This window comes from Pseudomonas sp. NFX98, from assembly GCF_047784845.1.
Classification (GTDB): Bacteria; Pseudomonadota; Gammaproteobacteria; order Pseudomonadales; family Pseudomonadaceae; genus Aquipseudomonas.
On record NZ_JBLNNF010000005.1, the window covers coordinates 1 to 57,671 of the forward strand.

Sequence of the window (57,671 nt, forward strand, 5' to 3'; positions counted from 1 at the left end):
GCAAACGACCCTGCGCGTCGTAGGCCTTGTGCTGCTGACCCCCGTCGGCGGCGACCCGCTGCACCAGCCGTGCCTGCGAGTCGTGGACGTAGGTTTCCTCGCTACCATCGGCGTGTTTCAGGACCACGCCGCCGTGGTCATCCCAGCGGTAACGGGTGTCCATCTGCGCAAACGAGGCCCAGTGGCGGACACATCGGGCAGCCTTGCCGGACTTTTCCCACTCCCAGTAGAAACTCGCGCCACCGGCCAGTTGCCGTTGCAGGATCACCTGCTGTTCGTCGTAGTCGTAGCGTTCGCTTTCACCGGCGGCATTCATCGCTTCGATCAACCGCCAGCGGGCGTCGTAGCGGTAGCTGACCAGCGTCTGTTCGGTGCGCCAGGCCGGCGGCTGATCGTCGCCGAGGTGAAAGCGCTGGTAGTCGACGGCGACCAAATGGCCACGTTCATAACGCAACCACAGGCAACGCCCGGCACCGTTGTCCAGGCGCTGGATGCACCCGGAAAAATCGCGCTGCACCGTCAGACGATTGCCATAGGCATCGCTGATCGCGCTCAAGCGCCCACCCAGAAAATGGAAAAAGCGCACCGACTCGCCAGCCAAGGCGACAATCAATTCCTCCGGTTCCTCACCGAGGTAGATCGCCGCCCGCGACAGGCTGTTGTGGATCGCCGGACGCGTCAGGCTCGGCAGCGGAAACGGCGTGCGCCGGTTCTCCGCATCGACCCAGACCACCGTCTCGCCGTCGATTTCCAGGCGTTGGGCCAGCGAATGGCTCCAGCCAAACCCGAGGCCGCCGTCGAGTTCCACGGCGCTGGTGCGATACAAACGGGTGAACTCGAACGGCAGCAGCCCATCAAGCACGCCGTCAGTCAGGGTCAGCAGTTCTTCGCCGCTGACCAGCGACACCGGGCAGCCGTGGGTGGCGGTGCGATCCGCGGAATCGGCGCTGTCACCGTTGGGGTTTTTCGCCTGAACCGAAGCGTCGTCAAAGGGCTCGTCTTTTTTCAGCGAGGTGTTGTTGCGAGCCTTCCAGCGCAACTGCATCCGGCCTTTTTTCAGCCCGGCCGCGACACCCCGTGCCGCCACTTTTTTGTAGCGGTCGACGTAATCGCTGAAGGTTTTGAGGATCGAGAACAATGACTCAACCAGCCGCGTGACCGCACGGATCAACTGCGTACCGCGACGAGCCAAGCGGATCGCCAGATAGGCAACTCCCGCCCCCGCCGTGGCGAAGGTCAGGACGACGGCGATCAGAATGTCGATCAGCAACTCCACCACCCGCATCGATACGGCCTTGGCGGTTTCGCCGGCAATCACGCTGGGCGGCAGCATCTCCAGCCAAAGACTGGCCGTGCGCAACAGCAGACACAGCGCCGCTTCGTCACGGGCCAGCAGCTGGAGTCTGGCCATGGCTTCGGGCGTTTTTTCCGCCAGCGTCTTCAACTGCGCGACGCCACTGCCCAGCCGATCAGCAAACTTGCCGGGATCCTGCAGCATGTCCGACAGCAGATTGATGCCGTCCCACACGCCCTCAATGGCTGCCCAACTGCCGGCCAGCAAACCGTTACCCACGGCGGCCGAAGTCGACTGCGACCACCGAGGCTTGAACTCATCCCACTCGCTGCGCAGCCAGGTTTCGAGTGACTGGCCAAGGCCGTCATAAGTGGAAAACAGCTCATCAAGCTGCTGCGGCGTCACCTCGTTCTGTACACGCACGCGATAGAACTTGCCCGGCGCGCCTTCGAACTGCCCCTTGCCGTTTTCATCGAGCGTGACCGGCGTCGACTCGCCACCCTCCACCGCGATCACATCGACCTGAATGTTGCCCAGCGGAACGTCATACACCGACTCGAACTTGCTCTCGATCAGCAGGATTCCGCCTTGCGGACACTGCGCAACGGTCGAAATAAAATCGTCGTCGGTGCTGCTGACCACGGTGCGGGTGTTGCCCAGCTTAATCACCCGCTCCATGTCCATCAGCGAAGGCATGTCGGCGGCGCGGCTGACCTTGTCGGCGGCCTGGCTGAACCAGCGTTTGAGCTGCTGGCGGTAGAGCGTCAGGGTGTCCGGGAAACTGTCGAGTTCGTGCTCGATGCGGGTGATGTGATCCATCAATTCAGCTCCGCAAACAAGAACTCCAGCAACGCCGACTTGGGTGCGTCAGACAGGCCGGGGGTTTGCAGAAATGCCGCGATTTTGTGGCGTAATACAGCCTCGGAAAACGCTTCGAACAAATCCGGGCGGTCCTCGCTCAGCCACTTCAGCAGATTGTTGATTCGGGTTGTTGCGGACTCCGTAGCGAGCACTCGCAGCAGCGCTTCGGGGACTTCCCACCATGGAAAATCCCTGGAGGCTTTCAGCGAGCCACCGCCAATTTCCAGCGGCTGACCATTGACCAGACAGCGCTCAATTACCGGCATCAATTTCGCCGTGTCGACTTCGGCGGACTGCAGAATCGGCAACAGAAATCGCCCGTCCCAGAAACGAAAAAAAGTCGGGCTACCATTGGGTAACAACACTTGCGTCAGGCTGCACAAATGCTCGACCAGCACCGCCGGGCTTGCAGCAGAAACCGCCAGCCAACCCCAATCGCACGACTCGGTGCTGGAGACCCACGCCACAAACTCACTGCCCGGATCGACGATCGCGACATAGGGCATGACCGATTCCCACTCGGCATAAACGGTATCCGCCCAGATCGCACGCGGTGCCTTACCCGGGCCGGAGCGTTGCCAGGCCTTGAAGGGTTCAGCGGAGCTGGTATTGCTGAAAACGGCGAACAACTGCTCGCCAGTCTGGAGCGGTTGGCGTTCCAGCCAAACGCGCGGTGACAACAATTCAGGCGGCACAGACACCCTCCTTGCAACGTGCGCATTCCTCACAGAACGGCGCGGCGCTTTTCAGGCTCAAAACCTGTGCTGCGCTGAGTGCTTCAAGTTTTCTTTGAACAGTCGAGACACCCGATGCCGGTATCGGCGCGCCACCAACCTCAATGGGCACGCTGCTGAAAATTCCCGCCGGACCAATGTTGATCCAGTGCCCGCCCGATTGGATCGTGGCGTTGTCACCGCCGTCGATAACGACCATTTGGCCGGCACTGACATGCACTTTCCCGCTCGCATCGAGCGATTGGTTGCTGACGCGGACATGGCGGTCGCCGTGGACGTGCAGGCGATCTATTGAGACACGCCCTTCGGCGCTGCCGACGAGTACGCTGCGCTGGTAGCCGACCTGAACATGCAAGTCCCCCAATACGTCCTGATTCCAGTTTCGCTGGGCGCGCAAGTAGATTTCCTCGGCACCTTTGCGATCCTCGATGCGCAATTCGTTGTAGCCGCCACCACCGGGACTACTCTGGGTTCGGAAAATACTGCGGGTTTTGTCCGCGGGGAGATTAAGCGGCGGTGGTGTCGAGGCGTTTGGCACGCAGCCGATGATTATTGGTTTGTCGGCATCGCCATCACCAAACCCCACCAGCACTTCCATACCGACACGGGGGATCAACACACTGCCGTAACGATCGTGAGCCCAACCGCCGGCCACCCGTAGCCAGCAACTGGAATGTTCGTTCAACTGACCGTCGCGATCCCATAAGAACCGAACTTTGACCCGACCATACTCGTCGCAGTGGATTTCACTGTCCTTGGGGCCGGTCACCACGGCAGATTGATAACCGGCGGCGCGAGGTTTGCCAATCAGCGGCGGGCGGAAGAAAACAGCCCAAGGCGTCGCCAGAAACGAATTGCGGTAACCCTGGAATTCATCCGGGCCACTTCCCGCCGACTCCTCAAGCACTTGCGGTTGTCGGCCCTGATGTTCAATTTCAGTCAGCAGCCAAAGGTTGTTCCACTCCCGTTGAGGATGCTCGTCGAGCTGTAGAAAATGCCCACTGGTCAATGTCGATTGATCACCCTCACCTTTCGCCTGACGGTAATCCGCGCGGTGGCTCTCCAATGCTCGTCCGACCAGATGCCTGCCAACCTCACGATCATTGAATTGACCGGGAAAGCCATAATCCTCCAGCACCGGCAGCTGTTCGCTGTCGAGACGGCTTTGCAGCTCAAGGCGGGGTTTATGAAAGTCGTAATCGCGGCGCGTCACTACGGTGGGTCGGGTTTCCAGGCGCACGTTGAACCGGTTGATGACGGGTTCATCCCCCGCCATACCGCTGCCCGGGCGATATGAGGTCGGTTGTGGCAAGCGTGGGAAAAACGTTTGGTCATCGCCGAAGACCAACAGGTGCCCGTCGGGACTGTGCTGGAAGTGGTAATGAATGCCGAGTTCGGCACACAACCGCTGGATGAATGCCAGATCGCTTTCAGCGTATTGCACGCAGTACTCGCGCTCAGGGTAGTCGCCGCCCAGCTGAAACTCGAAGGCATCGCCGAGGATGCCGTGGTCCTTGAAAATCTGCGTGATGATGGCCGGCACACTTCGGTGCTGGAAAACCCGCTGGTTGATGCGCTGGCCCAGGTAGGTCAGGCGCGGCACCAGGCTGATCTGGTAGCGCGTCAGGCGCTTGCCGGAATCGCCCTGGCCAATGCGAAAAATCTGACCGTGAACACCGGAGCCTTGCGCATCGAAACTCAGAAACGCCTGACGATGCAGCAAGCTTTCGAGCTCGATATCCGGTCGCTCGCTGACCAGTTCCACTTCAAAGCGATAAGGTTGGCTGATGGCTTCCTTGCCCGTGAACTCAAGCACTTTGAGTTCACTCTGGACACCGTCGACGGTCAACGTGAAACGCGGTTGATTGGCAGAAGCGAACATCCGATGTGTCTCTGCAGAATGAAAGCGAGCGATTCTGCATGAGCACCAAAGAGCCCTGATCAAGAGGCACTAAATTCAGATTTGCCCTACTGCCTCTGAAGCATCGGCTGTCAGAAAACGGTTTATTCGACTACAGACAACCTCGAAAACACCACCGTTTCCTGTAGGAGCCGAGCTTGCTCGCGATTGCGTCAACACATTCAACAACTGTGTTGGCATCCAGACCGCTATCGCGAGCAAGCTCGGCTCCTACAGGGTATCCGGAAAATGTCGCACAAAAAAAACGGCCCGCCTCCAACAGGAAGCGGGCCGTTTTCATTCAAGCCATTGGCTCAGAGCTTTCGCTCGTGCCGATTACTTGTTCAGGCGGAAATCCTTCTCGGCTGCGTCGAAACGCTGCAGCATGCCGGCAGTCGGCGCGCCCATTTTGCTGACGAAGTAGATCGCCAGGCTGGCGAAGATGAAACCAGGGATGATTTCGTACAGGCCCAGCAGCTCGAAGTGTTTCCAGACGATCACGGTGATCGCGCCGACCAGGATACCGGCCAGTGCGCCGTTGCGGGTCATGTCTTTCCAGATCACGGAGATCAGCACAACCGGACCGAACGCAGCACCGAAACCAGCCCAGGCGTAGCTCACCAGACCCAGAACGCGGTTGTTCGGATTGGCAGCCAAGGCGATGGCAATCAGCGCCACCAACAGCACCATGGCACGACCGACCCATACCAGCTCAACCTGGGAAGCGGATTTGCGCAGGAAAGTCTTGTAGAAGTCTTCGGTCAGGGCGCTCGAGCACACCAGCAACTGGCAGCTCAGGGTGCTCATGACAGCAGCCAGAATGGCCGACAGCAGCACACCGGCAACCCATGGGTTGAACAGGATCTTGGCCAGCTCGATGAACACGCGCTCCGGGTTTTCGGTGACTGCACCGGCCACATCAGGATGTGCCGAGAAGTAAGCGATACCGAAGAAGCCCACAGCCACGGTGCCGCCCAGGCACAGGATCATCCAGGTCATGGAGATGCGACGAGCCTTGGCAATCGACTTCACCGAATCAGCCGCCATGAAACGCGCCAGGATGTGCGGCTGACCGAAGTAGCCCAGACCCCAACCCATCAGCGAAATGATGCCGATGAAAGTGGTGCCTTTAAGCATGTCGAAGTTGCTGGCGTCCTTGGCTTCGATGGCCAGGAACGTAGTGTCGACACCGCCGGTGGCCAACAGCACGATGATTGGCGTCAGGATCAGCGCGAAGATCATCAGGGTGGCTTGTACGGTATCGGTCCAGCTTACTGCCAGGAAACCACCGATAAAGGTGTAGGCAATCGTTGCCGCAGCACCGGCCCACAGCGCTGTCTCGTAGGACATGCCGAAGGTGCTTTCGAACAGGCGGGCACCGGCCACGATGCCGGAAGCACAGTAGATGGTGAAGAACACCAGGATCACGACTGCAGAGATGATCCGCAGCAGACCGCTTTTATCTTCAAAACGGCTGGCGAAATAATCCGGCAGGGTCAGGGCATCACCGTTGTGCTCGGTCTGCACACGCAGACGACCGGCGACAAACAGCCAGTTCAGATAAGCACCGACCACCAGGCCGATGGCGATCCAGCTTTCAGACAAACCGGACATGTAGATGGCACCCGGCAGGCCCATCAACAACCAGCCGCTCATGTCGGAAGCACCGGCGGACAGTGCAGTCACGACGCTGCCCAGGCTACGGCCGCCCAGAATGTAGTCGGAAAGGTTGTTGGTGGAGCGATAGGCCATCAAGCCGATCAGCACCATTGCTGCGATGTAGATCACGAACGTGATCAGTGTTGGATTGCTTACGCTCATTATGTGACGCCCTGGCTTTGTTTTTATGTAGCGGCGGCTGGTGAACCGCTCGCAAACGGTGACGTTTGACAGACGATTCGGGATCCCGCGCATTTATGACTGATGTTTCCCCAGGAAAGCCATCAGCCGGCACACCAGACTCCTGGTCCGGTTGCACCTTGGGCGCGAATGCTATTCAACAAAGCAAATAAGGTGCAACCCATTTCTCGGGAATAAGTTGCACCTAGTCGGAAAAATACTTTAAAGCCTGTTTTTTGCTCCTTTTCGGAGCAAGAACCTGCACCTACCAAACTAAAAAGCACCAAGTAGTTGCAGTACCTTCGTACCAGAATTTATTTCCTGACGAACTGCGCAATATTCCGACAAAAAAAGGGTTGCACCCGGTTGCACCTCAACAGTCGCACGGCTAATCTTGCGGCCAGCTGATGCCACGCGGTCGTGGCAAACATGAGGATAAAAACATGGCTACCACCACCCTTGGCGTCAAACTTGACGACCCGACCCGCGAACGCCTCAAGGCCGCCGCGACCTCGATTGATCGCACGCCGCACTGGCTGATCAAGCAGGCAATTTTCAATTACCTGGAAAAACTCGAGGGTGGTGCAACCCTGACCGAGCTGAACGGTTTGACCAAGGATTCCGACGATGCCGTCGACGCGCCTCTGGATCACGCCCACCAGTGCTTCCTCGAATTCGCCGAAAGCATCCTGCCGCAATCGGTACTGCGCGCTTCGATCACCGCCGCTTACCGTCGGCCGGAGCCTGAAGTGGTGCCGATGCTGATGGAGCAGGCGCGTCTGCCGGCAGCGATGGCTGAAGCCACCAACAAACTCGCAGCGTCCATCGCGGAAAAACTGCGTAACCAGAAGAGCGCTGGCGGCCGTGCCGGCATTGTTCAAGGCCTGCTGCAGGAATTCTCCCTGTCGTCCCAGGAAGGCGTGGCGCTGATGTGCCTGGCCGAAGCGCTGCTGCGTATCCCGGACAAAGGCACCCGCGACGCGCTGATCCGCGACAAGATCAGCACCGGCAACTGGCACCCGCACCTGGGCAACAGCCCTTCGCTGTTCGTCAACGCCGCCACTTGGGGCCTGTTGCTGACCGGCAAACTGGTATCCACGCATAACGAAGCGGGTTTGACTTCGTCCCTGAGCCGCATCATCGGCAAAAGCGGCGAGCCGATGATCCGCAAGGGCGTCGACATGGCCATGCGCCTGATGGGCGAGCAGTTCGTCACCGGCGAAACCATCGCCGAAGCCCTGGCCAATGCGAGCAAGTTCGAAGCCAAGGGCTTCCGCTACTCCTACGACATGCTCGGCGAAGCTGCACTCACCGAGCACGACGCGCAGAAGTACCTGGCCTCGTACGAACAAGCCATCCACTCGATCGGCAAAGCGTCTCACGGTCGTGGGATTTATGAAGGCCCGGGCATTTCCATCAAGCTGTCTGCACTGCACCCGCGTTACAGCCGTGCGCAGTACGAGCGTGTGATGGATGAGCTGTACCCGCGCCTGCTGTCGCTGACCCTGCTCGCCAAGCAATACGACATCGGCCTGAACATCGACGCCGAAGAAGCTGACCGCCTGGAGCTGTCGCTGGATCTGCTCGAGCGCCTGTGTTTCGAGCCGCAACTGACTGGCTGGAACGGCATCGGTTTCGTCATCCAGGCTTACCAGAAGCGTTGCCCGTACGTGATCGACTACGTGATCGACCTGGCTCGCCGCAGCCGTCACCGCCTGATGATCCGTCTGGTAAAAGGCGCGTACTGGGACAGCGAAATCAAGCGCGCCCAGGTCGAAGGCCTGGAAGGCTACCCGGTCTACACCCGCAAGGTGTACACCGACGTTTCCTACATCGCCTGCGCCCGCAAACTGCTGTCGGTGCCGGAAGTCATCTACCCGCAGTTCGCCACGCACAACGCGCACACTCTGTCGGCCATTTATCACATCGCCGGTCAGAACTATTACCCGGGCCAGTACGAGTTCCAGTGCCTGCACGGCATGGGTGAACCGCTGTACGAACAAGTTGTAGGCAAAGTTTCCGAAGGCAAGCTGAACCGTCCGTGCCGCGTGTACGCTCCGGTCGGCACCCACGAAACCCTGCTGGCGTACCTTGTACGTCGTCTGCTGGAAAACGGCGCGAACACCTCGTTCGTCAACCGTATCGCCGACCAGTCGATTTCTATCCAGGAATTGGTGGCCGATCCGGTAGCCAGCATCGAGCAGATGGCAACCGTGGAAGGTGGTTTCGGCCTGCCGCACCCGCGTATTCCGCTGCCGCGTGACCTGTATGGTTCCGAGCGCGCCAACTCCAGCGGCATCGACATGGCCAACGAACATCGTCTGGCGTCGTTGTCCTGCGCCTTGCTGGCCACTGCGCACAATCACTGGAAAGCCGCGCCGATGCTCGGTTGCGCTTCCAGCAACGAAGCTCCGGCTCCTGTGCTGAACCCGTCCGATCTGCGTGACGTGGTTGGTCACGTGCAGGAAGCCACCGTTGAAGACGTCGACAACGCGATCCAGTGCGCCCTCAACGCCGCACCGATCTGGCAGGCCACCCCGCCGGCCGAGCGCGCTGCAATCCTTGAACGTGCCGCCGATTTGATGGAAGCCGAGATCCAGCCGCTGATGGGCCTGTTGGCTCGCGAAGCCGGCAAGACTTTCGCCAACGCCATCGCCGAAGTGCGTGAAGCCGTGGACTTCCTGCGTTATTACGCCGTGCAGGCGCGCAATGATTTCACCAACGACGCTCACCGTCCGTTGGGTCCAGTGGTGTGCATCAGCCCGTGGAACTTCCCGCTGGCAATCTTCAGTGGTCAAGTGGCTGCTGCATTGGCCGCCGGTAACCCGGTATTGGCCAAGCCTGCGGAACAAACTCCACTGGTTGCCGCCCAAGCCGTGCGCCTGCTGCTCGAGGCCGGCATTCCGGAAGGCGTGTTGCAACTGCTGCCGGGCCGTGGCGAAACCGTCGGTGCTGGCCTGGTGGGCGATGATCGCGTCAAAGGCGTGATGTTCACCGGTTCCACCGAAGTCGCTCGCCTGCTGCAACGCAACATCGCCGGTCGCCTGGACAACCAGGGTCGCCCGATCCCGCTGATCGCCGAAACCGGTGGCCAGAACGCAATGATCGTCGACTCGTCGGCACTGACCGAACAAGTCGTAATCGACGTGGTTTCCTCGGCATTTGACAGCGCTGGCCAGCGTTGCTCGGCACTGCGCGTGCTGTGCTTGCAGGAAGATTCCGCAGACCGCGTCATCGAGATGCTCAAAGGCGCGATGGCTGAAAGCCGTCTCGGCAACCCTGAGCGTCTGTCCGTAGACATCGGCCCGGTGATTGACGCCGAAGCCAAGGCCGGTATCGAGAAGCACATCCAGGCCATGCGCGACAAAGGTCGCAGCGTGTACCAGGTGGCCATCGCCGATGCCGAAGAAGTCAAACGCGGCACCTTCGTGATGCCGACGCTGATCGAACTGGAAAGCTTCGACGAACTGCAACGGGAGATCTTCGGTCCGGTGCTGCACGTGGTTCGCTACAAGCGCAAAGACATCGATCAACTGATCGCTCAGATCAACGCTTCCGGCTACGGCCTGACGCTGGGCGTGCACACCCGCATCGACGAAACCATCGCCAAGGTGATCGACAACGTCAACGCCGGTAACGTCTATGTCAACCGCAACATTGTCGGTGCCGTGGTCGGCGTACAGCCATTCGGTGGCGAAGGCCTGTCGGGTACCGGCCCGAAAGCCGGTGGTCCGTTGTACCTGTACCGCCTGCTGTCGACCCGTCCTGCCGATGCGATCGAACAATCCTTCGCTCGTGGTGATGCTGCTGCAGCACCGGATGTCCGTCTGCGCGATTCCATGAGCAAGCCGCTGACCGCCCTGAAGGCCTGGGCCGACAGCAACAAGTTCGCCGACCTGAGCACTCTGTGCGTACAGTTTGCCGCGCAATCGCAAAGCGGTATCACCCGCCTGCTGGCTGGCCCGACCGGCGAGCGCAACAGCTATGCGATCCTGCCACGTGAACACGTGCTGTGCCTGGCGGAAGTCGAAGGCGATCTACTGACGCAACTGGCTGCGGTACTGGCCGTCGGCGGTTCGGCGGTGTGGCCGGAAGCTGAGCTGACCAAGGCACTGTTCGCACGCCTGCCGAAGGATATTCAGACACGCATCAAGCTGGTTTCCGACTGGAACAAGGACGAAGTGGTGTTTGATGCGGTTCTGCATCACGGCCATTCCGACCAGTTGCGCGCGGTGTGCCAACAAGTTGCCAAGCGTGCCGGCGCCATCGTTGGCGTGCAGGGTCTGTCGCAAGGCGAGTCCAACATCGCGTTGGAGCGTTTGGTGATTGAGCGGGCGTTGAGCGTTAACACCGCTGCGGCGGGTGGTAATGCGAGCTTGATGACCATCGGCTAAATAGCTGTAAAGCCAGGCTCCCGCAATGGGTGCCTGGTTTATTAGAAGCAAGATCAAAAGATCGCAGCCTTCGGCAGCTCCTACACTTGGAATGTGTTTCCTGTAGGAGCTGCCGAAGGCTGCGATCTTTTGCTTCTCCATCACCAAGATCAATCATCCTGTTCAACCTCTATTCGCCAGCCTAGACTCGGTCCACTCCAATAAAAGGTAGGCCGCCATGTCCGAGACGTTGCTCAGTTCCCGCAATCTGGCTTTCGAGCTGTACGAAGTCCTCGATGCCGAGGGCCTGACCCAGCGTGAGCGTTTCGCCGAGCACAACCGCGAGACCTTCGATGCGGCCATCAGCACCGCCCGCAGCATCGCCGAGAAGTTCTTCGCCCCCCACAACCGCAAGGGCGACGAGAACGAACCGCGCTACGAGAATGGTCAGGCGATACTGATTCCGGAAGTGAAACCGGCGGTGGATGCCTTCCTCGAAGCCGGTTTCCTTAACGCCGCGCGCAGTTTCGACGCTGGCGGCATGCAACTTCCTACATTGCTGTCCCAAGCCTGCTTCTCGCACTTCCAGTCGGCCAACGCCGCTTCGACGTCATATCCGTTCCTGACCATGGGCGCGGCGAACCTGATCGAGAGCTTCGGCACCGACGAGCAGAAGCGCCGCTTCCTGCAACCGATGATCGACGGTCGTTTCTTCGGCACCATGGCCCTGACCGAACCGCACGCCGGCTCGTCGCTGTCGGATATTCGTACTCGCGCGGAACCTGCGTCCGACGGTACCTATCGCCTCAAGGGCAACAAGATTTTCATTTCCGGTGGCGATCATCCGCTATCGGAAAACATCGTGCATATGGTGCTGGCCAAGCTGCCGGACGCGCCGGCCGGTGTGAAGGGCATTTCGCTGTTTATCGTGCCGAAGTTCCTGGTCAACGATGACGGCAGCCTCGGCAAGCGCAACGACGTGCTGCTAGCCGGTCTGTTCCACAAGATGGGCTGGCGCGGCACGACCTCGACCGCATTGAACTTCGGCGATAACGGTGAGTGCGTCGGTTATCTGGTGGGCAAGCCGCACCAGGGCTTGAGCTACATGTTCCAGATGATGAACGAGGCACGGATCGGCGTCGGCATGGGTGCGGTGATGCTGGGTTACGCCGGCTACCTGTATTCGCTGGAGTACGCCCGCGAGCGTCCGCAAGGACGAGTGCCGGACAGCAAAGACCCGAACACCGCGCCGGTGGCAATCATCAATCACGCCGACGTCAAACGCATGTTGCTGACACAGAAAGCCTACGTCGAAGGCTCGTTCGACCTCGGTCTGTACGCCGCGCGCCTGTTCGATGACACCACGACGCTGGAGACCGATGCCGAACGCAAGCAAGCCCACGAACTGCTGGACCTGCTGACGCCAATCGTCAAATCCTGGCCATCGGAGTTTTGCCTGAAGGCCAACGAACTGGCGATCCAGATTCTTGGCGGCCACGGTTACACCCGTGAATACCCGGTGGAGCAATACTACCGCGACAACCGCCTGAACCCGATCCACGAAGGCACTCACGGCATTCAGTCGCTTGATCTGCTGGGGCGCAAACTGGCGCAAAACGGCGGGTCCGGGCTCAAGCAACTGATCCGCCTGATCGCCAACACGGGTGAGCGTGCCCAGGCATTTGATTCATTGACGCCATTGCGCGAACCGCTGGAAAAACTGGTGACACGCCTGCAAACCGTGACCATCGGCCTGCTGACCGATCTGGCGCAGGGCAAGGTTAACAGCAGCCTGGCGAACTCGGCGCTGTACCTGAAGGTGTTCGGTCACACGGTGATCGGCTGGCGCTGGCTGGAACAGGCGATTCGTGCCGAAGAAGGCTTGGCCAAGGGCAATGCGGCGGATGCGAGTTTTTATAAAGGCAAGTTGCAGGCGGCGCGGTATTTCCTGACGTGGGAAGTGCCCGGTTGCCACCATGAGCTGGCGATTCTTGAGGCTCGGGATGATCTTTGCCTTGGTATGCAGGATGAGTGGTTCTGACCTGGCATAGACCGGTTTATCGGCCACAAAAAAGATCGCAGCCTGCGGCAGCTCCTACAGGGAAACGCATTCCAAATGTAGGAGCTGCCGAAGGCTGCGATCTTTTGATCTTTTAGCTCAACCGAAACCCACCCATCTGCCGCGCCAGATCATCCGCCAACCGCTGCAACGTCTGGCAGTCTTCGCGGCAGGCTCTCACCTCTCCGGCGGTGGCGCGGGCCAGATCGGAAATCCCCTGCACATTGCGGTTGATTTCTTCCGTCACCGCCGACTGCTCTTCCGTGGCCGTGGCCACTTGATGGTTCATGTCGCTGATGCGTTCGACCTGGCCGGTAATCGCCGTAAGCGAAGCCCCGGTACGCTGGCTCGATTCGACACCTGTGCCGGTTGCCGCTTGACCGTTATACATCGACGATACCGCGTTCTCCGCACCCTGCTTGAGACTACCGATCATCTGCTGGATCTCATCGGTAGACGATTGCGTACGTCGCGCCAAAGTGCGCACTTCATCGGCAACCACCGCAAACCCACGCCCCATATCCCCCGCCCGCGCCGCTTCGATGGCCGCATTGAGCGCCAGCAAATTGGTCTGCTCGGAAATCCCGCGAATCACCGCCAGCACCTGATCGATGGACGCCACCTGATGCGCAAGTTCGCCCACCGCAGTGGCGGCAACGCCGATTTCTTCGGACATGCTTTCGATGTGCCGGATCGAACCACCGACCACTTCCCGCGCCTGCATCGCTTCATCCCGAGCCGTTTGCGAAGCGACCGCCGCATTGCCGGCGTTCTGCGCAATCTCCTGCACGGTCAGGCCCATTTCGTGGACGGCGGTGGCGACCATGTCGGTCATTTCCTGCTGCCGGCCTGAGCGCTCGGCGGTGTTATCCACAACCTTGGCCACTTGGCCGACCGCCGTGCGCAGACGTTCACTCGTGGTAAGCACTTCGCCAATCATCTCGCGCTGACTATCAAGGAAGCGATTGAACCCGCGTGCCAGATCGCCCAGCTCATCGGCGCGACTGGAATCTAACCGGTGGGTCAAATCTCCACCACCGCTACCGATGGCCACCAGCGCTTCTGTTACCTGACGAATCGGTCGCACCAGCCCACGAGCCAGCAACACCACCAGCAACAGGCACACCAGCGCCACCGCCAACCCGATGCCGCTACTCATCCACATGGCGCGGCGGGCTTCGGCGTAGATCTGCGACTGTGGCACTTCGGCCACCAGGGTCCAGCCTAGATCACGCAATGGCAGGCTCAGGGCGAGGAAATCTTCTCCGTCGCGCTGGAAGCCGCTGCTGGTGGCAGTTTTTTGACCCATCACCGCTTGTGCGGCATCTGCGCCGATTTGCTCGGTCAACGTGCGCTTGCCACTGAACTGCGCTTCAGGATGGACCTGAATCAAACCATCCGAACGCACGAGATAGACCTTGCCGTGCTCTCCGAAACTGAAGTTGTGGATCAGCTCCGACAGCTCTTTCATGCTCAGGCCAAGCCCGGCAACGCCCACGACTTTGCCGGCGTGCTCGACCTTGAGATCAATAAAAAGCGCCAATTCTCCGGTCGCCGTGTCGTTGTCGATATTGAGGGTGCGCGGCTGGTTGCTGTCCAGAAACGCGTAAAACCAGGCATCTTTGGGGTTGGAGCGACTGAGGGTCCGGTCCAGGCCCTTCTCGGTGAAGTAATGGTTGGACGCGGTGCCGACAATCAGCGCGGTAAAGGCCTTGTGTTCGGCGCGGATGCCTTCGAGGTAGGTGGTGAACGTGCCGACTTGGGCACTGTTTTCACCCTCGGCCAGCCAGTCGCGCACCATGCTGTTGCTGGCGATGTCCTTGGCGGCAGTGAGCGGTTGAACGAGGATGCGCTCGATGTCGTTGCGCATCGCTTCGATGCTAGACGGTAGCGCTTGTTCGACCAGATAGCTCTGGGCGAGGCGGTTGACCACGAGGGTATAAATGCCAACCACGATCAGAATACTGACGAGCAGGGCGGTGCCCATACTCAGGATCAACTGCCATTGAATACTGCGTCGCCAGAACTGCATGGAGCACCCCCAAAGAATAAGAGGCTGAAACACTGCAACAGCCGTGCCGATTGTATACAACGTAACCGACAATCTATTCTTTGGTTGTGCGCAAAGCCGATCAGGCCTGATTGATCGTCTTGGAGATCACTTCAACCGTGGCGCTGACTTGCTCTTGGTAACGGTCGAGTTCGAGCTTGTGCTGCTTCTGCATTTCGATCTGCTGGGAGCAGAGATTCATCGCGGCCAGTACCAGCAGTCGGTCACCGATCAGCGTCGGGTACTTTCTTTTGGTGTCGGCCAGGGCAGCCTTCAACATCATGGCCGCGTCCAGCAGGGTCTGCTCTTCCCCGGCCGGCGCCTTGATCGAATAGTCCTCCCCCAGGATCGAGACGACTTTCACACCCGGGCCGTAACTCATGCGCTGACTGGGCCAGCGCTGACGCGCTCAACCAGGGCCTGGATGCGTGCGGCGGTGGCGCCTTGCTTCTCTTCCTGCTCCATCAGGCTCAATTGCAGGCTTTCGTTTTCATCCTTGGCCTGGGCCAGTTCGGCGCTCAGGGTCTGGTTGGTGCCGAGCAGGGTCTGGTTCTGTTGTACCAGGTCGCTGACCAGCTGTTCCAATTGGCTAAGGGATGCTTCCAACATTTTGATTTTCCAGGCATTTTCAAAGGGCGCGTACGATAAAGAAAAGTCACCGTGGATGCCAGGGTTATACGGGCGCAAGGCCTTGATTTTCCTGACGAGTGACCGTTCTTGCGAACTGTAGAGACTGTGATCGGCCGATCTGGTTCCTGCACTTCGTCGCCATGGCGTTTGTGCGGCAAAACCACGCAGGCGCTCAAGACTTTAGTCGCATGACCGATAAGTCATTCATACGTCAGCCTCGCCACCGCTCTGGTGCGCCCTTTTCGGTAAACACCATGTCCCTTCGTAATATGAATATCGCGCCGCGAGCGTTCCTCGGTTTTGCCCTGATTGGCGGTTTGATGATGCTTCTGGGCGTGTTTGCCCTGAACCAGATGAGCAAGATCCGCGACGCCGCCGAGAACATCACCGTCAGCAGCGTACCGAGCATCAAGAGCCTCGATGAGTTCACCCAACTGACCCTGCGCCTGCGCGTGCTGTCCTACCGTTTGCTGGTCAACCGTGAGCCGGACGTTCAACAAAAAACCATGGAATTGCTGGAGATGCGCAACCAGCAGATTCGCGCCGCCCAGACCACCTATGAAAAACTGATCAGCAGCCCGCAGGAACGCGCCGCCTACGATCAATACGTGCAGTTGCTGGCGCAATACCGCCAGATCGAAGACCGGATGAAAACCTTGTCGCGCAACAACCAGGTCGACGAACTGCGCAGCCTGCTCAACGCCGACCTGCTGAGCAACTCCGAGGCGGTCAATGCGGTGCTGAACAAACTGCTGGAAATCAACACCCAGCAGACTCTCGACACCAACCAGCAAGCCGCCGATCAATACGACTCGGCCTTCAATCTGGTGATCACCCTGCTTGTCATCGCCACCGGCCTGACCATTCTGTTCGCCTGGCTGCTGACCAACAGCATCACCAAACCGATCGCCAATGCCTTGAATGCCGCCGAGCAGATCGCCGAAGGCAACCTGACACGCCCGATCACCGTCGACGGTGAAGACGAGGCCGGTCGTTTGCTGCTGGCGATGTCGAAGATGCAGGACAAGCTGCGTGACACCTTGCAACGGATTTCCGGTTCGGCCACGCAGTTGGCTTCCGCCGCTGAGGAGCTCAACAGCGTCACCGACGAAAGCGCCCGTGGCCTCACCCAGCAGAACAACGAAATTGAACAGGCCGCCACGGCGGTCAACGAAATGACCAGCGCCGTGGAAGAAGTCGCGCGCAACGCGGTCAGCACCTCTGAAGCCTCGAAAAACGCCACCACATCCGCCGGTGATGGTCGTGATCTGGTGCAGGAAACCGTGAGCGCCATCGAACGCATGAGCGCTGATGTGCAGAGCACCGCGACTTTGATCGGCGACCTGGCGAATGAGTCCCGTGACATCGGCAAGGTACTGGACGTGATTCGCGGTCTGGCCGACCAGACCAACCTGCTAGCCCTGAACGCGGCCATCGAAGCGGCACGTGCCGGTGAGGCCGGTCGTGGTTTTGCCGTGGTTGCCGACGAAGTTCGAGCCCTGGCCCATCGCACCCAGCAATCGACCAGCGAAATCGAACGCATGATCGGCAGCATCCAGAGCGGCACCGAACACGCCGTGGATTCGATGCGCAACAGCACCGAGCGCGCCGAGTCGACCCTGAACATCGCTCGTGGTGCGGGAATGTCGCTGGACACCATCAACAGCGCCATCGTCGAAATCAACGAGCGCAACCTGGTGATCGCCAGCGCCGCCGAAGAGCAGGCGCAAGTGGCCCGCGAAGTGGATCGCAACCTGGTGAACATTCGTGATCTGTCGGTGCAATCCGCCACCGGCGCCAACCAGACCAGCGCGGCGAGCAATGAGTTGTCGCGCTTGGCGGTGGACCTGAACACCATGGTTGGGCGGTTTAGCCTGTAACCACAAAGCCAAAAGATCGCAGCCTGCGGCAGCTCCTACAGGGAAACGCGAATTCCTGTGTAGGAGCTGCCGCAGGTTGCGATCTTTTGATCTGCAAAAGCTTTTTGACAGCATCACATTTCAACAGGTTAGAATCGCTGGCACGCAGACTGCATGGTCAGTTTGTGCCCGCCTTTCAGCTTTCTGGAGTACTGCCTTTGAATGCGACGACCATCAACAGCCTGTTCTTGATCGGCGCGTTGCTGGTAGGTGCAAGCATTCTGGTGAGCTCACTTTCGTCCCGCCTCGGCATCCCGATTCTGGTGATCATCCTGGCCGTGGGCATGGCGGCCGGCGTCGATGGCGGCGGCATTATTTTCGATAACTACCCAACGGCTTATCTGGTCGGCAACCTCGCGTTGGCGGTGATCCTGCTCGACGGCGGTTTGCGCACGCGGGTGTCGAGTTTCCGCGTGGCGTTATGGCCGGCGCTGTCGCTGGCCACGGTCGGTGTGCTGATCACCACCGGGCTGACCGGCATGGCCGCTGCGTGGCTGTTCAACCTGAACCTGATTCAGGGCCTGCTGATCGGCGCCATCGTCGGCTCAACTGACGCCGCAGCGGTGTTCTCACTGCTCGGCGGCAAAGGCCTGAACGAGCGGGTGACCGCCAGCCTGGAAATCGAATCCGGCAGCAACGACCCGATGGCGGTGTTCCTCACCGTGACCCTGATCGACATGCTCGCCAGCGGCCAGACCGGCCTGCACTGGAGCCTGCTGACGCACCTGCTGCGCGAGTTCGGCATCGGTGGCGTCATCGGTCTGGGCGGTGGCTGGCTGATGCTGCAACTGGTCAACCGGATCAACCTGGCCACCGGCCTGTATCCGATCCTGGTCATCGCCGGTGGTCTGGTAGTGTTTGCCCTGACCAACGCCTTGCACGGCAGCGGCTTCCTCGCGGTGTACCTGTGCGGCCTGATGATCGGCAATCGTCCGGTGCGCAGCCGCCACGGCATTCTGCACATGCTCGATGGCATGGCCTGGCTGGCGCAGATCGGCATGTTTTTGGTGCTGGGGCTGCTGGTCACGCCCCATGACCTGCTGCCGATTGCCCTGCCGGCACTGGCGCTGGCCTTGTGGATGATTCTGTTTGCCCGGCCGCTATCGGTGGTGGTTGGCCTGCTGCCGTTCAAGGCGTTCCATGGCCGGGAGAAGGCGTTCATTTCCTGGGTTGGCCTGCGAGGCGCGGTCCCGATCATTCTGGCGGTGTTCCCTTTGATGGCCGGCCTGCCCAATGCCCAGCTGTACTTCAACCTCGCCTTCTTTATCGTGCTGGTTTCGCTGTTGGTGCAAGGCACAAGCCTGCCGTGGGTCGCCAAGCTGCTGAAGGTGACGGTGCCGCCGGAGCCTGCGCCGATCTCCCGATCCGCTCTCGAAGTGCATGTCACCAGCGAGTGGGAACTGTTCGTTTATCGCCTCGGTGCCGAAAAATGGTGCATCGGATCGCCCCTTCGCGAACTGAAAATGCCCGAAGGCACCCGCATTGCTGCCCTGTTTCGTGGCCAGCAACTGCTCCATCCGTCGGGTAGTACGGTGCTGGAAGTCGATGATTTGTTGTGTGTTATCGGCCACGAACACAATCTTCCGGCCCTCGGAAAGCTATTCAGCCAGGCGCCGCAACGGGGCCTCGATTTGCGCTTCTTCGGCGACTTCGTACTCGAAGGAGACGCCCAGCTGGCCGCAGTTGCTGCCCTGTACGGGTTGAAGGTCGAAGGCATCGATCCGGAGATGTCCCTGGGCAAGTTCATTGCCCAGAAAGTGGGGGGTGCTCCGGTAGTCGGCGACCAGGTGGAATGGAACAACACCATCTGGACCGTCGCGGTCATGGAAGGGAACAAGATCGGCAAAGTGGGCGTCAGATTCCCCGAAGGAAGTCGCCCGGGTCCGGGCTTGTTCCTCTAAACTCCATTCTTCGCCTCGTATTTGATCGGTCTTTATGTCAAGCCTGCGCACCTTTTTCATCATGGCCCTTTTGGGCCTGAGCCTCTCTGTCGGCACCTTGCAAGCCGCCGAACCGCCCACCCGCGAATCCGTACAGACGAGTCTGGACAAGATCGCCGACCGCAAACTGCCGGAGGCGGATCAAAAGGCTTTGCAGTCCGTTCTGCAAGGCACGCTGACGCAGCTCAACAACAAGCGTGACTACGAGCAGAAACTCAGCGACCTCAAGCAACAACTGGCCACGGCCCCCAAGCAAACCATCGAGAACCAGCGTGAGCTGACGCGTCTCAAGGCCAGCGCCGTGGTGCCGGTGGCGCAACGCTTTACCAAGGAGTCGATTCAGCAGCTCGAGCAAATGCTCACCGAGCGCTCGACCCAGCAAAGCGATCTGCAAAAGGCCCTGGCCGATGCCAACAGCCTGATCATCACCGCCCAGACCCGCCCGGAACGCGCCCAGGCCGAAATATCCGCCAGCCAGACGCGCATCCAGCAGATCAACAACATCCTCAAGACCGGCAAAGACGCCGGCAAGACCTTGAGTGCCGAGCAGCGCGATCAGCTCAACGCCGAACTGGCGGCACTCAATGCCCTGATCCCGCTGCGTCGCCAGGAACTGGCCGGCAATACCCAGCTGCAAGACCTGGGCAACAGCCAGCATGACCTGTTGTCGGAACGATCCGACCGCCTGGACCAGGAAATCCAGGACCTGCAAAGTCTGATCAATCAGAAGCGCCTGGCTCAGTCCCAGGAGACGGTGACGCAGCAATCCATCGAAGCGCAAAAGGCCGGTGGCAGCAGCCTGTTGGCCACCGAAAGCTCGGCCAACCTGAAGCTCTCGGACTACCTGCTCAAAAGCACTGACCGCCTCAACGAAGTCACCCAGCAGAACCTGCAGACCAAGCAACAGCTGGACAGCGTGACGCAAAGCGATGCGGCGCTGGACGAACAGATCAACGTACTCAAGGGCAGCCTGCTGCTCTCAAAGATTCTCTATAAACAGAAACTGGCGCTGCCGCGACTCAAGGTCGATCGCGATTTGGCCGACCAGATCGCCGACATTCGCCTGTATCAGTTCGAAGTCAGCCAGCAACGGGAGTTGCTCAGCAACCCGGCTACTTACGTCGACAATTTGCTATCGACCCAGCCACCTGAGCAGGTCACCCCGCAACTGCGCAAGAGCCTGCTGGAACTGGCGACCACTCGCGCCGACCTGCTGGAGCGCCTGAACCGCGAACTGAGCGCGGTACTCAACGAATCCATCACCCTTCAACTGAACCAGAAACAACTGCTCAGCACCGCGCAAAGCCTGCGTGCGACGCTGGACGAACAGATGTTCTGGATCCCCAGCAACAAACCGCTGGACCTGGAATGGATACGCGCGGTGCCGGATCGCCTGGAACGTCAGGTCACGACACTACCTTGGGCTTCCAGCCTCAGCGAACTGACTGACGGCCTGACTCAGCGGCCGCTGCTGTTCCTGCCGCTGGCGTTGCTGATCGGTGCGCTGTTGTGGCGCCGCAAGAGTCTGTATGCCCGGTTGAACAAGGTTCACCAGGACATCGGCCACTTCAAGCGCGACAGTCAGTGGCACACGCCGCAGGCAATTCTGATCAACATCCTGCTGGCCATGCCGGTGGCGCTGGGCCTGGCCTTGTGCGGTCTGGCCCTGCAAATCGACGCCCGCGGGCAGAACGCGAACATGGGCGCGGCCCTGCTGCAAATGGCCCAGGCCTGGCTGGTGTTCTACACCGCGTACCGGATTCTGGCGCCGGGTGGCGTGGCCGAACTGCATTTCCGTTGGGAAAAGCCTCAGGTCGAATTCCTCCGAGGCTGGATTCGTCGCCTCGGCATTGTGGTCATGGCGCTAGTCGCGGTGGTAGCGGTCGCCGAACTGCAACCGGCGACACTGGCCGACGACGTGCTCGGCATGCCGGTGGTACTGACCTGCTACGCGATGATGACCTGGCTGCTCGGTCGCCTGCTCATCAGCAGCCCGACCCACGACAGCACGCCGCTGTTCCGCAAGTTCATGGCCATCATGTTCACCGCCCTGCCTGTCGCGTTGTTCGTGGCCGTGTGCTTCGGCTACTACTACACCGCGCTGAAACTCAGCGACCGCTTGATCAATACCTTGTACCTGCTGATGTTCTGGCTGGTGATCGAAGCCACCTTCGTCCGCGGCCTGAGCGTGGCGGCACGGCGGCTGGCCTACCAGCGCGCCCTGGCCAAACGTCAGGCGGCGAAAGAGGCCGGTGATGGCGAAGCGGTGATCGAAGAACCGACCATGGACATCGAAAAGGTCAACGAACAGTCCCTGCGCCTGATTCGCCTGGCACTGCTCGGTGGTTTCATGGCGTTGCTGTACTGGGTCTGGGCCGACCTGATCACCGTGTTCTCGTACCTGGACAACGTGACCCTCTACGAATACACCAGCGGCACCGGCGCCAACATGAGCATGGTGCCGATCAGCATCGGCGACATGCTCGGCGCGCTGATCATCATCGGCATCACCTTCGCCCTGGCGCGCAACCTGCCCGGTCTGCTGGAAGTGTTCGTGCTATCGAAGCTGAACCTGGCCCAAGGCAGCGCCTACGCCACCACCACATTGCTGTCCTACGTGATTGCCGGTGTCGGTTTCGTCTCGACCCTGTCGACCCTCGGTGTGAGCTGGGACAAGCTGCAATGGCTGGTTGCGGCGCTGTCGGTCGGCCTCGGCTTCGGCATGCAGGAGATCTTCGCCAACTTCATCTCCGGCATCATGATTCTGTTCGAACGCCCGGTGCGGATCGGTGACACGATCACCATCGGCAACCTCTCGGGCACCGTGAGCAAGATCCGCATCCGCGCCACAACCATCACCGATTTCGACCGCAAGGACATCATCGTCCCGAACAAGACGTTCATTACCGGGCAACTGATCAACTGGTCGCTGACCGACACCATCACCCGGGTGACCCTCAAGCTCGGCGTGGACTACGGTTCGGACCTGGATCTGGTGAAAGAGCTTTTGCTGAAGGCTGCGCGCGATAACCCGCGTGTACTGAAAGATCCGGAACCCCACGTGTATTTCCTGAACTTCGGTGAAAGCACTCTCGATCACGAGTTGCGCATGCACGTACGCGACCTCGGCGACCGCAACCCGGTACTCGATGAGGTCAACCGCTTCATTAATCGCGAGTTCAAGAAGCAGCACATCAACATCTCGTTCCGGCAAATGGAGGTTTACCTGAAGAACCTGCACGGTCAGGAATACAAGATGGTGCCGATCGAACCGGAAACGAAAACCATCGTGCCGCTGACGGATGGCAAACAACCGCCGCAAATGCCCCCCGCCGCCAAGCTCGACTAACCGGCCTTTCCCCAGCAGAATGCTCGGACATTCTGCTGGAGCCGGCCCTTGAAAGCCCTCGACGAACTGACCTTCGATAATCGTTTCGACCGCCTGGGCGATACGTTTTCCGCCCATGTGCTGCCGGAGCCGATCGACAATCCGCGCCTCGTAGTCGCCAGTCCCGCCGCCATGGCGCTGCTGGACCTCGACCCGGCCGTGGCCGAAACCCCGGAGTTCGCCGAGCTGTTCAGCGGCCACAAGCTCTGGGCCGACGCGGTTCCGCGGGCGATGGTCTATTCCGGGCATCAATTCGGCTCGTACAACCCGCAGCTGGGCGATGGTCGCGGCCTGTTGCTGGGCGAGGTGTATAACGAGGCCGGCGAACATTGGGACCTGCACCTCAAGGGTGCGGGCCAGACGCCGTTTTCACGCATGGGCGATGGCCGCGCGGTACTGCGCTCCTCGATCCGCGAATTCCTCGCCTCCGAAGCCTTGCACGCCCTGAACATCCCGACCACGCGGGCGTTGTGTGTGATCGGCTCAGACACCCCGGTATGGCGCGAGAAACAGGAACGCGCCGCCATGGTCCTGCGCCTGGCGCCGAGCCATGTGCGCTTCGGGCATTTCGAATATTTCTACTACACCAAACGCCCCGAGAAGCAGAAAGAACTCGGCGATCACGTGCTGGCCAACCATTTTCCCGAATGCCTGGAGCAACCGGAACCGTATCTGGCGATGTTCCGCGAAATCGTCGAGCGCAACGCCGAGCTGATCGCCAAATGGCAGGCCTACGGTTTCTGCCACGGCGTGATGAACACCGACAACATGTCGATCCTCGGCATCACCTTCGACTTTGGCCCGTTCGCCTTCCTCGATGACTTTGATGCCAACTTCATCTGTAACCACTCCGATGATCAGGGCCGCTACTCCTTCAGTAATCAGGTGCCAATCGGCCAGTGGAATCTCAGCGCGTTGGCCCAATCCCTGACGCCGTTCATCAGTGTTGAAGCTTTACGCGAAACCCTCGGCCTGTACCTGCCGCTGTTCCAGGCCCATTACCTGGACCTGATGCGCCGCCGCCTGGGCCTGACCACCGCCGAAGACGACGACCAGAAACTGCTGGAACAGCTGCTGCAACTGATGCAGAACAGCGGCGTCGATTACAGCCTGTTCTTCCGTCGCCTGGGCGAAGAATCACCCCAAGCCGCTATCGCTCGCTTGCGCGATGACTTCGTCGACATCAAGGGCTTCGATGCCTGGGGCGAGCTTTACATCGACCGGGTTGCCCGCGAAGGCGAGCTGAATCAGGAACAGCGTCGCGAGCGGATGCACGCGGTCAATCCGCTGTACATCCTGCGCAACTACCTGGCACAGAAAGCCATTGATGCAGCTGAGAGTGGCGACTACTCAGAAGTGCGTCGCCTGCATGCCGTGCTGAGCAACCCGTTCGAGGAACAATCGGGAATGGAAAGCTATGCCGAGCGGCCACCGGAGTGGGGCAAGCATCTGGAGATTAGTTGTTCTTCCTGAATCCGGTCAGATGAAGGTTTCCACCGACACACCAAAGCGTTCGGCCAACCAGCGGATCTGCCGCAGGTTGAGCTGACGCTTGCCGCTCAGAATCTCGGATACCACCGATTGGGTGCCGACACCGGGCAAGTCGCTTTGGGTCAGACCGTGGTCGCGCATCAAGTAGCCAAGAATGTCGGCCCCACTGGGCTTCGGCATAGGGTGATGTTTGTGATCCCACTCCTCAATCCAGTCACCGATGATATCCACCAGACTCATGAGCGGATGGGACTCATCATCGCCGGTCATCTCAAGCAACTCGTCCAGCGCCTGCGCCAGCAAGTCATAATCGTCTTCGTTTTTCGGTTTTCGAAGTAACGGCGAAACGAACTCCCAATGCTCCGCAGCTCTCTTGATCAGGACACTCATGCTCTTTCCTCCTTCCATTTTCCGCGGTCATATTCGCGGTGATCCAGCACATGCTTGATATAAAGCTTTTGCGATCGATACCTGACAAAAGCGATCAGCCGCAGCTTGTTGCCACCAACATCAAAAACATGAAACTCACCCACCTTGTCGACGGCAGGAAACAAGGCCCTCATCGCCGCAAAATCCGGCGGCTTACTTCCTTTGACCAATTGATACCAATGATCCAGTGCAGTAGCTGCCCTTGGCCATTTGGTAGCGGCTTCACGTATTCGCTTTTCGGTGATGACATGCATGCAACATCCTTATCGCATTCTGCTATGGGGAGTTAATCACAGATCAAAAATATCGCAAGTTGCGATATCCACTACAAGACCAGTGGCCTGATCGAGTACGACTCAGCCTAGTTTTATCGCCGCACCCTGCACGATTGAAAATGTGAGCAGACGTCTCCAAATAGGAGTTATCGGATTCTTCACAGGACCATCTAAATGTCTGACCCACTCCTAATCCCCTGCCCCCACTGCAACGGCCTCAACCGCATCCCCGCCGAGCGCCTGAACGACCATCCAAAATGCGGACGCTGCAAAGCCGAAGTCCTGCTGAACAAGCCTTTCGAATTGAAACAGGGCGACTATGCCAGCCAGATCAAGGGCGATTTGCCGTTGCTGGTGGACGTGTGGGCGGACTGGTGCGGGCCGTGCAAGTCGTTTGCGCCGGTATTTGAGCAGGCGGCGGCGCAACTGGCGGGCAAATGCCGATTGGCCAAGCTGGACAGTGAGGCGAACCAGCAGCTGTCGGCACAGTTGGGAATTCGCTCGATTCCGAGCCTGATTCTGTTCAAAAACGGCCGGGAAGTCGCACGCCAGAGCGGGGCCTTCCCGTTACCGCAGTTGATGAGTTGGTTGCGCAGTCAGGGCATCTGAGTCGCCCTGACAGGTTTCAGGCATTTTCCAGCAGGTTATGCAGCTCGACGAATTGCTGCGTCAGCTTGTGCCGTGGGTCGAGGTGGATCAGCGGCGTGTTGGCCTGGTGAGATTCACGCATGCGCACCGAACTGGCGAGGTACACCGGCAACACCGGCAGGCCCTCGGCGATCAGTTCGTCGAGGATTTGCTGGGGCAGGCTGGCACGGGCCTGGAACTGGTTGACGACGATGCCTTCCACTTCCAGCCCTTCGTTGTGGTCTTCCTTCAGCTCTTCGATTTCTGCCAGCAGGCCGTACAGCGCCTGGCGCGAAAAACTGTCGCAATCGAAGGGAATCAGTACACGATCGGCGGCAATCAACGCTGAAACCGCATAAAAATTCAGTGCAGGCGGCGTATCGAGGTAAATCCGGTCGTAGTCTTCGCTCAGTTCTTCAAGCAATTTACGCAGCTTGTTGATCTTGTGCTTTGCCTCAAGCTTTGGCTGCAAGTCCGCCAACTCGGCGGTAGCTGTCACGACGTGGAGGTTGTCGAACGGGGTTTCGTAGATGTCGACCTGGTTCTTCTTGGAGAACGGCCCGGAAGACAGTGTCTGCTTGAAGAAATCGGCAATGCCCATCGGGATGTCACTACCGGTGAGCCCCGTCAGGTATTGAGTGGAGTTGGCCTGGGCATCGAGATCCACCAACAAGGTGCGAAAGCCCTCGCTGGCGCTGACCGCCGCCAGATTGCAGGCAATACTGGATTTGCCCACGCCACCTTTCTGATTGAACACCACGCGCCGCATGTCAAAACCTCCGTGTATCAAAGAATGACCGAGTGTAGTGGTCCATAGCGCTGCTTAGCTACCTCGCAGGCAGGGGACTACACGGTCAGTCGTCATCTCTGGCCAAAAAACCGGCAAACATCCCGCTCTATCGCAGCCAGAACCGACAGACGGGGGGATGAAAACGTGAATAATTGGCAAACGTTCAGTTTTTGCGAAACAACCGGCACATCTCATTGAGCAAAATGTAACCAGCATTTGCTACACGTTCCCGGCACCGGGATAATGCGCACCACTCGGCGCCCAGCGCCACGCAGGTGTGCCGTGCATTTTGCGCCACTCACCGCGTCAACGAAGCCCGCAGGGGCGGGATGAATGTCTGTGATCAATTTCAACATCGCCCAGTGGCGCGCGTGGGCCCCGGGGCTCGAAAGCGTGGACGATTGGCAGGCCTGGAGTCGACAACCGGTCGTGCTGCCGGTCAGCGATGCTGCTCCTGACGTGTCGTTCCTGCCCGCGATGCAACGCCGGCGCCTGAGCCGACTGGCGCGGATGGCGTTCTGTGTCGGCTGGCCCTTGGCCGAAGGCCGCCAGGACCTGCCGCTGGTCTTTGTTTCCCGTCACGGTGAAACGCCGCGCACCTTTGACATTCTCAGCGATCTGGCCGCCGAACAGCCGCTGTCGCCGACGCAGTTCAGTCTGTCAGTGCACAACGCGATCATTGGCCTGTGGTCGATCATGCGCGGCGAAACCAGCGAAATGACCGCCCTCGCCGCCGCTGGCGATGGCCTTGAACACGGCATGCTGGAAGCGGCGGCCCTGCTGAACGAAGGCGCGCCAGCGGTACTGCTGGTGGTGACCGAAGAACAACCGCCCGAGGCTTACTCGACGTGGATCGATGACGTGCCGTTCCCGTACGCCGTCGGCCTGCTGATCACGTCCGGCAATGACTGGCAGCTGTCCCTGAACAGCCCCACGGATGCGTTGTCCAAACCCCGTTGGCCCCACGCACTGAATCTGTTGAGTGCGCTGTTGGGCCAACAAACCACCTGCCAACATGCCTGGAAAAATCGTGTATGGACCTGGCAACGCAACCCATGACCGAAAAGAACCGCGACGCCTATTACTGGCGCCTGCTGGCCACCGCCGCAAGCTTCGCCCTGTTCGGGCTCGGCGGGTTGTGCCTGCGCGTGGTGGTTTTCCCTCTGCTCGCCTGCCTGCCGGGCGATGCCCGGACCCACCGGCTGCGCGCGCGGCAGACGGTCAGCCGCTGCTTCTGGTTTTTCGTGCAGTTCATGAGCCGCGCCGGCGTGCTCACTTATGACATTCAGGGTGCAGAGAAACTCGGGCGCCCGGGGCAGATGATCATCGCCAATCACCCGTCGCTGATCGACGTGGTGTTCCTGATCGGGCTGGTGCGCCACGCCAACTGCGTGGTCAAGCAAAGTCTCTGGGAAAACCCCTTCACCCGCGGCCCGCTGCGGCGCACCGAATACATCAGCAACGACGGCAGCATGGACATGCTCGATGCCGCCGCCGACGCACTGAAAGAGGGTCAAACCCTGATCATCTTTCCCGAAGGCACCCGCACCCAGCCGGGCCAGGCGCCGGCCTTTCATCGGGGGGGAGCGGCAATTGCCGTGCGGGGTGCGAAAATCCTCACCCCCGTGGTGATCAAGGTCAGTCCGACCACATTGACCAAGGCCGAGCCCTGGTATCGGATCCCAAAACGTCGCGTGCACTTCAGTTTCCGCGTCGGGGCTGATATAGACCCACAAGCCTTCGCCGCGCTGGGCCCCGCCCCTCAGGCCTCGCGCAAGCTCAACGATTATTTGCATTCTTACTTTATCAAGGAGCTCGCCGAAGATGAGCGATCTGCACCGTGAAATCAAAGACCTGATCATCGAAGCGTTGGGCCTCGAAGACATCAGCGCCGAAGACATCGGCAACGACCAGACGCTGTTTGGCGAAGGCCTGGGCCTGGACTCGGTGGACGCACTGGAGCTCGGCCTGGCCATCCAGAAAAAGTACGGCATCAAAATCGATGCCGACGCCAAGGACACCCGCAACCACTTCAGCAACGTGGCGAGCCTTGCGGCGTTCGTCACTGCAAAACAGGCAGCTTGAGACCGGACCATGCAAACTCATGACGACATTTTCAACACACTGCGCGATGCCTTGGTCGAGCTGTTCGAACTGGACCCCGAGCGCGTGAGCCTCGAATCCAACCTGTATCAGGATCTGGAAATCGACAGCATCGACGCGGTCGACCTGATCGATCACATCAAACGCCAGACCGGCAAGAAAATCGCCGCCGAGGAATTCAAATCGGTGCGTACCGTCAGCGACGTGGTCGAGGCGGTCTACCGTCTGGTTCAACCGGCCGCATGAGCCGACTGATCGGCCTCGGCCTGCTGCTGGCGGGCCTGCTGTACCCCTTTGCGGTGTATTTCGGCATGGAGCACTTCGCGCCGTGGCAGTTTGGCCTGCTGCTGGGCAGCCTGTGGCTGGCGCGGGCGCTGACGGGCCGGCGGCGACCAGGCAGTCTGTGGATGGCCACTGTGGCGATCGTTTTCTGCCTGCTGCTGGCGCTGTTCGACAGCCCGGTGTTGCTGCGTTGGTATCCGGTATTGATCAGCGGTTTCATGCTGGCATTGTTCGGGTTGAGCCTGAAATATGGCCCACCCATGGTCGAGCGTCTGGCCCGCCTGCGCGAGCCGGATTTGCCGGCCAGGGGCATTCGCTATACACGCCAGGTGACCATCGCCTGGAGCGTGTTTTTTCTCTGCAACGGTTTGTGCGCCGCCGCCCTGACACTGTGGGCGCCGCTGAGCTGGTGGATGTTGTACACCGGCCTGATTTCCTACGGATTGATAGGCCTGATGTTTGCCATTGAATGGCTGATACGACAACGGGTACGAGGCCGCCCATGAATTGGATAAAACTTGAGCATTTGTTGCTCAAGCCCGAGCCGGAACGCGGCGTAACGGCCGAACCGGCGTTGAATCACACGCAGCTCTGCGAGCAGGCCCTGAGCCTGGCGGCCGGCCTGCAAGCTCAGGGTGCGCAGCGTATCGCCGTGCACCTTGAAGACGCCGCCGATCTGGCGATTGCCCTATTGGGCGCCTGGCGTGCCGGGGTCTGCGTGTTGCTACCGGCCGACCTGCAACCACAGACCCGCCAACGCTGGTCGAGCGAAGTGGATGTGTGGCTGACCGATCAGCCTGACGATGCACAGCTGAGCGACTATCGGCATTCACCGCTGAGTGCTGCTGCACTGGATCTGAATCAATGTCGGCTGAGCCTGTGCACGTCCGGCTCCAGCGGCGAACCCAAGCGCATCGAGAAAACCCTGCGACAACTGGCCAATGAAGTCGAAGCCCTGGAACAGTTGTGGGGTGCCGATCTCGGTCCGGCGTGCATCATCGGCAGCGTCGCCACCCAACACATCTACGGCCTGCTGTTTCGGGTGCTGTGGCCGCTGTGCGCCGGGCGTCCGTTTGTGCGTAAGCAACTGGCGTTCCCCGAAGACCTGCAACGCGCCAGCCGCGAACATCCAGCCTTCGCCTGGGTCGCCAGCCCGGCGCTGCTCAAGCGCATGGGCGACAATCTCGATTGGCCAGCCCTGAGCGCGGTGCGCCGGGTATTTTCTTCTGGTGGCGCGTTGCCGGCCGAAGCCGCGCAGAGCCTGCACCAACGTTTGCATCAATGGCCGACCGAAATCTTCGGCAGCTCGGAAACCGGCGGCATTGCCTGGCGCCAGGGCGAAACGCTCTGGCAGCCATTTGCGGACGTTGAACTGAGTCAGGACCGCGACGGCGCGCTGCTCATCGCCTCGCCGTACTTGCCCCCCGGTCATATCGAACCTACCGCCGATGCTGCACGGATCGCCGCTGACGGCCGCTTCGAGCTGCTTGGACGGCTGGACCGGATCGTCAAACTGGAAGAAAAACGCATCTCGCTGCCGATGCTGGAGCAGGCGCTGACAGCCCACGACTGGGTCGCCGAAGCGCGGCTTGGCGTCGTCCAGGAAAATCGCGCGTCGCTGGGAGCGTTGCTGGTCCTGAGCGACGCGGGCCTGCATGCCCTGCGCAATCAGGGTCGGCGCACGCTCACCGACCAATTGCGCCAACACCTGAGCCAGCACTGCGAAGCGCTAGCCCTGCCAAGACGCTGGCGTTTGCTGCGGCAAATGCCGCTGAACGCCCAAGGCAAACTGCCCCAGACCGATGTCGAAGCGCTGCTGCTGGCGCCACGCCCCAAGGCGCCGGAGGTCTTGGAACAGACCGAAACCGAAGGCGAGTGGAGTCTGCAACTGGCTGTGCCGCCGGATCTTGCCTATTTCAGCGGCCACTTCCCCACCGCCCCGGTTTTACCCGGTGTGGTGCAGGTGGAATGGGCGCTGAACCTTGGCCAGCAATTGATGAACCTGCCGGAAAAATTCGCCGGCATGGAAGTGCTGAAGTTCCAGCAACTGGTGCGGCCGGGCGATGAAGTCCAACTGCACCTGCGCTTCGACCCGGTGCGCAGCAAACTGTATTTCGCCTATCGCAACGAAACCGCCACCTGTTCCAGCGGACGGATCTTGCTGGAGGCTGCGCATGCATAGCCCCTGCGCAATCATCCCCGTCTACAACCATGAAACCGCGATTACCACCGTGGTCGATGCGCTGATCGCCAGCAATCTGCCGTGCATTCTGGTGGACGACGCCAGCAGCCCGGCGTGCGCAAGAGTGCTCGATCGACTGGCACAGCGCGAAATGGTCTACCTGATCCGCCTTGCTGCGAATGAGGGCAAGGGCGGCGCGGTGATGACCGGTCTGCGCGAAGCGTCGCGCCTGGGTTTCAGCCATGCCTTGCAGGTGGACGCCGACGGCCAGCACGACCTGCAAGATGTGCAGCGTTTTATCGAGCAGTCGCGCGCCCATCCTTACGCGGTGATCTGCGGCTATCCGCAGTACGACGCCAGCGTGCCCAAGGGGCGCTTGTACGCCCGCTACCTGACCCACGTCATGGTCTGGATCAACACCCTGTCGTTGCAGATTCGCGATTCCATGTGCGGCTTCCGTGTCTACCCGTTACCGCCGGTTCTGGCGTTGATCGACACCGCGAAGATCGGCAAACGCATGGATTTCGACTCGGACATTCTGGTGCGCCTGGCCTGGCGCGGGCAGCCGATGCAGTGGCTGCAAACCAAGGTTCATTACCCGCTGGACGGTGTTTCGCATTTCCGCATGTTCCACGACAACGTGCTGATTTCGAGCATGCACACCCGGCTGTTCTTCGGCATGTTGTTGCGCTCGCCGATGATCCTCTGGCGACGGTGGCGCGCATGAACACAGAAAAGCAACACTGGGCCGATCGCGAAGAACGCGGCAGTTTCTGGCTGATGAAATTCACCGCACTCGCCGCCAAAGTGCTCGGTCGCCGGCTGTTGAGCCCATTGCTGTACGGCATCGTCCTGTACTTTTTCCTGTTCGGCCGCAGCGCCCGCCTCAGCGCCTGGCAATACCAGCAACGGCTCGCCGACTGGAGCGGTCGCAGCGAATTGCGTCCGACCCATTGGCGAGTGTTCGGCCAGTTCATGGCCTTCGCCGATTCCATGCTCGACAAACTCGACGTGTGGAACGGCAAGCTGAGCATCGAGCAGATCGAAATCATCGATCCGGCGCTGCTGCGCAACCAGTTGCGCGGTACACGCGGACAGATGCTGGTGGGCACGCACCTGGGCAATCTCGAAGTCTGCCGCGCGCTGGCCGAGATCGGTGAAAAGGTCACCATGAACGTGCTGGTGCACACCAAGCACGCCGAACAGTTCAACCGTTTGTTGGGCGAGGCTGGTGCAACCAATTTGCGCCTGATCCAGGTCAGCGAACTGGACCCGTTGATCATGCTGCAACTGCACGAACGCCTCGAACGCGGCGAATGGCTGGCGATTGCCGGTGATCGCGTGCCGCTGCATGGCGGGCGTAGCGTGACCGTGGATTTCCTGGGTCACCCGGCAAAATTTCCGCAAGGACCGTGGCTGTTGGCCGGTCTGCTGAAATGCCCGATCAACCTGCTGATGTGCCTGAAGAAACCCGACGGTGATTATCGCCTGACCATCGAGCCGTTCGCGGACTCGATAACGTGGAAGCGCAGCGACCGCGAGCAGGTCATTCATCAGTGGGCCTCCCGCTATGCCGAGCGCCTGAGTCACTATTGCCTCGACGCGCCCCAACAATGGTTCAACTTTTACCCTTTCTGGAAGACCGATGACGACGCCAACGCTTGAGCCGGTAACCTTCGGCGAACTCCCTTTGCGCATCGAAGACGTGCTGGCCCTGGCCAACCGTCAGGCGCCGACGCAGTTGCAGAGCGACCCTGCGTACCGCGAGCGCATTGCCAAAGGCGCACGGTTTCTCGATTCCCTGCTGGACAAGGAAGGCGTGATCTATGGCGTGACCACCGGCTATGGCGATTCTTGCGTGGTGGCAGTGCCGCTGCATCACGTCGAGGCGCTGCCGCAGCACCTGTACACGTTCCACGGCTGCGGGCTGGGCAAACTGCTCGATGCCCAAGCCACCCGCGCAGTGCTGGCGGCGCGCTTGCAGTCGCTGTGCCACGGCGTTTCCGGAGTGCGCGTTGAGCTGCTGGAACGCCTGCAAGCGTTCCTCGAACACGACATTCTGCCGCTGATTCCGGAAGAGGGTTCGGTGGGTGCCAGCGGCGATCTGACGCCGCTGTCCTACGTTGCTGCCACACTGTCCGGCGAACGCGAAGTGATGTTCCGCGGCGAACGCCGACAAGCCGTCGACGTGCATCGTGAACTCGGCTGGCAGCCGCTGGTGCTGCGTCCGAAAGAAGCCCTGGCGCTGATGAACGGCACCGCCGTGATGACCGGCCTCGCCTGCCTGGCCTTTGCCCGCGCCGATTATTTGCTGCAACTGGCCACGCGCATCACCGCGCTGAACGTGGTCGCCCTGCAAGGTAATCCCGAGCATTTCGACGAGCGTCTGTTCGCCACCAAACCGCATCCGGGGCAGATGCAGGTCGCCGCGTGGCTGCGCAAGGATTTGGCGATCGATGCGCCAACCGCGCCGCTGCATCGCCTGCAAGATCGCTACTCTCTGCGTTGTGCGCCCCACGTGCTGGGCGTGTTGGCCGACAGCCTGAACTGGCTGCGTTCGTTCATCGAGATCGAGCTCAACAGCGCCAACGACAACCCGATCATCGACGCCGAAGCCGAACGTGTGCTGCACGGTGGGCATTTCTACGGCGGCCACATCGCGTTCGCCATGGACAGCCTGAAAAACCTCGTGGCCAACGTCGCCGACCTGCTGGACCGGCAGCTCGCGCTGCTGGTGGACGAGCGTTACAACCACGGTTTGCCGAGCAACCTGTCCGGCGCAACGGCCGAGCGCGCCATGCTCAACCATGGCTTCAAGGCCGTGCAGATCGGCACCAGCGCCTGGACCGCCGAAGCGCTGAAAAACACCATGCCGGCCAGCGTTTTCTCGCGCTCTACCGAGTGCCACAACCAGGACAAGGTCAGCATGGGCACCATTGCCGCGCGCGATGCGATCCGTGTTTTGGAGCTGACAGAACAAGTCGCGGCCGCCACATTGCTCGCCGCCAACCAAGGCGTATGGCTGCGCGGTCAGGCCGCAGATGCGCGACCGTTGCCGCCAGCGCTCGCGGCCATGCATGAAGAGTTGGGCAAGGACTTCCCCCCGGTCATCGAAGACCGCGCGCTGGAAGGCGAATTGCGCCTGTGCCTGCAACGAATCGCCAAACAACACTGGAGGCTGCATGCGTAGCAAGGGAGTGCTGCACACCGATACGGAGATCCTCGTGCCGTTCTTTGACGTCGACAGCATGCACGTCGTCTGGCACGGCCATTACGTCAAATACCTGGAAATCGCCCGCTGCGCGTTGCTGGACAAGATCGGCCACAACTACACCGCGATGTCCAAGTCGGGCTACGCCTGGCCGGTGATCGACCTGCAACTGCGCTACGTGCGCGGCGCGGTGTTCGGCCAGAAACTGAACGTGCGCGCCAATCTGGTGGAGTGGGAGAACCGGTTGAAGATCAACTACCTGATCAGCGACCTGGAAACCGGTGAACGCCTGACCCGCGCGGTTTCCGTGCAGGTTGCGGTCGACATGAGCAATCGCGAGATGCAGCTGGCTTCGCCGAAGGTCTTCACCGATGCGGTCGAGAGGATGCTCGCATGAACCGGTTCACGATCCTCTGTAGCAGCTGGCGAAGCCTGCGTTCGACTGCGCAGCAGTCGCCCTGCGTTTCTCCTGATGCACCGCGTGTGCAGGTTTTGCGACGGCTTCGCCGCCGAACGCAGCCTCGCAGGCTCGGCAGCTGCTACCTGTTCTTGGTAATGCTGGGGTTTTCTTCGTGGGCTCAAGCCTTCGACCTGCAACAACTCAGCGATCAACTGGCCAAGCCCGATGTCATCCACGGCAGCTTCATCCAGGAAAAACACCTGCGCGCCCTGCCCCAGCCGCTGACCAGCAAAGGCACTTTCGTCCTGGCGAAAAACCACGGTCTGCTGTGGCTGCTGAAAACACCGCTGCAACAGGATTACCGCATTACCGATAAAGGCATTGCCCGGCGGGATGCCGCCGATTGGCAAATGCTCCCGGGCAAGAGCGCCGGTGCCGAGCAGAACCGCTTGTTCCTCGCCGTGCTGCAAGGCGACAGCAGCGGCCTGCAACGGGATTTCGAATTGTCGCTGAGCGGTGACGCACAGAACTGGAAACTGACCTTGCTGCCGCGCTCAATGCTGCTCAAGCAGGTGTTCAATCAAATCAACATTACCGGTGGTGAACTGGTGCACAGCATCGAACTGCTGGAAACCCAGGGCGACAGCACCTTGTTGCGCATGCAGGACAGCACCAGCGCCCAACCGCTGAGCGACGCGGAGCAACATGACTTTGCCCAGTGAACGCAGGCTACCATGGCTGTTCCTGACCCTGCTGCTGGCAGTGCTGGCGCTCGCCGGGTGGCAATGGCGCGACGGTGCACCGCTGTCGGCCAACCTGATGGAACTGGTCCCCGGCACCGCGCCAGACGCGCTGGAACTGCGCGCCGAACAGCGCATGCAGGAGCCGTTGAACCGCGAAATGCTGGTGCTGGTCGGCCATAAAGATCGTGAACAAGCCATCGCCATGGCGCAAAAGCTGGGCGATCAATGGCAAGCCAGCGGCCTGTTCGAAAAGGTCCAGTGGAACTTGCAAGCTGACTTGCCGGCACTGCGCACGCAACTGCTGCAGGGTCGACTGGCAATGCTTTCGGCGGACGATCGTCAGCAGCTGATCGAACATCCCGACGCCTTTATCCAGCAACGGGTGCAAGCGTTGTTCGATCCCTTTACTGGTTTCAGTCTGGTGCCGAGCCAGGACGACTGGCTGGGCCTGACCGGACGCATCCAGAACAGCCAGCCACAGCACGGCGCGGTGCAACTGGACATCGGCAGCGGCGCGTTGATTGCCGATGCCGACGGCAAGAGCTGGGTGCTGCTGCGCGCACGCACCACCGGCAACGCCTTCGACATGAACCTGCCACTGCAAGTGGCCGACCTGCTTCAACTCAGTCGCGAAGAAGCGGCCAAGGCTGACGTGCAACTGCTGGCTGCCAGTGGCTTGCTGTACGCGGCCAACGGCCAGCGACAAGCGTCCCGCGAAATGACCTGGGTCGGTGGCGGCGCCACGGTCGGCATCCTGTTGTTGCTGTTGCTGGCCTTCCGTCGTTGGCGTGTGTTGCTGGCGTTTGTGCCGGTGCTGGTGGGCATGCTCTTCGGCGCGGTGGCCTGCGTGGCGTTGTTCGGTCATATGCACGTAATGACGCTGGTGTTGGGCTCGAGCCTGATCGGCGTCGCGGTCGATTACCCGCTGCATTACCTGTCCAAGAGCTGGAGCCTGAAACCCTGGCACGCCTGGCCGGCGCTGCGCCTGACCTTGCCGGGCCTGACCCTGAGCCTGATCACCAGCGCCATCGGTTACCTGGCCCTGGCCTGGACACCGTTCCCGGCGCTGACGCAGATTGCCGTGTTTTCCGCTGCCGGTTTGCTCGGTGCTTATTTGTCCGCCGTATGCCTGCTGCCGGCGTTGCTCAAGGGCGCCGATCTACGTCCGGCACAATGGCCGCTGCGGGTTTCCGAGTTTTTGCTGGGGCGCCGCGAAGCACTGCTCAAACACCTGAGCACACCAGTCCTGCTGGCCCTGCTGATTGCTTTCTGCGTTGGCGGACTTTTGCAGCTCGAAACGAAAAACGACATCCGCCAGTGGGTCAGCGCTCCACAGCAATTGACCGACGAAGCGCAGACCATCGCGCGGATTACCGGTTATCAGCCCACCAGCCAGTTCTTCCTGGTACAAGGTGCCAACCAACAGCAATTGCTCGAACGATCGAGCGCTTTGAGCGAGCGTCTTGATCAGTTGCTTAACCTGGAAAAACTCCAGGGTTACCTGTCGCTCAACCAATTGGTCAGTCAGCCAAGCGATCAGCAACAAGTCCGCGAAGCCTTGGGCAAGCTGCCGCAGTTTTGGCAGCCGCTGCTGGATGTCGGCGTGCCGGTCGAGGCCCTGCAAACGGAATTGACCAAGCTTCAGGCACTGCCCGTTGAAGACATCGACGCAGCACTGGCCGGACCGCTGGCGGAACCTTATCGCCTGTTGTGGCTGGGGCCGACTGATGACGGCGTGGCGGCGATGGTCAGCCTGCAAGGCATCAACAACCCGACCTTGCTACAAGTCCAGGCTGAGGATTTGCCGGGCGTAGTGCTGGTGGATCGACTGGGCGAGCTGAACAGCGTCTTCGCCGCCACCCAGATCAGCGCCGCTGAACTGAAACTCGCCTCCTGCGTACTGATCGTGCTGGTGCTAATCCTGCCGTTCGGCTTTGGCGGCGCATTGCGCATCGTGTCCCTGCCGCTACTGGCTGCACTGTGCAGTCTGGCCAGCCTCGGTTGGCTGGGGCAGCCGTTGACCCTGTTCAGCCTGTTCGGCCTGTTGCTGGTGACGGCAATCAGCGTCGACTATGCGATCCTCATGCGCGAACAGGTGGGCGGCGCCGCCGTGAGCCTGCTGGGCACCTTGCTGGCGGCGCTGACCACATGGTTATCGTTCGGCCTGCTGGCCGTATCGAGCACGCCTGCGGTGAGCAACTTCGGCCTGTCGGTGAGCCTGGGCCTGATCTTCAGCTTCCTGCTCGCTCCATGGGCCGGTCGACAAGTGCATGCACTCCCTGTCACAGAGCCGGCAGCATGATGATCGCGCTGTTTTGGGCGATGGCCCTGGTGCTGTTCGCGGTGGCGACCCGCGTTGGCCGGCACATCGGCCTGATCCCGATTGTCAGCCAGTTGTTGCTGGCGACCATCGGTTTGCCCCTGCTAATGTACTTCTGGATCGAGCCGCAATGGCAATTGAGCGGCGCGACACTGGTGTCGCCGGACTGGCTGAAAAACCTCTACAGCCTGAGTTTTGCATTGCTGCTGGGCTACATTCTCAGCGACGTGATCGATCTGCAACTGGATCGCCAGAGCCTGAAAATCGCCCTGCCGAGTTTCTGTATTCCGTTTGCCTGCGGCCTGGTCACGGCGGCCTGGCTGTTACCGCCGCAACCGTGGATCAGCTCGCTGGCGGTCGGCCTGCTGTTCGCAATAACTGCGATTCCCGTTTTGTACCTGTACCTGCGGCACATCGATTACCCGCCCGCCGCCACCCGGCGTTTGGTGCAAGCGGCGATCCTGATCGACCTCGCCTGCTGGACCCTGTTCGCCCTCGCCCAAGGCAGCCTGCACCTGAGCAGTCTGTTGCTGCCCTTGGTTGGCGCGTGCCTGCCGGTGTTGCTGCGGCTGCTCGGCCTGCGCCAGTTGTGGCTGTACAGCCTGGGCTTCTTCGCATTGCTGGTAGTGGCCGAACACTACAAGCTCAATGCACTGGTTTTAGGCATCGGTTATGTGCTGATCATGGCTGCGCTGAAGGCGCCGCTGGTGTTGCCGCTGCCGGCGATCTGGATGAGTCGCTTACAGACGTATATCGCGATTCCGCTGATCCTCACCTTCGGCATTGTGCAGATCAACGTGCACAGCGCGATGGACAGCCTCGGTTGGTTGCAACTGGCGGCGCTGCTGCTATTGCCGATTGCCAGCAAATTGCTGGGCAACTGGATCGGCCTCGGCTGGGCTGGCGCCTCGTTCCAGGGCGCCAGCCGTTGGCGCGAAAGCGTGCTGCTGAACATTCGCGGTTTGAGCGAGATCGTCTTTCTCAATCTGCTGCTGCAACAACAGCTGATCAGCCCGGCGCTGTACTTTGCGCTGATGCTGATGGGCCTGATCGCGACACTGCTGCCGGCACTCGCCGGCATGCACCGGATTCCCCTGAAAGCTGCCGCCCCGGCAAGGAGCCCCCATGCCAACCGTTGAAATGCAACGCCGCACGATCGTGGTCATCGGGGCCGGTCCTTCCGGAGCCATCGCCGCCGCACTGCTCAAGCGCAAAGGGCACGACGTGCTGGTGATCGAGCGTCAGCATTTTCCACGGTTTTCCATCGGTGAAAGCCTGCTGTCGCACTGCCTGGATTTCGTCGAAGAAGCGGGCATGCTTGACGCCGTCAACGCAGCCGGTTTCCAGGTGAAAACCGGGGCTGCGTTTGCCTGGGGCGAGCGCTACAGCACCTTCGATTTCGGCGACACGTTCACTCAGGGCAAGCCGACGACTTTTCAGGTGCAGCGCGCCGACTTCGACAAACTGTTGGCTGATCAGGCCGCGCTGCAAGGCGTGGAAATCCGCTACGGCGAAACCATCGTCAGTGTCGACATCGATCAGGCCAGACCGCTGCTCGGTGTTCAGCGCGAAGACGGTAGCGAGTACCGCATCGAAGCTGACTTCATGCTCGACGCCAGTGGCTACGGCCGCGTGCTGCCGCGCTTGCTCGACCTGGAGGCGCCGTCGAATTTCCCGGTGCGTCAGGCCGTGTTCACCCATGTCGAAGACCATATCGACAACCCGAATTTCGACCGCACCAAAATCCTCGTCACCACCCATCCGACCCAGCGTGATGTGTGGTTCTGGACCATCCCCTTCAGCAACGGCCGCTGCTCGGTCGGCGTGGTCGCGGCAGCGGAGCACTTCGAGGGCCGCACCGAGAACCTGGACGAATGCCTGCGCGGCTTCATCGCCGAAACGCCCAGCCTTGCAGGCGTACTGAAAAATGCCGTTTGGGATACGCCGGCGCGCACCATTGGCGGTTACTCGGCCAACGTCAAATCCCTGCACGGCCCGGGTTTTGCCTTGCTGGGCAATGCAGCGGAGTTTCTCGACCCGGTATTTTCCTCCGGCGTGACCATCGCGATGCGCTCAGCGAGCATGGCGGCGGGCGTTCTACACCGCCAGTTGCAAGGTGAAACGGTCGACTGGCAACGCGAGTTCGCCGAACCGCTCAAGCGTGGCGTCGACACCTTCCGCTGCTACGTCGAAGGCTGGTACGCCGGGACATTCCAGGATGTGATTTTTTACCCGGAAAGTACCGCAGACATCCGCCGCATGATCAGCTCGATCCTCGCCGGTTATGCCTGGGATGAGCGCAACCCGTTCGTCGCCGAACCCAAACGCCGATTGCGGATGCTGTCGGAACTCTGTGCAAGGAATGCCACATGAGCTATTTGAGCAACACTTACGTCGAAGAGACTCGCTTCGGCCTCTGGTTCCTGCGCAGCCGCACCTGGCAGCATCACGTGCTGCGCGTGGCGATCAACGATTTGCGCAGCCTGTTCAGCGAAACGCTGCCCAGTAGCCCGGTGCTGCTGGACGCCGGTTGTGGTCAGGGCAAGTCATTCCGCTATCTGCAACAGACCTTCATGCCCGAGCGTCTGATCGGCGTGGATGCCGACCCGCACAGCCTGAACCAGAGTGGCGAAGAAGCGGTCAATCAGGGTATTGCTGTGGAGTTGATCGGCAGCGATTGCGCGACGCTTGCCGTACCCGACGCCAGCGTCGATCTGCTGTTCTGTCATCAGACCTTCCATCATCTGGTCGAGCAGGAACAGGCACTCGCCGAGTTCTATCGCGTGCTCAAGCCCGGCGGCTATCTGCTGTTCGCCGAATCCACCGAGGCTTACATTGATACCTGGGTGATTCGCTGGCTTTTCCGTCATCCGATGCACGTGCAGAAAAGTGCCGCGCAGTATCTGGAAATGATTCGCCACCAGGGTTTCGAATTCAGCGCGCAAAACGTGTCTTATCCGTACTTGTGGTGGAGCCGCGCCAAGGACTTCGGCCTGCTCGAACGCTTGGGCCTGCGTCAGCCGAAACCCTTAGGTCAACGGGAAGAAACCCTGGTCAATGTGGTGGCGCGCAAACCGTTGGAAGGTGTTGTGTGATGCTAATTGCCGAACGCATAACCTGTGGGAGCGAGCTTGCTCGCGATGGCGGTGGGTCAGTCAATATCTACGCCGACTGTCATGACGCCATCGCGAGCAAGCTCGCTCCCACAGGGTTAGTGGTCGCCATGCGATTTCTGCTACTCGGTGTGACCCTGCTACTGAGCGCCTGCGCCAGTCAGGCGCCGCTACCCGAGCAAACGCCGAGCCTGTCGTTGCCGTTGCAACTGCACATCCAGCGTCTGCAAGCCGAACAGCGTCAGGACTGGGTGTTGGTCATCCAGCGAGAAGAGCCCGGCATTCGCTGGTCGATGATGGACTTGCTGGGTATTCCGCAGGCACGCCAGAAACTGGTGGGTAACCAATGGCGGGCTGATGGCCTGCTGCCGCCGAATCCGGAAGCCCGGGAATTGTTCGCTGCGTTGCTGTTTGCGCTGACCCCTCAAGATGAACTGGCAGGCAACTACCCCACCGCCTGGCAACACGGGATGCAGCGTTCGCTGCCAGAGCGCTGGGACGTTCATTACTCGCAACCATTGAACTTCGAATTGAACCTGCCCAAAGGCCCGAACTATCAAATCACACCCCTGAGCGGTGACACCCCATGACCGCCTACCTGAACGCGCTCGGGGTGATCTGCTCCCTGGGCCGCGACAAGCAGGAAGTCGCGCGCAACCTGTTTGCCGGCGATTGCTCCGGCATGCGCAGCGAAGCCGGTTGGGTGCCGGAACGGTCGTTGCCGGTGGGCTCGGTCGATGGCGAATTGGCGGCGATCCCCGCAGAGCTGACCCGACAACGCAGCCGCAACAACCAACTGTTACTCGAAGCCGCCCTGCAAATTCGGCAGGACATCGACCACGCGATTCATACCTACGGTCGCCATCGCATCGGCATCGTTCTCGGCACCAGCACCTCTGGCATCGACGAAGCGAGCCAAGGCCTGGCCCATTATATCCGCGAGCAGCAGTTCCCGGACGAGTACGACTATCAGCAACAGGAACTCGGCGCACCGGCGGACTTCCTTGCCGACTGGCTGCAATTGAGCGGCCCGGCTTATGTGATTTCCACTGCCTGCACATCCAGCGCCCGTGCGCTGATGAGCGCCCAGCGCCTGCTCGATCTGGGCATGTGCGACGTGGTGTTGTGCGGTGGTGTCGATACGCTGTGCAAGCTGACGCTCAATGGTTTCTCCGCGCTGGAAGCAGTGTCCGGGCAGCGCTGCAATCCGTTCTCGGTGAATCGCAACGGCATCAACATCGGCGAAGCAGCGGTGCTGTTCCTGATGAGCAAGCAGGCGGGCGACAGCCAACCGATTGCCTTGCTCGGCAGCGGCGCCAGCTCCGATGCGCACCACATTTCCGCGCCGGAGCCCACGGGTCGTGGCGCCCAACAGGCGATGCGCAAGGCGTTGAGCCGGGCCAATCTGCAACCTGAGCAGATCGCCTACCTCAACCTGCATGGCACCGCCACCCAGCACAACGACGCCATGGAAAGCCAGGCCGTGGCCGCGCTGTTTCCGGCCGGTGTGCCCTGCTCGTCGACCAAACCCATGACCGGCCACACCCTTGGCGCGGCTGGCGCGCTGGAGGCAGCGTTCTGCTGGTTGAGCCTCAGCGCAGGCAATAGCGAGCACGCGCTACCGCCGCATGTCTGGGACGGTCAGGCAGACCCCGAACTGCCGGCCCTGAAATGGGTGACCCCGGCCGCTCGCCTGGCGTCCACAAGACCTCGCTACCTGATGAGCAATTCCTTCGCCTTCGGTGGCAACAACGTCAGCCTGATTATCGGAGACGCCCCATGATTGACTGGCCGCTCGCCGAACTGCTGCCCCACGCTGGCGACATGATCTTTATCGATCAGGTCCTGGCGTTCGATGAAGAGCAGATTCACACCCGCCTCACCGTCAAACCCGACGGTCTGTTCAGTCGCCCCGATGGCAGCCTGCCGGCCTGGGTCGGTATTGAGCTGATGGCCCAGAGTGTGGCCGCCTTCGCCGGCTGCCATGCACGCCAGCGCGGCGATGCGGTGGAACTTGGCTTCCTGCTCGGCAGCCGCAAGTTCGAATGCAACGTCGAAAGTTTTCCGGCCGGCACCGAGTTGACCATCCATGGCATCCGCTCGCTGGAAGACGACAACGGCATGGGCGTGTTCGAATGCCACATCAACGCGCCGGGCATTCACGCCACCGCCCGTCTGAACGTGTATCGCCCGCCTCAGGCGGCCCACTATCTTCATGAACCCCTCAGCTCTTCACAAGGAGCCCAGCCATGACTGAATCCGTACTGGTCACCGGTTCCAGCCGTGGCATCGGCCGCGCCATCGCCTTGCGCCTGGCCCTGGCCGGGCATGACATCGTGCTGCATTGCCGCAGCGGCCTGACCGAGGCCTCGGCAGTACAAGCCGAAATCGAAGCCCTGGGACGCAAATCGCGCATCCTGCAGTTCGACGTCTCCGACCGCGCCACCTGCAAAGCCATTCTCGAAGCCGACGTCGAAACCCACGGCGCCTATTACGGCGTGGTGCTCAACGCCGGGCTGACGCGTGACGGTGCTTTTCCGGCGCTGAGCGAGGATGATTGGGATGTGGTGATGCGCACCAATCTCGACGGTTTCTACAACGTGCTGCACCCGGTGATGATGCCGATGATCCGTCGTCGCGCCGCCGGGCGAATTGTCTGCATCACCTCGGTGTCCGGCTTGATCGGCAACCGTGGCCAGGTCAACTACAGCGCCTCCAAGGCCGGTTTGATCGGCGCGGCGAAGGCGTTGGCGATCGAGTTGGGCAAGCGCAAAATCACTGTCAACTGTGTCGCCCCCGGCCTGATCGACACAGCCATGCTCGACGAAAACGTGCCAGTGGAAGAACTGATGAAAATGATCCCTGCACAACGCATGGGCACCCCTGAAGAGGTGGCCGGCGCGGTGAATTTCCTGATGTCGGCGGAAGCCTCGTACATCACCCGGCAGGTTCTGGCCGTCAATGGAGGCCTGTGCTGATGAAGCGCGTCGTCGTCACCGGCATGGCCGGCATCACCTCACTGGGCAGCGACTGGGACACCATCGCCGGCAACTTTGCTGCCAACCGCAGCGGCATTCGCCGCATGGATGAGTGGGATCGCTTCACCGAACTCAACACCCGTCTGGCCGGCCCTATCGATGACTTCAAGGTGCCGAGCCACTGGACACGCAAGCAACTGCGCAGCATGGGCCGGGTTTCGCGGCTGGCGGTTGGCGCGGCGGAACAGGCGCTGACCGACGCCGGACTGCTCGGTGACGAATCGATCAAGGACGGACGCATGGGCGTCGCCTGTGGTTCATCCACCGGTAGCACCGACGAGATCAAGGCGTTCGGCAACATGCTGCTCAATTCGGTGGCCGAAGGGCTGAACGCCAACTCCTACGTGCGCATGATGCCGCACACCACGGCGGCCAACATCAGCATCTTCTTCGGCCTCACCGGTCGCTTGATCCCAACCTCCAGCGCCTGCACCAGCGGCAGCCAGGGCATCGGCTATGCCTACGAAGCGATCAAGTTCGGACGCCTGCCGTTGATGCTCGCCGGTGGCGCCGAAGAGCTGTGCCCGACCGAAGCCATGGTCTTCGATGCGCTCTACGCCACCAGCCTGAAAAACGACACCCCGCAAAAAAGCCCGCGCCCGTACGACAAGGGACGCGACGGACTGGTGATCGGTGAAGGCGGCGGCATGCTGGTGCTCGAAGAGCTGGAACACGCCTTGGCGCGCGGCGCGCACATCCACGCCGAGATCGTCGGTTTCGGTAGCAACGCCGACGGCCAGCACACCACCCGTCCCGAACAAGTCACCATGCGCCGGGCCATGGAACTGGCACTGGAAGACGCCGGACTGCAGCCCTCGGACATCGGCTACGTCAACGGTCACGGCACCGCCACCGAACAGGGCGACATCGCCGAAACCCAGGCCACCAGCAGCCTGTTCGGCGAACACATGCCGATCAGCTCGCAGAAAAGCTTCCTCGGCCACACCCTCGGCGCCTGCGGTGCACTGGAGTCCTGGTTCAGCATCGAAATGCTCAACCGCGACCTGTACGTGCACACCCTGAACCTCGACGAAGTCGACCCACATTGCGGCAAGCTCGATTACCTTCGCGGCGAGTTCCGGCAGATGAGCAATCAGTACGTGATGAACAATAACTTTGCGTTTGGCGGGGTGAATACTTCGCTTATTTTCAAGCGCTGGTCTTGAGCAAAGTCAAAAGATCGCAGCCTGCGGCAGCTCCTACGAAGGACGGTTACATGCGTAGGAGCTGCCGCAGGCTGCGATCTTTTTGTGTTTTTGCTCGCGATTGACTGCGCAGCAGTCACGGCTTCAGTGGCTCAACCTTCCTCGTCAACAATTCCACAAATGCTTTGGCCATCGCCGACTTCTGATCCTTGCGCTGCACCAGCCACACCGCCGACACCGCCGCCGGATCCAGCAGCGGTCGATAGACCACGCCATCAATGCGCATCCGCTGATAAGACGCCGGCAGCACCGATACACCCAGCCCCGCTGCCACCAAACCGATGATGGTCATCGCCTCGCCCGCCTCTTGAGCGAAGTGCGGGCTGAAACCGGCATCACGCGCCAGGCTCAGCAATTGTGCATACAGCCCGCTGCCGTAACTGCGCGGGAAAAACACGAAGGGTTCGAGGGCCAACGCGGACAGGAACAAACCTTCCTCACTGCCGCTGACCAACGGATGTTTTGAACTGAGAACGGCGACCAGTGGCTCACGCATCAGCTCAACCACATCAAGGCAATCCGGCAGCCCAAGTGGACGCATGATGCCGACCTCAATCGACTCATCCACCAACGCATCGGCTACCTGGGTGCTGCTCATCTCTCGCAAGTTGAGGTGCACCGCCGGGAAGCGCTGGCGAAACGAAAAAATCGCCTGGGGAATGGTCGAGTTGAATGGTGCCGACGAGGTGAAGCCGATTTTCAGTTCGCCCAGCTCACCCAATTGCGCCCGCCGCGCTACATCCGCCGCTTTGTCGACCTGCGCCAGCACCAGTCGCGCCTCTTCGAGGAACAGCCGACCAGCCTCGCTCAGTTCGACCCGACGATTGGTACGCTCGAACAAACGCGCGCCGACTTCCTGCTCCAGCGCCTGAATCTGCTGGCTCAGAGGTGGCTGAGAGATGCCCAGCACCTGTGCGGCGCGGCCGAAATGCAGTTCTTCGGCGACGGCGATGAAGTAGCGCAGGTGACGCAATTCCATGAAAATCCCATTAAGTCGTAAAAGCTATCAAACAGGTCGAACAATATATTGGATTGAATCATTAGCCGGCTATATGCTTTTTTCATTGCCTGACCGGCCGCGCTCCTCCGAGGTCCTCCGTGAAAACTGCTGTCGCCCCACTCGCCCATGAAGTTCCACCCGCCGCACAGGGCGATGTCGTCGCTGAGCTGGCGGAGATCTACATAGAAAAAGGCACGCCGGCGTTCATGCGCACGGTACTGGCACTGTTCTGCGGCGGCTTCGCGACGTTCGCCCTGCTCTACTGCGTGCAGCCGATGATGCCGCTGCTGTCCCACGAATATTCCATCAACGCGGCGCAAAGCAGCCTGATCCTGTCCATTGCGACGGGCATGCTTGCCATCGGCCTGTTGATCACCGGTCCGATCTCCGACCGCATCGGGCGTAAACCGGTGATGGTGGCGGCACTGTTCGCCGCCGCACTGTGCACCATGGCCAGCGCGATGATGCCGAGCTGGCACGGCGTGCTGGCGATGCGTGCGCTGATCGGGTTGTCGTTGAGCGGCCTGGCGGCGGTTGCGATGACCTATTTGAGCGAAGAGATTCACCCGCAGCACATTGGCCTCGCCATGGGTCTGTACATCGGCGGTAACGCGATTGGCGGGATGAGCGGTCGCTTGATCACCGGCGTTTTGATCGACTTCGTCAGCTGGCACACGGCGATGCTGGTGATCGGCGGCCTGGCGCTGATTGCGGCAGCGGTGTTCTGGAAAATCCTCCCCGAATCACGCAACTTCCGCCCTCGCTCGCTGCACCCGCGCAGCCTGGTCGACGGGTTCACCATGCACTTTCGCGACGCCGGTCTGCCGCTGCTGTTCCTCGAAGCCTTTGTGCTGATGGGTGCGTTCGTCACGCTGTTCAACTACATCGGCTATCGCTTGCTGGCCGAGCCGTATCACATGGAGCAGGCCTTCGTCGGATTGCTTTCGGTGGTGTACCTGTCGGGCATCTACAGCTCGGCGAAAATCGGCTCGCTGGCCGACCGAATCGGCCGCCGAAAAGTGCTCTGGAGCACCATCGCGCTGATGATCAGCGGCCTCGCCCTGACGATGTTCACCCCGTTGCCGCTGGTGATCATCGGCATGCTGATCTTCACGTTCGGCTTCTTCGGCGCCCACTCGGTCGCCAGTAGCTGGATCGGCCGCCGCGCCACCAAAGCCAAGGGCCAGGCCTCGTCCTTGTACCTGTTCAGCTACTACGCCGGGGGGAGCATTGCCGGTACGGCGGGCGGCGTGTTCTGGCACCTGGGCGGCTGGAACGGCATCGGTCTGTTCATCGGTGCATTGTTGGTGGTGGCGCTGCTGGTGGCGTTGAAACTGGCGAAGTTGCCGCCACTGCCGGGAAGCGGCACGACTATCTGAGCACCACCCGCGCCTCCAGCACCGCGTCACGTTTTTCCAGGGTCAGTGATTGCAGGACAATGCCCTCGCGTTCAATACGGTCCAGCCATGGCAGCAATGCCATGGCGTCGCCGCTGAGGGTCAGGCGCAGCAGATCGTTGTCGCTGTCCATCTGATGCAGTTCAAGTCCTGCCGTTACGACGCTTTCGCTGATACGCAATGACAGTGGCTGGTCGAGCGGCTGGGGAATATGGCTGCGCGGTCGCGCTTGTTGCACTTGCGCGACCAGTGCCAGTTGCTGTTGATATTGGCGCTCGGCTGTCGCCAACCGTTGTTGCGTCGGCTGCCAGATCAGCGTGAATGCCATAACGCTCAGAACAAAAACACCCAGCGCCAGCAGCAGTCGCTGCTCGCGTCGGGACAGATGCTGAAACTTCACGGCCACCGACTTCAACCCCATCAACTTCATGTGCCTTGCTCCACGGTCAGGGTTGCCTGCACTCGATCGCGGTCCTTGTTCGAGCTGTCGAGCCGCACTGCGATGCCTTGCTGTCGCCCACGTTCACGCAGCAGTTCCAGCTCGGCAAAGCTGTTGGCGGTCAGCTGGATTTTCCAGCCATAGCCTTCACGAAATTCGATGCGCTGGACCTCGACGTTGCTGGCGCCGATGACGTGCTCGACTAGGTTGACCAAACCGGCGATACGACCGCCCTGCGGCTGCTCACCTTGGCTTTGCAGGGTTTTGAGTTGCGCCGCGAGGTCGACGATGCGGGTCTGCTCCGGGTACAGCGTCTTGAACTGTTGCTCGCTGCGGCTGTAGAGCTGACGACTTTCATGGTCGAGAAATCGGATGCGCGTTTCACTCGCTCCCCAAGTCAGCAGCAACATCATCAACATCGCCATGCCACCGAGGCGCCAGGGCAGGCGTTTTCGGCGGGGGGCAAAATCACCTTGCAACAGATCAATTGCGTGCTTGTGAGTACCATTGAGCCACTGGTCGAACTCAGCAGCGTCCTGACACTCATCGCGCCACTCAATGTCCTGCGGCAAGCCCGGCCTGAGCAAGGCCACCTCGTCTTCCATCAGCGTCAGGCGCGCGGATAACCCGCCACCCAGCAGCCATCGACCGAACCACCACACAGCCAAAGGCTGACCGCATGGCAACACATCGGCATCGACGTAAACCGAGCGTACTTCAATGCCCGCCCCGGCCAACAACTCAAGCACGCTCGCAAAACGCTTTCGATCAATCACCATCACCGGATAGCGACCCTGCGTATCGCGAGCGCCGATGCAAAGGTGCAGTTTCTCCAGTGGTTCGCTCAATTGTTCCTCAACAGCGAACGCAACGGTTTGGGTATCGGGTCGACGCCGGGAAGGCCACGGTTCGCTGCGCAACCAGCTGCATAGTTCCATGGGCAACAGCAGATCCACTGCTTGCCCGTCCAGCGCTTGCGTCGCTTGTTGCAATGGCATGCGTTGGCGATGGCCGGTCGGTGACCACATGCAGCAGGGCCAGTCGGACGATGCCGCGCCGAGTCCTTCGGCCGTCAGGTAGAGCCAGTTTTTCATTGCGCTATCTCGTTGCTGTTCGACGGCAGAACACGTCGTTGCAGGATGTTCCATTGGCGTGTCTTGGCATCGCGTTCGACATCAGTGGCCAAACGCAGACGGCTCTGCCCCTGCGTCACCTGGACCGTGATCCGGTACCAGCGGCTGTCGATGCCCAAGCCGTGGCTGTTCAAGCCCTTGCCTGATAACACCGGGTCTTGGGTAAAGGCCTGAACGCTCGGCCATGGCGCCGTTGAGCGCAGGCGCAGCAAGGCATCCGTCTCGACTGCTTCGATGCCATCGAGTGTGCGCAGAATCAGCGCCGGGGCCGTGTTGATGTTCAGTGCGGCGCTTGCGGGCAATAACGCGACCCAGGGTTCCAGCCGACGCAGGCGTTCACCGTCAACACCGGGCAGCAGGCGCAACTGACTCAGCTCTCGCAAAGCGCCCACTTGCTCCAGTTGCAAATCCGGTAGTTCAAGCAGCGCCAGCAAGCGCGCCCAGCGCTTGAGCGTGACCTGATCAGTTTGCCCCTCAATCAACAGGGCGTTGAGATTGAAGCGCCCGGCCAGGTCCTCGATGCTGATGCGGATTTGCGCGTCTTCCACGTCGAAATCTGGAGTCGGATCGGGTATCAGATCGCTGTCTTTTTGCTGCGCCTTGAGCGATGACAAAGCCCAGGTTTCCCCGGCCATGCCGAGTTGACGCAGATGCAGTTGCTGTAGCTGTTGCCCACTGCTTTGCAGCAACAGCCGATGACTGCGCAGCACCCCGCCGATGATCAACAGCGCCAGGCTCATGACCAGCAGCACACTGACCAGCGCCACCCCGCGTTGACGCGCTCTCACAGCAGTGCCCCTGGTAGCAAAATCACTCGACGGATTGCCTGGTAGCGTCCCGCCGACAGCTGCATCTCCACCGCCAGCGGTGCCTTCGCGTCTTGCCCGGTCGGCGAGTCGCTACGCCAACCGGTGCGACCGTCGAACAGCCGCCAGCGCAAGTCGCGAACATCGCCGAGCAGTTTTTGCCGCTGCACGATTGACGAGCCTTCTGCCCGGCTGTCTCGCCACAGCACACCACTGTCGAGACGATAGGTCAGCGTCTGTCGCTCGCTACGCGGCAGGTCCAGCGGATTACGCCAATTGCCGCGCTGCCATTGCAGCTGCGCCTGCTCCAACACGAGAGCCTGCTCCGTGATCTGCAGCAAGTCGCGTTCGATCACAGCGATGGCGCGTTGCAGGTTTCTGAATTCACGTTCGTGGGCCATGCTGCCTTGTTGCACGCGCACCACGCCTTCGAACAGCGTCCAACTGGCCAATCCCAGCAAGGCGAATATCGCAATGGCGATCACCAGTTCCAGCAAGGTGAAACCGCTTTGCCTATTCATCGGAGTTGAGTATCCAGCTGCTGGCGCGGTGCAGGGGCTGGTCGCGATTGACCAGGCTGACCTCCATCTCGACTTTGTGCAGACGCGGCTCAGTGGTGGCGCTGATACGCTCACGCAGCAGCCAATCGCGACTTGCCATGTGCACAGCGTATTGCGATTGACCATCGGCTGGAGCAGATTGCAGGCGCAACTCGTTCAATTGGTTGTCGGCCACCCACGCCGCGAATAGTCGCTCCTCGACGGCAACAGACTGCTTCAGCACGTATTGGCTGGCGGACAACACAGCGGTCGCCAGCGTCGCGAAAATCGCCAGCGCCACCATGATTTCCAGCAGGGTGAAGCCGGCCATGCGTGGGATAAATCGCAACCTAGCCATCGATCACCACCTCGCCGATGCCATCGGCGGACAGACTCGACCAGATCCTGTCCCGTGTCTCGAATGTCAGCGTGAAGGTGCTGGTTTCATCACTGCTGAGCATCAACAACTGAGGCGGGCCGGCGTCAGCGCCCAGTGTCACCAAATACCCATCGTGCTTCAGCCTCAGCCGCAGGTGATCGGGCCATCGATAGAGGGTCGTGAGCGATTCCCAGCCGCGCACATCCAGGCGCATTGCCCGGTAGCCGTCGACACTCAGTCGCACCCCGTATTCCTGGCCTTCAAGCACCGCCCGTTCACGCAACTGCCGAATCACCCCGGCGAGAGCAGCCGCTTCTTGTCGGGCTTGTTGCGCCGGGTTCATGCCGGTGGCAAAACTCACCATGCCCACCAGCACGCCGATCAACACGATCACGATCATCAGTTCCAGCAAGGTAAACCCCTGACAACGACACCGCATGAATCAACCGCCCCAGTTGCCGATGTCGGCCGCATGCCCTTCGCCGCCCACCACGCCGTCGGAGCCGAGGGAATACAAGTCGTAGCTGCCATCGGCCGACTTCACACCGGGATTGAGGTATTGATAGGGCGTGTTCCATGGGTCCACGGGCAGGCTTTTAAGGTAGCCGTTGGGGTTCCAGCTCCGCGCCGCCGGCAGCCCGGACGGGCGTTTGTTCAAGGCTTCCAATCCTTGTTGCGTCGAGGGGTAATGGAAGTTGTCGAGGCGGTACATCTCCAGCGCAGTAGAGATGGCCTGGATGTCGACTTTGGCAGCGGTGACTTTGGCTTGATCGGGGCGGCTCATGAACTGCGGCACCACAATGGCCCCCAGAATGCCGATGATGACCACCACCACCATGATTTCGATCAGGGTAAAACCGCGTTGGGACGTTCTGTGACGTGGGGCGTTCATGGGTCAATTCACCAATTGGTTGAGGCTGAGAATCGGAAGCAGGATGGCCAGGACGATCAGCAGCACCACGCCGCCCATCAGCACCAGCATCGCGGGCTCAAACAGGCTCACCACCAGGGCGATACGCGCGGCCAGGCTGCTTTCCTGTTGCTCGGCGGCGCGGGCCAGCATGCGGTCGAGTTCACCGGCGCGTTCGCCGCTGGCGATCATGTGCAGCATCATCGGCGGAATGTCGCCGCCGAGCTCCAGGCCACGGGTCAGGGTTCCCCCTTCGCGGACCGAGCGGGCGACATCGGCCATGCGCGTGCGAATGGTCAGGTTGCCGATCACGGCCGCGGCGATTTCCAGTGCGTCAACCAAAGGCACCGCACTTTTGCCGAGGATCGCCAGGGTGCTGGCGAAACGTGCGGCCTCCATCGCCCGCAGCACTTCACCGAAGACCGGCACATCGAGTACCAGACGATGCCAACGCAGCCGCCAGACCGGCTGATGCAGGCTCCAGCGCCAAAGGCCAACCACCATCGCCAACGCGCCGAGCAGCAACAGACCATGGTTGCGCAGGCCGTCACTGGCGCTGATCAACACCCGGGTCAACCATGGCAATGGCTGGCCGCTGTCGACAAAAATCTTCACCACGTCCGGCACCACGAAACCGAGCAGAAAACCGACGATCACCACGCTGGTCAGCATCAGGATCAGCGGATACACCAAGGCCATCTGGATCTTTTGCCGTGACGCCTGGCGGGCCTGGGTGTAGGCGGCCAGCTGTTCCAGCACATGGCCCAGATGCCCGGAACGTTCCCCGGCAGCCACGGTGGCGCGGAACAATTCCGGGAACGCCTTGGGAAACTGCGCCAGTGCCGTGGCCAGCGCATGCCCTTCCATCACCCGGCTTCTGACCGCCGACAGCAGGCCCGCGACCCGCCGTTTGGCACTCTGTTTTGCCACGGCGTCGAGCGCCTCTTCCAACGGCAAACCGGCCTGTACCAGCGTCGATAGTTGCAACGTCAGCAGCGCCAGATCGGCGGCGCTCAACCGTCCGGTGCCTCGTGGTGCATTCACGCCATCTGTGACCTGGACCGCACTCACGCTGCGCGGCCAAAAGCCGCGCTCACGCAGCAATTGCCGCGCATGACGGTCGCTGTCGGCCTCCAGCTGTCCCTTGCACCGGCGACCCTGAGCATCGTCAGCGCGATAGTCGAATGTCGGCATGCTTCAGTCCTCCCGCGTCACGCGCAGCAACTCGTCGAAGCTGGTTTGCCCGTCGATCACCCGTTGCCGGCCGTCCTGAAACAGGCTGCGCGACACCTTGCGTGCCTCGGCCGTCAATGCCTGCTCACCGGCGCCCTGATGAATCAGCGTCGAGATGGCCGGCGTCACGCTGATCAATTCATAGATGCCGATCCGCCCGCGATAACCGTGCTGACACCGTTCACAACCCACCGCTCTGAACAGTTGCAACGACGCGCCAGTGTCGAGCCCCAAACGCTGGCAGGCAGCCGCATCAGCGCTGTACGGCGCCTTGCAATGCGGGCACAAAGTACGCAACAACCGCTGGGCCAAAACGCCCACCAGCGACGATGCCAACAGATACGCATCCACCCCCATGTCCACCAGACGCGTCACCGCACCGACCGCGCTGTTGGTGTGCAACGTCGACAGCACCAGGTGACCGGTCAACGACGCCTGGACGGCGATTTCGGCGGTCTCGCGGTCACGGATTTCACCGACCATCACCACATCGGGATCCTGACGCAGAATCGCCCGCAAACCTCGGGCGAAGGTCATGTCGACTTTCGGGTTGACGGGCATCTGCCCGACGCCGGGCAAGTGATATTCGATGGGGTCTTCGACCGTCAGGATGTTGCGGGTCTGATCGTTCAGGCTGCTCAGCGCGGCGTACAAGCTGGTGGTCTTGCCGGAGCCCGTCGGGCCGGTGACCAGCAGAATGCCGTGGGGTTTGCCCAAGAGTTGGCGCAGGTCTGCGAGGGTGTCTTCCGGCATGCCCAGACGTTGCAACTCCAGCCGCCCGGCCTGTTTATCGAGCAGGCGCAAGACCACTCGTTCGCCATGGGCTGAAGGCAGGGTCGAAACCCGCACGTCGACTTCATGCCCGGCCAACCGCAGGGCTATCCGACCATCCTGTGGCACCCGTTTTTCAGCGATATCCAGCCGCGCCATGACCTTGATCCGCGACACCAGCAGCGTCGCCAATTCACGCCGTGGCCGAAGCATTTCGCGCAATTGCCCATCGACCCGCATGCGCACCGACAGGTATTGCTCGAAGGTTTCCAGGTGCACGTCCGAGGCCTGTTCACGCACGGCTTCGCTGAGTAGCGCATTGATCAAGCGGATGATCGGCGCATCGCCTTGCTGCTCCAGCAGATCGGCGGTTTGCGGCACCTGATCCACCAGGCTGAGCAAGTCCAGTTCTTCGTCCAGCCCTTGAGCGACCTGTTCAGCGGCGCTCTGGCCTTCGCGGTAGGCTGCGGCCAGTCGCGTGGCAAACACGTCCGCTGACAGCAGCCGCAACGGCAGCGCCCGGCCGCACACCCGATGCGCTTCGGCCAGGGCCGTGAGCGGCGTATCGGCGCGCATCGCCAGGCTCCATTCCTCGCCCTCGCACTCCACCAGCACGCCGAAACGCCGGGCGAAACCGAAGGGCAGTGGCTCGTAAAAAACAGTCGTGTGGTTCATGGCGTATGGGGCGTTGACTGTCGCAGATCAAACACCGGCGCATCGGAACCCGGCTCGAACAACCGCCGCGCATCCGCTGGCAGCAGCAACGAGTTGTTGCCCGCCGCGCCCTGCTGACTCAAATCGCGCAGCGCGTTGTAACGCTGCTGGCTGACGTCGACCAGGTCTTCCTTGCTGCGCACGATGGTCGGCCGCAAGAACACCATCAGATTGCTTTTCGTTTGGGTGTCGCGGGTCCAGCGAAACAGGGCACCGAGGTAGGGAATGTCGCGCAGCAATGGCACACCGCTTTTTTGCGTGCGCACGCTGTCCCGGATCAAACCGCCAATGACGATGATTTCGCCGTCGTCGGCCAGAATCGTGCTCTTGAGCGCTCGCTTGTTGGTGATCAGGTCAGACGAATCGATACCGGAAACCGACGGCGCAATGTCCGAGACTTCCTGCTCGACCTCCAGGCGCAGCGTCGACCCTTCGTTGATATAAGGCTTGATCTTCAGGCTGATGCCGACGTCCTTGCGCTCGACCGTGGTGAACGGATTGTCCGCACCGCTGCTGTTGGTCGCGTAGGAGCCGGTTTTGAACGGCACGTTCTGGCCGACGATGATTTCCGCTTCCTGATTGTCCAGGGTCAACAGGCTCGGCGTGGACAACAGGTTGCTGTGGGTGTTGCTGGCCAGGGCCGAAATCAACGCACCGAAACGGTCACTGCCCAGCCGCAGCAGTGCGCCTTCCGGCGCCGACTTGTTCTCGTCAAACGTCAGGCCGCCGACGATCGGAATGTCGGTGCCGGGGAAGTTGATGAAGCCTTTCGCGTCGCCGGTGTTCAAGCCCCATTGCACGCCAACGGCTTCGGCGATGTCCCCGGAAATCTCGACGATGGCGGCATGGATCAGCACCTGCGCACGAGGCTGGTCCAACTGACGCACGATGCTTTCGATGGTTCGCACCTGCGCCGGCTCGGCGATCAGCACCAGCGCATTCTGGCTTTCGTCGGCCTTGATCATGAATGTCGCACTGGCCGCTGTGTCCTTGCTGCTGCCAAGGGTTGGAGCCGATTTTCTGCCCTGCCCCATGCTTTCCAGAATTTCCGCCAACTGCTTGGCATCGCTGTGACGCAGGCGGATTACGCGGGCATTGTCCGCGACTGCCGTGGCAGGAATGTCCAGGCCGCGAGCCAGTTCGGCCAGGCGTTGGCGAACCGCGGGCGGGCCGATGAAGATCAGGCGGTTGGTTCTGCTGTCGGCCAACACCTGGATCGTGGTGTCGGCATTGCGTTTGCCCAGCGAGGCTTCCATCACCGGGGCGACATCGCTGGCCTGGGCGTGGCGCAGTTGAACCACGGCGTGCATGTTGCCCTGCCCCGAATCCAGCTGACGCACCACCTGAGTGATTCGTTGCACGTTAGCCGCCGTGTCGGTAACCACCAGTGCATTGGCCGACACCGACGGGCCGACATAGCCATTGACCGATACCAGCGGCCGTACCAGCCCGCCAATATCAGTGGCGCTGCTGGTATTCAGCTCGATGACCCGGGTGACGAACTGCGAAGGCGTGGCGTTTTTTGCCGGACCGTTGCCAGCGCGGGTTTTGGCTTCGGTCACCGGAGTAATCAGAATCCGGTCGCCTTCGTCGATCACCGTGAAGTTGTGAGCGTCGAGCACTGAGTAAAACAAACGACGGACACCTTCGCGATCGAGGGCTTGCCGAGACATGACCGTGATGCGCCCGGAGACTCTGGGATCAAGCACCACGGTGGTCCCGAGAATGCTGGAAATTTCCTCGACGATGTCGCGCAGTTCGGCATTGTTCATTGCCAACTGCCATTTTTCTTCTGCTGCCTGGAGCGTGCGCGGCAAGGCCAGGCTCAAAAAAACCGCAAGCAAAAGCAGAGGGCGCAAGGTAGGCGTGCCAAGGAAACGGTTCATGAATGTGATCACTCTGACGGCCCGGTCAACGGGCGTAGATAACGCGCAGGAGTAGCAAAGTTGTGCAGGTCGCCTGGCGACCCGAGTCGACGCAGGAAGCGCTCGGCTGGGGCTTGCAGTGCGAGTCGCTCTTCTCGCCCTTTGTTCCACAGCACTACTTGATTGGCCTCGACACGGCGCAGGACGCTACCACCCGGCAAGCGTTCGCCCATCTGATACATCCGCGGCCCCTGAGCATCGGCCAGCAACGCTTTTGACACACCGTTGCTGACGACAAAACTGGCCTGCAAGGTCAGCGGCTCGGTACTGGCAAGCAACGCTGTGTCTTTGATCAGACCCAGCACCGTTGCCACCGCTGTGGCATCCAAAGGCTTATGGATGGGTACGGGCAGCGTTGCCACAAGAATCGGCAAAGGCATGGCCAGGCGTTCGCGAAAACGCCACTCCTGCCATACCAGAAATACCACATAGCCAATGGGCATAATCAGCAGGCTAATACGGCCCATCACTCTCAATGAATGCTTCACGGGAGGCTCACTCGAACTGCTCGTTCGAACGATTGACGCACAGTCGCAAAGACATTCGCCGCAATATCCGATGGCCGCATATCTCGTGCACGATCACTGCACCGACATGCAGTGCAATCAGTGCAGCAAGCACCCCACACGCCCACACATGAGCTGCAGTGAACTGCGCAAGGAGATCAGCATCATTCAGCGGCTGAGCAATTTCGACCACCCCGAACACATCGATCGGGCGGCCCATCATCAACACACCGGTCACCAACACGAAACTCACTGTGAAATAAATCAGCCCGTGAGCGAGCAGCACGAGCCGCTCCATGATCGATAACGCCATCACACTCACCAGCCGGGTGTGATTGGCAAAAATAAACAAGCGCCAGGCGAAAAACGGAATGAACACTGTGGTCAGCGAAACGTTGAGAAAAGCCACCCAGTGCTTGATGGGCGCTGGTACATCAACGCCCGCTGCATAGAACCCGGAAGCCAGGGTCCAAACGATGACCGCTGCCGACAACCAGTGCAGCAGCACACGTTGTCTGGAATAACCCGAAACCATCATTTCTACTCGATCGTCAAAAAATCTGCCTTCAGGCGACCTTCACAGGTCACCTGAAGTGCTGCGGGAGGACTTAGAGTTCGTTCCACGCCATGTGCGAATGAGCACCGACGCCAGGCTCAAATCCGTTGGCGGTCGGGGTGTACTGCTTGCAGTAGCCCGACTCCGGGAATGGCTTGCACTCGAAG

General features: G+C 60.8%; 52 protein-coding genes and 2 pseudogenes (1 of these 54 running past the window's edge). 29 read left to right on the forward strand and 25 right to left on the reverse strand.

From position 1 onward, the window contains the following. From ACM110_RS07660 to putP, 4 genes are all read right to left on the reverse strand, one after another. A partial coding sequence (locus ACM110_RS07660) for a DUF6531 domain-containing protein (protein ID WP_416127299.1) occupies positions 1–2,113 on the reverse strand: 2,113 nt, incomplete at its 3' end. Next, complete coding sequence (locus ACM110_RS07665; protein ID WP_416127300.1) at positions 2,113–2,850, reverse strand: DUF4123 domain-containing protein; 738 nt, start codon at positions 2,848–2,850, stop codon at positions 2,113–2,115. The genes ACM110_RS07665 and ACM110_RS07660, both read right to left, overlap by 1 nt. Further along, the gene (gene tssI, locus ACM110_RS07670) at positions 2,840–4,771 is read right to left on the reverse strand and encodes a type VI secretion system tip protein TssI/VgrG (protein ID WP_416127301.1); all 1,932 of its coding nucleotides are present in this window, start codon (positions 4,769–4,771) and stop codon (positions 2,840–2,842) included. Before tssI ends, ACM110_RS07665 begins: the two co-directional genes overlap by 11 nt. A 354-nt stretch (positions 4,772–5,125) precedes the next feature. Then, positions 5,126–6,610 carry a sodium/proline symporter PutP gene (gene putP / locus ACM110_RS07675; RefSeq protein WP_416127302.1) on the reverse strand — a complete coding sequence of 495 codons (1,485 nt, stop codon included), beginning with the start codon at positions 6,608–6,610 and terminating at the stop codon, positions 5,126–5,128. A 461-nt stretch (positions 6,611–7,071) separates the two neighbouring features. On the opposite strand from putP, the gene putA reads away from it, so the two are divergent. Together putA and ACM110_RS07685 are read left to right on the forward strand one after the other, a co-directional pair. Continuing rightward, entirely contained in the window at positions 7,072–11,022 is a 3,951-nt protein-coding gene (gene putA / locus ACM110_RS07680; protein WP_416127303.1) for a trifunctional transcriptional regulator/proline dehydrogenase/L-glutamate gamma-semialdehyde dehydrogenase, read from the forward strand. Between the two features lie 217 nt (positions 11,023–11,239). Beyond that, positions 11,240–13,042, forward strand: a complete 1,803-nt coding sequence (locus ACM110_RS07685; protein WP_416127304.1) for an acyl-CoA dehydrogenase — start codon at positions 11,240–11,242, stop codon at positions 13,040–13,042. 112 nt (positions 13,043–13,154) lie between these two features. Here the strand turns inward: ACM110_RS07685 and ACM110_RS07690 are convergent, their stop codons facing one another. From ACM110_RS07690 to ACM110_RS07705, 4 genes and pseudogenes are all read right to left on the reverse strand, one after another. After that, the gene (locus ACM110_RS07690) at positions 13,155–14,000 is read right to left on the reverse strand and encodes a methyl-accepting chemotaxis protein (protein WP_416127514.1); all 846 of its coding nucleotides are present in this window, start codon (positions 13,998–14,000) and stop codon (positions 13,155–13,157) included. An 18-nt stretch (positions 14,001–14,018) separates the two neighbouring features. Then, positions 14,019–15,092, reverse strand: a pseudogene (locus tag ACM110_RS07695) (cache domain-containing protein); the annotation flags it as partial. A 100-nt stretch (positions 15,093–15,192) separates the two neighbouring features. Beyond that, complete coding sequence (locus tag ACM110_RS07700) at positions 15,193–15,492, reverse strand: cell division protein ZapA (protein ID WP_338584357.1); 300 nt, start codon at positions 15,490–15,492, stop codon at positions 15,193–15,195. Then, a complete protein-coding gene (locus tag ACM110_RS07705) occupies positions 15,489–15,719 on the reverse strand; it encodes a hypothetical protein (RefSeq protein ID WP_008149645.1) in 231 nt (76 codons plus the stop codon). The genes ACM110_RS07700 and ACM110_RS07705 overlap by 4 nt, the downstream gene beginning before the upstream one ends. Positions 15,720–16,009: 290 nt before the next feature. Here ACM110_RS07705 and ACM110_RS07710 point away from each other — a divergent pair. The 5 genes and pseudogenes from ACM110_RS07710 to selO form a co-directional block, all read left to right on the forward strand. After that, a pseudogene (locus tag ACM110_RS07710) lies at positions 16,010–16,765 on the forward strand (MCP four helix bundle domain-containing protein); the annotation flags it as partial. Then, positions 16,757–17,620, forward strand: a complete 864-nt coding sequence (locus ACM110_RS07715) for a methyl-accepting chemotaxis protein (RefSeq protein ID WP_371850925.1) — start codon at positions 16,757–16,759, stop codon at positions 17,618–17,620. The pseudogene ACM110_RS07710 and the gene ACM110_RS07715, both read left to right, overlap by 9 nt. A gap of 197 nt (positions 17,621–17,817) precedes the next feature. Continuing rightward, positions 17,818–19,560, forward strand: a complete 1,743-nt coding sequence (locus ACM110_RS07720) for a potassium/proton antiporter (protein WP_416127305.1) — start codon at positions 17,818–17,820, stop codon at positions 19,558–19,560. 34 nt (positions 19,561–19,594) lie between these two features. Next, positions 19,595–22,948 (forward strand): mechanosensitive channel MscK, encoded by a 3,354-nt coding sequence (mscK, locus tag ACM110_RS07725; RefSeq protein ID WP_338584354.1) that lies wholly within the window; start codon positions 19,595–19,597, stop codon positions 22,946–22,948. Between the two features lie 48 nt (positions 22,949–22,996). Further along, entirely contained in the window at positions 22,997–24,460 is a 1,464-nt protein-coding gene (gene selO, locus ACM110_RS07730; RefSeq protein ID WP_416127306.1) for a protein adenylyltransferase SelO, read from the forward strand. A 6-nt stretch (positions 24,461–24,466) separates the two neighbouring features. Here the strand turns inward: selO and ACM110_RS07735 are convergent, their stop codons facing one another. Together ACM110_RS07735 and ACM110_RS07740 are read right to left on the reverse strand one after the other, a co-directional pair. Further along, positions 24,467–24,868 carry a helix-turn-helix domain-containing protein gene (locus ACM110_RS07735; protein ID WP_416127307.1) on the reverse strand — a complete coding sequence of 134 codons (402 nt, stop codon included), beginning with the start codon at positions 24,866–24,868 and terminating at the stop codon, positions 24,467–24,469. Next, complete coding sequence (locus ACM110_RS07740; RefSeq protein WP_416127308.1) at positions 24,865–25,161, reverse strand: type II toxin-antitoxin system HigB family toxin; 297 nt, start codon at positions 25,159–25,161, stop codon at positions 24,865–24,867. The genes ACM110_RS07735 and ACM110_RS07740 overlap by 4 nt, the downstream gene beginning before the upstream one ends. A gap of 195 nt (positions 25,162–25,356) precedes the next feature. Here ACM110_RS07740 and trxC point away from each other — a divergent pair, with 195 nt between their 5' ends. Next, positions 25,357–25,791, forward strand: coding sequence for a thioredoxin TrxC (gene trxC, locus ACM110_RS07745; protein WP_416127309.1), 435 nt, complete (start codon positions 25,357–25,359; stop codon positions 25,789–25,791). Positions 25,792–25,807: 16 nt separating this feature from the next. Here trxC and ACM110_RS07750 read toward each other — a convergent pair whose 3' ends face one another. Further along, complete coding sequence (locus ACM110_RS07750) at positions 25,808–26,578, reverse strand: ParA family protein (RefSeq protein ID WP_416127310.1); 771 nt, start codon at positions 26,576–26,578, stop codon at positions 25,808–25,810. Positions 26,579–26,932: 354 nt separating this feature from the next. Between ACM110_RS07750 and ACM110_RS07755 the strand changes: the two genes are divergently transcribed. The 20 genes from ACM110_RS07755 (at position 26,933) to ACM110_RS07850 (ending at position 45,157) form a co-directional block, all read left to right on the forward strand. Then, positions 26,933–27,658 (forward strand): beta-ketoacyl synthase chain length factor, encoded by a 726-nt coding sequence (locus ACM110_RS07755; RefSeq protein ID WP_416127311.1) that lies wholly within the window; start codon positions 26,933–26,935, stop codon positions 27,656–27,658. Further along, entirely contained in the window at positions 27,634–28,443 is an 810-nt protein-coding gene (locus ACM110_RS07760) for a lysophospholipid acyltransferase family protein (protein ID WP_416127312.1), read from the forward strand. Before ACM110_RS07755 ends, ACM110_RS07760 begins: the two co-directional genes overlap by 25 nt. After that, positions 28,424–28,684: a phosphopantetheine-binding protein gene (locus ACM110_RS07765; RefSeq protein ID WP_338584348.1), complete on the forward strand. Its 261-nt coding sequence runs from the start codon at positions 28,424–28,426 to the stop codon at positions 28,682–28,684. The genes ACM110_RS07760 and ACM110_RS07765 overlap by 20 nt, the downstream gene beginning before the upstream one ends. 9 nt (positions 28,685–28,693) lie before the next feature. Continuing rightward, positions 28,694–28,948 (forward strand): acyl carrier protein, encoded by a 255-nt coding sequence (locus ACM110_RS07770; RefSeq protein WP_416127313.1) that lies wholly within the window; start codon positions 28,694–28,696, stop codon positions 28,946–28,948. Continuing rightward, positions 28,945–29,490, forward strand: a complete 546-nt coding sequence (locus ACM110_RS07775) for a hypothetical protein (protein WP_416127314.1) — start codon at positions 28,945–28,947, stop codon at positions 29,488–29,490. The genes ACM110_RS07770 and ACM110_RS07775 overlap by 4 nt, the downstream gene beginning before the upstream one ends. After that, positions 29,487–31,166 (forward strand): AMP-binding protein, encoded by a 1,680-nt coding sequence (locus ACM110_RS07780; protein WP_416127315.1) that lies wholly within the window; start codon positions 29,487–29,489, stop codon positions 31,164–31,166. Before ACM110_RS07775 ends, ACM110_RS07780 begins: the two co-directional genes overlap by 4 nt. Continuing rightward, positions 31,159–31,893, forward strand: coding sequence for a glycosyltransferase family 2 protein (locus ACM110_RS07785; RefSeq protein WP_416127316.1), 735 nt, complete (start codon positions 31,159–31,161; stop codon positions 31,891–31,893). Before ACM110_RS07780 ends, ACM110_RS07785 begins: the two co-directional genes overlap by 8 nt. Further along, a complete protein-coding gene (locus ACM110_RS07790) occupies positions 31,890–32,831 on the forward strand; it encodes a glycosyl transferase (protein ID WP_416127317.1) in 942 nt (313 codons plus the stop codon). The genes ACM110_RS07785 and ACM110_RS07790 overlap by 4 nt, the downstream gene beginning before the upstream one ends. After that, complete coding sequence (locus tag ACM110_RS07795) at positions 32,812–34,356, forward strand: HAL/PAL/TAL family ammonia-lyase (protein WP_416127318.1); 1,545 nt, start codon at positions 32,812–32,814, stop codon at positions 34,354–34,356. The genes ACM110_RS07790 and ACM110_RS07795 overlap by 20 nt, the downstream gene beginning before the upstream one ends. Further along, a complete protein-coding gene (locus ACM110_RS07800) occupies positions 34,349–34,774 on the forward strand; it encodes an acyl-CoA thioesterase (protein ID WP_416127319.1) in 426 nt (141 codons plus the stop codon). Before ACM110_RS07795 ends, ACM110_RS07800 begins: the two co-directional genes overlap by 8 nt. Before the next feature lie 158 nt (positions 34,775–34,932). Further along, on the forward strand, positions 34,933–35,499 hold the full coding sequence (locus ACM110_RS07805; protein WP_416127320.1) for an outer membrane lipoprotein carrier protein LolA: 567 nt from the start codon (positions 34,933–34,935) through the stop codon (positions 35,497–35,499). Further along, positions 35,483–37,822, forward strand: coding sequence for an MMPL family transporter (locus ACM110_RS07810; protein WP_416127321.1), 2,340 nt, complete (start codon positions 35,483–35,485; stop codon positions 37,820–37,822). Before ACM110_RS07805 ends, ACM110_RS07810 begins: the two co-directional genes overlap by 17 nt. Then, positions 37,819–38,979: a sodium:proton antiporter gene (locus tag ACM110_RS07815; RefSeq protein ID WP_416127322.1), complete on the forward strand. Its 1,161-nt coding sequence runs from the start codon at positions 37,819–37,821 to the stop codon at positions 38,977–38,979. Before ACM110_RS07810 ends, ACM110_RS07815 begins: the two co-directional genes overlap by 4 nt. Then, positions 38,966–40,213: an NAD(P)/FAD-dependent oxidoreductase gene (locus ACM110_RS07820; protein WP_416127323.1), complete on the forward strand. Its 1,248-nt coding sequence runs from the start codon at positions 38,966–38,968 to the stop codon at positions 40,211–40,213. The genes ACM110_RS07815 and ACM110_RS07820 overlap by 14 nt, the downstream gene beginning before the upstream one ends. Next, positions 40,210–40,935, forward strand: a complete 726-nt coding sequence (locus ACM110_RS07825) for a class I SAM-dependent methyltransferase (protein WP_416127324.1) — start codon at positions 40,210–40,212, stop codon at positions 40,933–40,935. Before ACM110_RS07820 ends, ACM110_RS07825 begins: the two co-directional genes overlap by 4 nt. Further along, positions 40,935–41,543 carry a hypothetical protein gene (locus ACM110_RS07830; RefSeq protein ID WP_416127325.1) on the forward strand — a complete coding sequence of 203 codons (609 nt, stop codon included), beginning with the start codon at positions 40,935–40,937 and terminating at the stop codon, positions 41,541–41,543. Before ACM110_RS07825 ends, ACM110_RS07830 begins: the two co-directional genes overlap by 1 nt. After that, entirely contained in the window at positions 41,540–42,736 is a 1,197-nt protein-coding gene (locus ACM110_RS07835; RefSeq protein WP_416127326.1) for a beta-ketoacyl-[acyl-carrier-protein] synthase family protein, read from the forward strand. The genes ACM110_RS07830 and ACM110_RS07835 overlap by 4 nt, the downstream gene beginning before the upstream one ends. Next, positions 42,733–43,206: a hotdog family protein gene (locus tag ACM110_RS07840; RefSeq protein ID WP_416127327.1), complete on the forward strand. Its 474-nt coding sequence runs from the start codon at positions 42,733–42,735 to the stop codon at positions 43,204–43,206. The genes ACM110_RS07835 and ACM110_RS07840 overlap by 4 nt, the downstream gene beginning before the upstream one ends. Continuing rightward, positions 43,203–43,931: a 3-oxoacyl-ACP reductase FabG gene (fabG, locus tag ACM110_RS07845; protein ID WP_416127328.1), complete on the forward strand. Its 729-nt coding sequence runs from the start codon at positions 43,203–43,205 to the stop codon at positions 43,929–43,931. The genes ACM110_RS07840 and fabG overlap by 4 nt, the downstream gene beginning before the upstream one ends. Continuing rightward, positions 43,931–45,157: a beta-ketoacyl-ACP synthase gene (locus ACM110_RS07850; protein WP_416127329.1), complete on the forward strand. Its 1,227-nt coding sequence runs from the start codon at positions 43,931–43,933 to the stop codon at positions 45,155–45,157. The genes fabG and ACM110_RS07850 overlap by 1 nt, the downstream gene beginning before the upstream one ends. Before the next feature lie 115 nt (positions 45,158–45,272). Here the strand turns inward: ACM110_RS07850 and ACM110_RS07855 are convergent, their stop codons facing one another. Then, complete coding sequence (locus ACM110_RS07855) at positions 45,273–46,175, reverse strand: LysR substrate-binding domain-containing protein (RefSeq protein WP_416127330.1); 903 nt, start codon at positions 46,173–46,175, stop codon at positions 45,273–45,275. A gap of 119 nt (positions 46,176–46,294) precedes the next feature. On the opposite strand from ACM110_RS07855, the gene ACM110_RS07860 reads away from it, so the two are divergent. Further along, positions 46,295–47,575, forward strand: a complete 1,281-nt coding sequence (locus tag ACM110_RS07860; protein ID WP_416127331.1) for an MFS transporter — start codon at positions 46,295–46,297, stop codon at positions 47,573–47,575. On the opposite strand, the gene gspM is transcribed toward ACM110_RS07860, so the two are convergent. From gspM to gbpA, 13 genes are all read right to left on the reverse strand, one after another. Continuing rightward, complete coding sequence (gspM, locus tag ACM110_RS07865) at positions 47,568–48,023, reverse strand: type II secretion system protein GspM (RefSeq protein WP_416127332.1); 456 nt, start codon at positions 48,021–48,023, stop codon at positions 47,568–47,570. The genes ACM110_RS07860 and gspM overlap by 8 nt on opposite strands. Further along, positions 48,020–49,126, reverse strand: coding sequence for a type II secretion system protein GspL (gene gspL / locus ACM110_RS07870; RefSeq protein WP_416127333.1), 1,107 nt, complete (start codon positions 49,124–49,126; stop codon positions 48,020–48,022). The genes gspM and gspL overlap by 4 nt, the downstream gene beginning before the upstream one ends. After that, positions 49,123–49,953: a general secretion pathway protein GspK gene (locus ACM110_RS07875; protein ID WP_416127334.1), complete on the reverse strand. Its 831-nt coding sequence runs from the start codon at positions 49,951–49,953 to the stop codon at positions 49,123–49,125. Before ACM110_RS07875 ends, gspL begins: the two co-directional genes overlap by 4 nt. Then, positions 49,950–50,492, reverse strand: coding sequence for a type II secretion system protein GspJ (locus ACM110_RS07880; RefSeq protein WP_416127335.1), 543 nt, complete (start codon positions 50,490–50,492; stop codon positions 49,950–49,952). The genes ACM110_RS07875 and ACM110_RS07880 overlap by 4 nt, the downstream gene beginning before the upstream one ends. Next, the gene (gene gspI / locus ACM110_RS07885; RefSeq protein WP_416127336.1) at positions 50,485–50,868 is read right to left on the reverse strand and encodes a type II secretion system minor pseudopilin GspI; all 384 of its coding nucleotides are present in this window, start codon (positions 50,866–50,868) and stop codon (positions 50,485–50,487) included. Before gspI ends, ACM110_RS07880 begins: the two co-directional genes overlap by 8 nt. Continuing rightward, complete coding sequence (gene gspH, locus ACM110_RS07890) at positions 50,861–51,328, reverse strand: type II secretion system minor pseudopilin GspH (protein WP_416127337.1); 468 nt, start codon at positions 51,326–51,328, stop codon at positions 50,861–50,863. Before gspH ends, gspI begins: the two co-directional genes overlap by 8 nt. A 3-nt stretch (positions 51,329–51,331) precedes the next feature. Then, positions 51,332–51,781, reverse strand: coding sequence for a type II secretion system major pseudopilin GspG (gene gspG, locus ACM110_RS07895; protein WP_416127338.1), 450 nt, complete (start codon positions 51,779–51,781; stop codon positions 51,332–51,334). Positions 51,782–51,784: 3 nt separating this feature from the next. Continuing rightward, the gene (gspF, locus tag ACM110_RS07900; RefSeq protein ID WP_416127339.1) at positions 51,785–52,993 is read right to left on the reverse strand and encodes a type II secretion system inner membrane protein GspF; all 1,209 of its coding nucleotides are present in this window, start codon (positions 52,991–52,993) and stop codon (positions 51,785–51,787) included. Between the two features lie 3 nt (positions 52,994–52,996). After that, positions 52,997–54,478 (reverse strand): type II secretion system ATPase GspE, encoded by a 1,482-nt coding sequence (gspE, locus tag ACM110_RS07905; RefSeq protein ID WP_416127340.1) that lies wholly within the window; start codon positions 54,476–54,478, stop codon positions 52,997–52,999. After that, positions 54,475–56,403 (reverse strand): type II secretion system secretin GspD, encoded by a 1,929-nt coding sequence (gspD, locus tag ACM110_RS07910; protein WP_416127341.1) that lies wholly within the window; start codon positions 56,401–56,403, stop codon positions 54,475–54,477. Before gspD ends, gspE begins: the two co-directional genes overlap by 4 nt. 8 nt (positions 56,404–56,411) lie before the next feature. Beyond that, the gene (locus ACM110_RS07915) at positions 56,412–56,909 is read right to left on the reverse strand and encodes a type II secretion system protein N (RefSeq protein WP_416127342.1); all 498 of its coding nucleotides are present in this window, start codon (positions 56,907–56,909) and stop codon (positions 56,412–56,414) included. 28 nt (positions 56,910–56,937) lie between these two features. Beyond that, positions 56,938–57,486 (reverse strand): cytochrome b, encoded by a 549-nt coding sequence (locus ACM110_RS07920; protein WP_416127343.1) that lies wholly within the window; start codon positions 57,484–57,486, stop codon positions 56,938–56,940. 70 nt (positions 57,487–57,556) lie between these two features. Beyond that, positions 57,557–57,671, reverse strand: the final stretch of a protein-coding gene (gbpA, locus tag ACM110_RS07925; RefSeq protein ID WP_416127344.1) for an N-acetylglucosamine-binding protein GbpA. It continues 1,352 nt past the right edge of the window; the window shows 115 of its 1,467 coding nt (coding positions 1,353–1,467); its start codon lies off the right edge, out of view; it ends in the stop codon at positions 57,557–57,559.

Excerpts from the sequence above, each read along its gene's own strand:
- tssI (WP_416127301.1), bottom strand. The coding sequence starts at position 4,771 with ATGTTCGCTTCTGCCAATCAACCGCGTTTCACGTTGACCGTCGACGGT.
- putP (WP_416127302.1), bottom strand. The coding sequence starts at position 6,610 with ATGAGCGTAAGCAATCCAACACTGATCACGTTCGTGATCTACATCGCA.
- putA (WP_416127303.1), top strand. The coding sequence starts at position 7,072 with ATGGCTACCACCACCCTTGGCGTCAAACTTGACGACCCGACCCGCGAA.
- ACM110_RS07685 (WP_416127304.1), top strand. The coding sequence starts at position 11,240 with ATGTCCGAGACGTTGCTCAGTTCCCGCAATCTGGCTTTCGAGCTGTAC.
- ACM110_RS07690 (WP_416127514.1), bottom strand. The coding sequence starts at position 14,000 with ATGATTGGCGAAGTGCTTACCACGAGTGAACGTCTGCGCACGGCGGTC.
- ACM110_RS07700 (WP_338584357.1), bottom strand. The coding sequence starts at position 15,492 with ATGAGTTACGGCCCGGGTGTGAAAGTCGTCTCGATCCTGGGGGAGGAC.
- ACM110_RS07705 (WP_008149645.1), bottom strand. The coding sequence starts at position 15,719 with ATGTTGGAAGCATCCCTTAGCCAATTGGAACAGCTGGTCAGCGACCTG.
- ACM110_RS07715 (WP_371850925.1), top strand. The coding sequence starts at position 16,757 with ATGCAGGACAAGCTGCGTGACACCTTGCAACGGATTTCCGGTTCGGCC.
- mscK (WP_338584354.1), top strand. The coding sequence starts at position 19,595 with ATGTCAAGCCTGCGCACCTTTTTCATCATGGCCCTTTTGGGCCTGAGC.
- ACM110_RS07735 (WP_416127307.1), bottom strand. The coding sequence starts at position 24,868 with ATGAGTGTCCTGATCAAGAGAGCTGCGGAGCATTGGGAGTTCGTTTCG.
- ACM110_RS07740 (WP_416127308.1), bottom strand. The coding sequence starts at position 25,161 with ATGCATGTCATCACCGAAAAGCGAATACGTGAAGCCGCTACCAAATGG.
- trxC (WP_416127309.1), top strand. The coding sequence starts at position 25,357 with ATGTCTGACCCACTCCTAATCCCCTGCCCCCACTGCAACGGCCTCAAC.
- ACM110_RS07750 (WP_416127310.1), bottom strand. The coding sequence starts at position 26,578 with ATGCGGCGCGTGGTGTTCAATCAGAAAGGTGGCGTGGGCAAATCCAGT.
- ACM110_RS07755 (WP_416127311.1), top strand. The coding sequence starts at position 26,933 with ATGTCTGTGATCAATTTCAACATCGCCCAGTGGCGCGCGTGGGCCCCG.
- ACM110_RS07760 (WP_416127312.1), top strand. The coding sequence starts at position 27,634 with ATGGACCTGGCAACGCAACCCATGACCGAAAAGAACCGCGACGCCTAT.
- ACM110_RS07765 (WP_338584348.1), top strand. The coding sequence starts at position 28,424 with ATGAGCGATCTGCACCGTGAAATCAAAGACCTGATCATCGAAGCGTTG.
- ACM110_RS07770 (WP_416127313.1), top strand. The coding sequence starts at position 28,694 with ATGCAAACTCATGACGACATTTTCAACACACTGCGCGATGCCTTGGTC.
- ACM110_RS07775 (WP_416127314.1), top strand. The coding sequence starts at position 28,945 with ATGAGCCGACTGATCGGCCTCGGCCTGCTGCTGGCGGGCCTGCTGTAC.
- ACM110_RS07780 (WP_416127315.1), top strand. The coding sequence starts at position 29,487 with ATGAATTGGATAAAACTTGAGCATTTGTTGCTCAAGCCCGAGCCGGAA.
- ACM110_RS07785 (WP_416127316.1), top strand. The coding sequence starts at position 31,159 with ATGCATAGCCCCTGCGCAATCATCCCCGTCTACAACCATGAAACCGCG.
- ACM110_RS07790 (WP_416127317.1), top strand. The coding sequence starts at position 31,890 with ATGAACACAGAAAAGCAACACTGGGCCGATCGCGAAGAACGCGGCAGT.
- ACM110_RS07795 (WP_416127318.1), top strand. The coding sequence starts at position 32,812 with ATGACGACGCCAACGCTTGAGCCGGTAACCTTCGGCGAACTCCCTTTG.
- ACM110_RS07800 (WP_416127319.1), top strand. The coding sequence starts at position 34,349 with ATGCGTAGCAAGGGAGTGCTGCACACCGATACGGAGATCCTCGTGCCG.
- ACM110_RS07805 (WP_416127320.1), top strand. The coding sequence starts at position 34,933 with ATGCTGGGGTTTTCTTCGTGGGCTCAAGCCTTCGACCTGCAACAACTC.
- ACM110_RS07810 (WP_416127321.1), top strand. The coding sequence starts at position 35,483 with ATGACTTTGCCCAGTGAACGCAGGCTACCATGGCTGTTCCTGACCCTG.
- ACM110_RS07815 (WP_416127322.1), top strand. The coding sequence starts at position 37,819 with ATGATGATCGCGCTGTTTTGGGCGATGGCCCTGGTGCTGTTCGCGGTG.
- ACM110_RS07820 (WP_416127323.1), top strand. The coding sequence starts at position 38,966 with ATGCCAACCGTTGAAATGCAACGCCGCACGATCGTGGTCATCGGGGCC.
- ACM110_RS07825 (WP_416127324.1), top strand. The coding sequence starts at position 40,210 with ATGAGCTATTTGAGCAACACTTACGTCGAAGAGACTCGCTTCGGCCTC.
- ACM110_RS07830 (WP_416127325.1), top strand. The coding sequence starts at position 40,935 with ATGCTAATTGCCGAACGCATAACCTGTGGGAGCGAGCTTGCTCGCGAT.
- ACM110_RS07835 (WP_416127326.1), top strand. The coding sequence starts at position 41,540 with ATGACCGCCTACCTGAACGCGCTCGGGGTGATCTGCTCCCTGGGCCGC.
- ACM110_RS07840 (WP_416127327.1), top strand. The coding sequence starts at position 42,733 with ATGATTGACTGGCCGCTCGCCGAACTGCTGCCCCACGCTGGCGACATG.
- fabG (WP_416127328.1), top strand. The coding sequence starts at position 43,203 with ATGACTGAATCCGTACTGGTCACCGGTTCCAGCCGTGGCATCGGCCGC.
- ACM110_RS07850 (WP_416127329.1), top strand. The coding sequence starts at position 43,931 with ATGAAGCGCGTCGTCGTCACCGGCATGGCCGGCATCACCTCACTGGGC.
- ACM110_RS07855 (WP_416127330.1), bottom strand. The coding sequence starts at position 46,175 with ATGGAATTGCGTCACCTGCGCTACTTCATCGCCGTCGCCGAAGAACTG.
- gspM (WP_416127332.1), bottom strand. The coding sequence starts at position 48,023 with ATGAAGTTGATGGGGTTGAAGTCGGTGGCCGTGAAGTTTCAGCATCTG.
- gspL (WP_416127333.1), bottom strand. The coding sequence starts at position 49,126 with ATGAAAAACTGGCTCTACCTGACGGCCGAAGGACTCGGCGCGGCATCG.
- ACM110_RS07880 (WP_416127335.1), bottom strand. The coding sequence starts at position 50,492 with ATGAATAGGCAAAGCGGTTTCACCTTGCTGGAACTGGTGATCGCCATT.
- gspI (WP_416127336.1), bottom strand. The coding sequence starts at position 50,868 with ATGGCTAGGTTGCGATTTATCCCACGCATGGCCGGCTTCACCCTGCTG.
- gspH (WP_416127337.1), bottom strand. The coding sequence starts at position 51,328 with ATGCGGTGTCGTTGTCAGGGGTTTACCTTGCTGGAACTGATGATCGTG.
- gspG (WP_416127338.1), bottom strand. The coding sequence starts at position 51,781 with ATGAACGCCCCACGTCACAGAACGTCCCAACGCGGTTTTACCCTGATC.
- gspF (WP_416127339.1), bottom strand. The coding sequence starts at position 52,993 with ATGCCGACATTCGACTATCGCGCTGACGATGCTCAGGGTCGCCGGTGC.
- gspE (WP_416127340.1), bottom strand. The coding sequence starts at position 54,478 with ATGAACCACACGACTGTTTTTTACGAGCCACTGCCCTTCGGTTTCGCC.
- gspD (WP_416127341.1), bottom strand. The coding sequence starts at position 56,403 with ATGAACCGTTTCCTTGGCACGCCTACCTTGCGCCCTCTGCTTTTGCTT.
- ACM110_RS07915 (WP_416127342.1), bottom strand. The coding sequence starts at position 56,909 with ATGGGCCGTATTAGCCTGCTGATTATGCCCATTGGCTATGTGGTATTT.
- ACM110_RS07920 (WP_416127343.1), bottom strand. The coding sequence starts at position 57,486 with ATGATGGTTTCGGGTTATTCCAGACAACGTGTGCTGCTGCACTGGTTG.